Source organism: Microbulbifer mixtoriginis (SeqCode) (assembly GCF_052468275.1).
The window spans coordinates 2,359,830-2,417,500 of record NZ_CP174341.1; the positions used below are offsets into that span (position 1 = coordinate 2,359,830).

At 49.8% G+C, this 57,671-nt stretch carries 50 protein-coding genes and 1 tRNA gene (2 of these 51 cut by a window edge); 37 read left to right on the top strand and 14 right to left on the bottom strand.

What is annotated here, in order from left to right:
- A protein-coding gene (locus ACJJIC_RS10455) for an aminotransferase class V-fold PLP-dependent enzyme (protein ID WP_444910020.1) crosses the window boundary here: on the top strand, positions 1 to 1,619 show its 3' portion. 46 nt of this gene lie to the left of the window's left edge; 1,619 of the gene's 1,665 nt are visible here — the last part of the coding sequence; its start codon lies off the left edge, out of view; it ends in the stop codon at positions 1,617 to 1,619.
- A 5-nt stretch (positions 1,620 to 1,624) separates the two neighbouring features.
- On the opposite strand, the gene ACJJIC_RS10460 is transcribed toward ACJJIC_RS10455, so the two are convergent.
- The gene (locus ACJJIC_RS10460) at positions 1,625 to 2,821 is read right to left on the bottom strand and encodes an acyltransferase family protein (protein ID WP_445356868.1); all 1,197 of its coding nucleotides are present in this window, start codon (positions 2,819 to 2,821) and stop codon (positions 1,625 to 1,627) included.
- A 164-nt stretch (positions 2,822 to 2,985) separates the two neighbouring features.
- Here ACJJIC_RS10460 and ACJJIC_RS10465 point away from each other — a divergent pair, with 164 nt between their 5' ends.
- Positions 2,986 to 3,837 (top strand): LytR/AlgR family response regulator transcription factor, encoded by an 852-nt coding sequence (locus ACJJIC_RS10465; RefSeq protein ID WP_444910018.1) that lies wholly within the window; start codon positions 2,986 to 2,988, stop codon positions 3,835 to 3,837.
- Here the strand turns inward: ACJJIC_RS10465 and tcdA are convergent.
- The 4 genes from tcdA to ACJJIC_RS10485 all read right to left on the bottom strand — a co-directional run bounded on the left by tcdA (position 3,834) and on the right by ACJJIC_RS10485 (position 6,073).
- Positions 3,834 to 4,640, bottom strand: a complete 807-nt coding sequence (tcdA, locus tag ACJJIC_RS10470) for a tRNA cyclic N6-threonylcarbamoyladenosine(37) synthase TcdA (RefSeq protein ID WP_444910017.1) — start codon at positions 4,638 to 4,640, stop codon at positions 3,834 to 3,836. The two genes, ACJJIC_RS10465 and tcdA, sit on opposite strands and share 4 nt — an antisense overlap.
- Positions 4,627 to 5,082: a thiol-disulfide oxidoreductase DCC family protein gene (locus ACJJIC_RS10475; RefSeq protein ID WP_444885431.1), complete on the bottom strand. Its 456-nt coding sequence runs from the start codon at positions 5,080 to 5,082 to the stop codon at positions 4,627 to 4,629. Before ACJJIC_RS10475 ends, tcdA begins: the two co-directional genes overlap by 14 nt.
- 35 nt (positions 5,083 to 5,117) lie before the next feature.
- Positions 5,118 to 5,582, bottom strand: a complete 465-nt coding sequence (locus ACJJIC_RS10480) for an FKBP-type peptidyl-prolyl cis-trans isomerase (RefSeq protein WP_252085360.1) — start codon at positions 5,580 to 5,582, stop codon at positions 5,118 to 5,120.
- A gap of 131 nt (positions 5,583 to 5,713) precedes the next feature.
- Positions 5,714 to 6,073 (bottom strand): globin family protein, encoded by a 360-nt coding sequence (locus ACJJIC_RS10485; protein WP_252085361.1) that lies wholly within the window; start codon positions 6,071 to 6,073, stop codon positions 5,714 to 5,716.
- Positions 6,074 to 6,407: 334 nt separating this feature from the next.
- Between ACJJIC_RS10485 and ACJJIC_RS10490 the strand changes: the two genes are divergently transcribed.
- From ACJJIC_RS10490 to ACJJIC_RS10505, 4 genes are all read left to right on the top strand, one after another.
- Positions 6,408 to 6,836, top strand: a complete 429-nt coding sequence (locus ACJJIC_RS10490) for an HIT family protein (protein WP_252085362.1) — start codon at positions 6,408 to 6,410, stop codon at positions 6,834 to 6,836.
- A gap of 133 nt (positions 6,837 to 6,969) precedes the next feature.
- A complete protein-coding gene (locus tag ACJJIC_RS10495) occupies positions 6,970 to 7,779 on the top strand; it encodes a GIN domain-containing protein (RefSeq protein ID WP_444910015.1) in 810 nt (269 codons plus the stop codon).
- Between the two features lie 104 nt (positions 7,780 to 7,883).
- Positions 7,884 to 9,353 carry a YcjX family protein gene (locus ACJJIC_RS10500; protein ID WP_444910014.1) on the top strand — a complete coding sequence of 490 codons (1,470 nt, stop codon included), beginning with the start codon at positions 7,884 to 7,886 and terminating at the stop codon, positions 9,351 to 9,353.
- The gene (locus ACJJIC_RS10505) at positions 9,353 to 10,489 is read left to right on the top strand and encodes a TIGR01620 family protein (RefSeq protein WP_444910013.1); all 1,137 of its coding nucleotides are present in this window, start codon (positions 9,353 to 9,355) and stop codon (positions 10,487 to 10,489) included. The genes ACJJIC_RS10500 and ACJJIC_RS10505 overlap by 1 nt, the downstream gene beginning before the upstream one ends.
- A 66-nt stretch (positions 10,490 to 10,555) precedes the next feature.
- Here ACJJIC_RS10505 and ACJJIC_RS10510 read toward each other — a convergent pair whose 3' ends face one another.
- Complete coding sequence (locus ACJJIC_RS10510) at positions 10,556 to 11,068, bottom strand: hypothetical protein (RefSeq protein WP_252085366.1); 513 nt, start codon at positions 11,066 to 11,068, stop codon at positions 10,556 to 10,558.
- A gap of 229 nt (positions 11,069 to 11,297) precedes the next feature.
- Here ACJJIC_RS10510 and gorA point away from each other — a divergent pair, with 229 nt between their 5' ends.
- Entirely contained in the window at positions 11,298 to 12,653 is a 1,356-nt protein-coding gene (gene gorA / locus ACJJIC_RS10515; protein ID WP_444910012.1) for a glutathione-disulfide reductase, read from the top strand.
- Between the two features lie 159 nt (positions 12,654 to 12,812).
- Here the strand turns inward: gorA and ACJJIC_RS10520 are convergent, their stop codons facing one another.
- On the bottom strand, positions 12,813 to 13,166 hold the full coding sequence (locus ACJJIC_RS10520; RefSeq protein ID WP_252085368.1) for an HPF/RaiA family ribosome-associated protein: 354 nt from the start codon (positions 13,164 to 13,166) through the stop codon (positions 12,813 to 12,815).
- Positions 13,167 to 13,707: 541 nt separating this feature from the next.
- Between ACJJIC_RS10520 and ACJJIC_RS10525 the strand changes: the two genes are divergently transcribed.
- The gene (locus tag ACJJIC_RS10525) at positions 13,708 to 14,649 is read left to right on the top strand and encodes a hypothetical protein (protein ID WP_445356869.1); all 942 of its coding nucleotides are present in this window, start codon (positions 13,708 to 13,710) and stop codon (positions 14,647 to 14,649) included.
- A gap of 37 nt (positions 14,650 to 14,686) precedes the next feature.
- Here ACJJIC_RS10525 and thpR read toward each other — a convergent pair whose 3' ends face one another.
- On the bottom strand, positions 14,687 to 15,295 hold the full coding sequence (gene thpR / locus ACJJIC_RS10530; RefSeq protein ID WP_445356870.1) for an RNA 2',3'-cyclic phosphodiesterase: 609 nt from the start codon (positions 15,293 to 15,295) through the stop codon (positions 14,687 to 14,689).
- Between the two features lie 147 nt (positions 15,296 to 15,442).
- Between thpR and ACJJIC_RS10535 the strand changes: the two genes are divergently transcribed.
- Positions 15,443 to 15,934 (top strand): Hsp20 family protein, encoded by a 492-nt coding sequence (locus ACJJIC_RS10535; RefSeq protein ID WP_445356871.1) that lies wholly within the window; start codon positions 15,443 to 15,445, stop codon positions 15,932 to 15,934.
- Position 15,935: 1 nt separating this feature from the next.
- Complete coding sequence (locus ACJJIC_RS10540; RefSeq protein WP_445356872.1) at positions 15,936 to 16,589, top strand: class I SAM-dependent methyltransferase; 654 nt, start codon at positions 15,936 to 15,938, stop codon at positions 16,587 to 16,589.
- Here ACJJIC_RS10540 and ACJJIC_RS10545 read toward each other — a convergent pair.
- Complete coding sequence (locus ACJJIC_RS10545) at positions 16,569 to 17,555, bottom strand: GlxA family transcriptional regulator (RefSeq protein ID WP_445356873.1); 987 nt, start codon at positions 17,553 to 17,555, stop codon at positions 16,569 to 16,571. The two genes, ACJJIC_RS10540 and ACJJIC_RS10545, sit on opposite strands and share 21 nt — an antisense overlap.
- 137 nt (positions 17,556 to 17,692) lie before the next feature.
- Between ACJJIC_RS10545 and ACJJIC_RS10550 the strand changes: the two genes are divergently transcribed.
- From ACJJIC_RS10550 to ACJJIC_RS10600, 11 genes are all read left to right on the top strand, one after another.
- Positions 17,693 to 19,549 (top strand): beta-ketoacyl synthase, encoded by a 1,857-nt coding sequence (locus ACJJIC_RS10550; RefSeq protein ID WP_444904395.1) that lies wholly within the window; start codon positions 17,693 to 17,695, stop codon positions 19,547 to 19,549.
- A gap of 93 nt (positions 19,550 to 19,642) precedes the next feature.
- Positions 19,643 to 20,272, top strand: coding sequence for a helix-turn-helix domain-containing protein (locus tag ACJJIC_RS10555; protein WP_445356874.1), 630 nt, complete (start codon positions 19,643 to 19,645; stop codon positions 20,270 to 20,272).
- A 279-nt stretch (positions 20,273 to 20,551) separates the two neighbouring features.
- Positions 20,552 to 22,708 (top strand): fatty acid oxidation complex subunit alpha FadB, encoded by a 2,157-nt coding sequence (gene fadB / locus ACJJIC_RS10560; RefSeq protein WP_444885420.1) that lies wholly within the window; start codon positions 20,552 to 20,554, stop codon positions 22,706 to 22,708.
- Positions 22,709 to 22,719: 11 nt separating this feature from the next.
- Positions 22,720 to 23,895 carry an acetyl-CoA C-acyltransferase FadA gene (gene fadA, locus ACJJIC_RS10565; protein ID WP_444890727.1) on the top strand — a complete coding sequence of 392 codons (1,176 nt, stop codon included), beginning with the start codon at positions 22,720 to 22,722 and terminating at the stop codon, positions 23,893 to 23,895.
- Between the two features lie 169 nt (positions 23,896 to 24,064).
- Positions 24,065 to 24,149: transfer RNA gene (locus ACJJIC_RS10570), tRNA-Leu, on the top strand.
- 183 nt (positions 24,150 to 24,332) lie between these two features.
- Entirely contained in the window at positions 24,333 to 25,646 is a 1,314-nt protein-coding gene (gene tig / locus ACJJIC_RS10575) for a trigger factor (protein ID WP_444885418.1), read from the top strand.
- Positions 25,647 to 25,832: 186 nt separating this feature from the next.
- Positions 25,833 to 26,474, top strand: coding sequence for an ATP-dependent Clp endopeptidase proteolytic subunit ClpP (gene clpP / locus ACJJIC_RS10580; protein ID WP_252085379.1), 642 nt, complete (start codon positions 25,833 to 25,835; stop codon positions 26,472 to 26,474).
- Positions 26,475 to 26,638: 164 nt separating this feature from the next.
- Positions 26,639 to 27,925 (top strand): ATP-dependent Clp protease ATP-binding subunit ClpX, encoded by a 1,287-nt coding sequence (gene clpX / locus ACJJIC_RS10585; protein ID WP_252085380.1) that lies wholly within the window; start codon positions 26,639 to 26,641, stop codon positions 27,923 to 27,925.
- Positions 27,926 to 28,199: 274 nt separating this feature from the next.
- Positions 28,200 to 30,605: an endopeptidase La gene (lon, locus tag ACJJIC_RS10590; protein WP_252085381.1), complete on the top strand. Its 2,406-nt coding sequence runs from the start codon at positions 28,200 to 28,202 to the stop codon at positions 30,603 to 30,605.
- Positions 30,606 to 30,862: 257 nt separating this feature from the next.
- On the top strand, positions 30,863 to 31,135 hold the full coding sequence (gene hbs, locus ACJJIC_RS10595) for a non-specific DNA-binding protein Hbs (RefSeq protein WP_067086576.1): 273 nt from the start codon (positions 30,863 to 30,865) through the stop codon (positions 31,133 to 31,135).
- Positions 31,136 to 31,254: 119 nt separating this feature from the next.
- Entirely contained in the window at positions 31,255 to 33,138 is a 1,884-nt protein-coding gene (locus ACJJIC_RS10600; protein ID WP_444910006.1) for a SurA N-terminal domain-containing protein, read from the top strand.
- A 93-nt stretch (positions 33,139 to 33,231) separates the two neighbouring features.
- On the opposite strand, the gene ACJJIC_RS10605 is transcribed toward ACJJIC_RS10600, so the two are convergent.
- Both ACJJIC_RS10605 and gloB read right to left on the bottom strand, forming a co-directional pair.
- Positions 33,232 to 34,788, bottom strand: a complete 1,557-nt coding sequence (locus ACJJIC_RS10605) for a LysM peptidoglycan-binding domain-containing protein (protein ID WP_444910005.1) — start codon at positions 34,786 to 34,788, stop codon at positions 33,232 to 33,234.
- 203 nt (positions 34,789 to 34,991) lie between these two features.
- Complete coding sequence (gene gloB, locus ACJJIC_RS10610) at positions 34,992 to 35,774, bottom strand: hydroxyacylglutathione hydrolase (RefSeq protein WP_444910004.1); 783 nt, start codon at positions 35,772 to 35,774, stop codon at positions 34,992 to 34,994.
- A gap of 223 nt (positions 35,775 to 35,997) precedes the next feature.
- On the opposite strand from gloB, the gene ACJJIC_RS10615 reads away from it, so the two are divergent.
- The 3 genes from ACJJIC_RS10615 to dnaQ are packed head-to-tail and all read left to right on the top strand — an operon-like array spanning position 35,998 to position 38,016.
- Positions 35,998 to 36,786 carry a class I SAM-dependent methyltransferase gene (locus tag ACJJIC_RS10615; RefSeq protein WP_444910003.1) on the top strand — a complete coding sequence of 263 codons (789 nt, stop codon included), beginning with the start codon at positions 35,998 to 36,000 and terminating at the stop codon, positions 36,784 to 36,786.
- 50 nt (positions 36,787 to 36,836) lie between these two features.
- Positions 36,837 to 37,268: a ribonuclease HI gene (gene rnhA, locus ACJJIC_RS10620; protein WP_252085386.1), complete on the top strand. Its 432-nt coding sequence runs from the start codon at positions 36,837 to 36,839 to the stop codon at positions 37,266 to 37,268.
- A gap of 19 nt (positions 37,269 to 37,287) precedes the next feature.
- Complete coding sequence (gene dnaQ / locus ACJJIC_RS10625) at positions 37,288 to 38,016, top strand: DNA polymerase III subunit epsilon (protein ID WP_252085387.1); 729 nt, start codon at positions 37,288 to 37,290, stop codon at positions 38,014 to 38,016.
- A gap of 113 nt (positions 38,017 to 38,129) precedes the next feature.
- On the opposite strand, the gene nhaB is transcribed toward dnaQ, so the two are convergent.
- Positions 38,130 to 39,665, bottom strand: a complete 1,536-nt coding sequence (nhaB, locus tag ACJJIC_RS10630; protein WP_444888921.1) for a sodium/proton antiporter NhaB — start codon at positions 39,663 to 39,665, stop codon at positions 38,130 to 38,132.
- 372 nt (positions 39,666 to 40,037) lie between these two features.
- Between nhaB and ACJJIC_RS10635 the strand changes: the two genes are divergently transcribed.
- The 6 genes from ACJJIC_RS10635 to ACJJIC_RS10660 all read left to right on the top strand — a co-directional run bounded on the left by ACJJIC_RS10635 (position 40,038) and on the right by ACJJIC_RS10660 (position 46,974).
- Positions 40,038 to 41,747, top strand: coding sequence for a FimL-related protein (locus ACJJIC_RS10635; RefSeq protein WP_444910002.1), 1,710 nt, complete (start codon positions 40,038 to 40,040; stop codon positions 41,745 to 41,747).
- A gap of 20 nt (positions 41,748 to 41,767) precedes the next feature.
- Positions 41,768 to 42,583 carry an NAD(+) diphosphatase gene (gene nudC, locus ACJJIC_RS10640; RefSeq protein ID WP_444885409.1) on the top strand — a complete coding sequence of 272 codons (816 nt, stop codon included), beginning with the start codon at positions 41,768 to 41,770 and terminating at the stop codon, positions 42,581 to 42,583.
- Positions 42,584 to 42,628: 45 nt separating this feature from the next.
- The gene (locus ACJJIC_RS10645; RefSeq protein WP_445356875.1) at positions 42,629 to 43,279 is read left to right on the top strand and encodes a cation/multidrug efflux pump; all 651 of its coding nucleotides are present in this window, start codon (positions 42,629 to 42,631) and stop codon (positions 43,277 to 43,279) included.
- Positions 43,280 to 43,326: 47 nt separating this feature from the next.
- A complete protein-coding gene (gene sohB / locus ACJJIC_RS10650) occupies positions 43,327 to 44,472 on the top strand; it encodes a protease SohB (RefSeq protein WP_444885407.1) in 1,146 nt (381 codons plus the stop codon).
- Positions 44,473 to 44,526: 54 nt separating this feature from the next.
- Complete coding sequence (locus ACJJIC_RS10655; RefSeq protein WP_445356876.1) at positions 44,527 to 45,540, top strand: YhdH/YhfP family quinone oxidoreductase; 1,014 nt, start codon at positions 44,527 to 44,529, stop codon at positions 45,538 to 45,540.
- Positions 45,541 to 45,708: 168 nt separating this feature from the next.
- Positions 45,709 to 46,974: a patatin-like phospholipase family protein gene (locus tag ACJJIC_RS10660; RefSeq protein WP_444888615.1), complete on the top strand. Its 1,266-nt coding sequence runs from the start codon at positions 45,709 to 45,711 to the stop codon at positions 46,972 to 46,974.
- A 101-nt stretch (positions 46,975 to 47,075) separates the two neighbouring features.
- Here ACJJIC_RS10660 and ACJJIC_RS10665 read toward each other — a convergent pair whose 3' ends face one another.
- Complete coding sequence (locus ACJJIC_RS10665) at positions 47,076 to 47,816, bottom strand: pseudouridine synthase (protein ID WP_252085395.1); 741 nt, start codon at positions 47,814 to 47,816, stop codon at positions 47,076 to 47,078.
- Between the two features lie 455 nt (positions 47,817 to 48,271).
- Between ACJJIC_RS10665 and ACJJIC_RS10670 the strand changes: the two genes are divergently transcribed.
- Complete coding sequence (locus ACJJIC_RS10670) at positions 48,272 to 49,480, top strand: RtcB family protein (RefSeq protein ID WP_445356877.1); 1,209 nt, start codon at positions 48,272 to 48,274, stop codon at positions 49,478 to 49,480.
- Positions 49,481 to 49,613: 133 nt separating this feature from the next.
- The gene (locus ACJJIC_RS10675; RefSeq protein ID WP_252085397.1) at positions 49,614 to 49,838 is read left to right on the top strand and encodes a hypothetical protein; all 225 of its coding nucleotides are present in this window, start codon (positions 49,614 to 49,616) and stop codon (positions 49,836 to 49,838) included.
- On the opposite strand, the gene ACJJIC_RS10680 is transcribed toward ACJJIC_RS10675, so the two are convergent.
- Positions 49,835 to 50,230 carry a YchJ family protein gene (locus ACJJIC_RS10680; RefSeq protein WP_445356878.1) on the bottom strand — a complete coding sequence of 132 codons (396 nt, stop codon included), beginning with the start codon at positions 50,228 to 50,230 and terminating at the stop codon, positions 49,835 to 49,837. The two genes, ACJJIC_RS10675 and ACJJIC_RS10680, sit on opposite strands and share 4 nt — an antisense overlap.
- Positions 50,231 to 50,402: 172 nt before the next feature.
- Between ACJJIC_RS10680 and ACJJIC_RS10685 the strand changes: the two genes are divergently transcribed.
- The 5 genes from ACJJIC_RS10685 to ACJJIC_RS10705 all read left to right on the top strand — a co-directional run.
- Positions 50,403 to 50,930: a TetR/AcrR family transcriptional regulator gene (locus ACJJIC_RS10685; RefSeq protein WP_252085399.1), complete on the top strand. Its 528-nt coding sequence runs from the start codon at positions 50,403 to 50,405 to the stop codon at positions 50,928 to 50,930.
- Between the two features lie 34 nt (positions 50,931 to 50,964).
- A complete protein-coding gene (locus ACJJIC_RS10690) occupies positions 50,965 to 52,029 on the top strand; it encodes an efflux RND transporter periplasmic adaptor subunit (protein WP_444909996.1) in 1,065 nt (354 codons plus the stop codon).
- A 45-nt stretch (positions 52,030 to 52,074) separates the two neighbouring features.
- On the top strand, positions 52,075 to 55,182 hold the full coding sequence (locus ACJJIC_RS10695; RefSeq protein WP_444888620.1) for an efflux RND transporter permease subunit: 3,108 nt from the start codon (positions 52,075 to 52,077) through the stop codon (positions 55,180 to 55,182).
- Between the two features lie 257 nt (positions 55,183 to 55,439).
- Positions 55,440 to 55,991 (top strand): HNH endonuclease family protein, encoded by a 552-nt coding sequence (locus tag ACJJIC_RS10700; RefSeq protein WP_444885399.1) that lies wholly within the window; start codon positions 55,440 to 55,442, stop codon positions 55,989 to 55,991.
- 91 nt (positions 55,992 to 56,082) lie between these two features.
- Positions 56,083 to 57,671, top strand: the 5' portion of a protein-coding gene (locus ACJJIC_RS10705) for a DEAD/DEAH box helicase (RefSeq protein ID WP_445356879.1). Its footprint extends 1,111 nt past the window's final position; only the first 1,589 of its 2,700 coding nucleotides appear in the window; its start codon is at positions 56,083 to 56,085; its stop codon lies off the right edge, out of view.

The following is a 57,671-nucleotide window of genomic DNA, read 5'->3' on the forward strand; positions in this document are numbered from 1 at the left end:
CCCAGGAGGAAAATGCAGGATTAGTCTACCTGGATAATGCAGCTACCACGCAAAAACCGCTATCCGTTATTAATGCGATGCGGGATTACTATATTCACAGTAGTGCCAACACTCATAGATCTAGTCATCGATTAGCGCGCAAGTCTACTGAAATAGTCGAGCAGGTGCGCTATGAAACCAAGCAGTTTGTGAATGCCGCTAGTACCAAAGAAATCATTTTTTGTCGCGGTGCAACTGAGGCCCTGAATCTGCTCGCCCATTGTCTTTGTAGTGAATTACAGCCTGGCGATGAGATAGTTATTTCCACCGCTGAACATCACGCGAATATCGTACCCTGGCAGATGATGGCCAAGCGCCATAATCTGATTCTGCGCTATGTGCCCCACTCTGCAGGAATTCCCCAGTTTGATCGACTGGGAGAGGTGTTGAACGATCGTACACGAGTGGTTTCTCTGACCGGTGGTTCCAACTCAATAGGTTTGCGTCCAGATCTCTCATTAATTCGAAAATTGTTAAGACCTTGGCAACTTAAGTGGATCGTGGATGGCGCTCAGTTGGCCGCTCATGAAGAAATTGATGTACAAAAAATTGGTTGTGATTTCTTTGTTTGTTCCGCACATAAGTTTTACGGCCCCAGTGGGATCGGTTTTCTCTACGGGCGCGAAACCCTTTTGGAGTCAATGCCTCCTTGGCACGGTGGGGGTGAGATGATCGCGGAAGTGGAATTCCAGCAGAGCCACTACGCCGAATTACCTCATAAATTTGAGGCGGGCACATCACCACTGGCTGCAATAGCCGGGCTGGGGGCGTCACTGGATTTCCTCTCCCGACAGGATCGTACCGCTATGGCCGAACATGAACAAAGACTGACACACTGGCTGCACCGGGAACTAAATGCATCCCCAAACTTTCGTTTGATCAGTCAAGCTAGTCACAACCTCGGAATAATTTCATTTGTGCCGCTCGAAGGCAGTGCTACGGATTTAATGCACTGGCTGGATGAGCGGGATATTGCCGTGCGGGTGGGGCATCACTGTGCGCAAATACTGGGGCGAACCAGTGGCAATCAGGTTACGGTGCGCGCCTCTGTAGCGGCTTATAACACCGACGATGATATCAGGGCATTTCTGCAGGCGTTAGAGGACTATTGCGAGGTCCAACAGCTGGTCACATCTGGGGTAGAGGTTCACTCCAAAAGCTGGGTAAGAGATGATTTTTCCCTGTTGCAACTTGAGTGTCTGGCCTCTCATCAAAATTGGCAGGGGCGTTATCGTGAGCTATTGCAGTGGAGTAAAGTGGTTACCCGTAAGCCCGAGATCCGCAATCCGGAGAATCTCGTTCGTGGCTGTGAATCTGAGGCCTGGTTAGTACACAGGGAAATAGATGGACGTCACTTCTTTGGACTCGACAGCGATAGCCGGGTTGTGAAGGGGCTCGGGGCACTGTTGCTTTCTCAGATAGATGGTTGCACTGCGGATGAGGTCCAAGCATTGGACCTGCCCCAACTATTTAATGAATTGGGGCTGAGTAAGCACTTGAGTCAGTCTCGCAGTAATGGGTTCTATGCTTTGATGCGCCGCGCATTACATCAGATAGAGAGCGGCGCAGAGCGGTCTTGATAAAGTTATACACCTTGGTTGGCAGGGCTGAGGCTTGGGACTCTACCGGGCGTTTTAGCTTTCAGGCCGAACAGTAATCGCAGCAATGGCACCCGCCGAATGATAAATTCATGAATAGCGAGGCACCCTATCACCGTTATTAAAAAGACCAGTAGGGGCTCGATAACCGGCCCCAAGGAAAACGCTTTCAACTTAAAGAGCGCCGCAACGGTAATTGTCTGGTGCAGGATGTACCAGGGGTAAACTGCCTCTGTGGCATAGGGCAGCCATGTAAACGGGCGGTTGAGGCAGTAGTGTCCCCAAGCTAATACTGTAAGTAGCCAGAACCAACGATTGGCATAAATCACTATCAGTTGAATTAAAGACTGCCCAGGAATTATATCCTCTTCCAATACCCGATCGAACAGCAGGAATAGGCAAAAACAAAGCGGAGCTGCAATCAGCAGGAAGAAGCGCAGGCGCACTAGCAGTTTCCATGGAGCCTCATTGCTGACAAGCAGGTAGCCGAATAGAAAGAAAGTGAAAAATTGTGCATGGGTATACCAATCACCAACAACGGCGTAGTTAATTCCACCAAAAAGCGGGAAGAGATAGAGGCCGTATAAAGTGAGGGGTAGCAGCGGCATGAATAGAAGCTGCCAGGCTCTAAAGCGAGATAGCCAGTTTCCTAGTCCTGGCCCGTAGGTTTGCAGAAAATAAGATACTGGAATAATGGCTAGCGTGTAGCAGAGCAGGTAGGGTAAATACCAGAGGTGATTCCAGGTGAAGCCAACATGGCTACCTGCAAAGCTCTCGGCCGGCCAGGGTTGAAACGTACAGTATTGCCAGAGGAAACTTAGGTAACCTGGCTCTATGACGCCGTTGGAGAGCGCCTCATAGTAAGCTTGTGGTGGCACTATAACCAGTATGCCGAAGAGAAGTGGGATAAGTAGCTGTCGCAATCGCCTCAGCAGAAACCGAGCGCTCCCAAGCTTAGCCAGCAGAAAGTATGTTGCGGCCCCAGAGATCAGGAACAGCAATGGCATTCGCCACTGGTTAACTGCCAGCATCAGGATCTGCAAAGGTTCACTCTGGTAAGTGCTCTTTACATGCCAGCCCCATTCAGCCACATAGGCCATCCCCAGGTGATACAAAATGAGTAGGGCAAAAGCGAGCACGCGCAGGGCATCAATGTCATGGCGGCGATGAATGTTTTTTTGCATGGCGTCCTTCATTTGGATTTGAAACAAGTTTCGCTATGTTCCTTGGGAAAATACCCTGTCTGCTATGCAAAGGACGTGAGATGCATTGCTAAAGGTGTGAATGGTGGTTTTCAGGGATGAGTTGAAGCTATGCTACCGGCAAAAATGCATGGGGATTGGAATAAATGACGGTACAAATGTACCTGGCGCGCAGGCGGCAATTTGAAATAGGGCTCTGCATTCTGTTCTTATTCGTACTATGGCTGGTGCAATTTACAGTAGTGTACCTGGAGCATCTCGGAGCGGATTCCAGATTCAAGCCTTGGGAGTTTTTGGTTTGGGAGGGCACCAGTATTCTGGTTGTGGGGCTGTTGTTCCCATTGATTCTGATCTGGGATCGTCGCTTTCCCCTAAGTAAGGAAACACTTGCTCGACATTTATTTATACATCTACTGCTGACCCTGCCTTGGTCGCTTTTACATGTTGTTGCTATGGTGGCACTGCGTACGGCGATCTACTACCTCGAAGGTGGCTCCTACAATTTTGGACACTGGGGAATTGAATTTTTCTATGAGTACCTGAAAGATTTTCGTACTTATGGCTTTCTACTGGGGGCTGTTTATTTATATCGTTTTCTCCTACGCTGCATACAAGGTGAGTCACTAGAACCCCCGGATGAAGGGCGACCTAAAGACTCTATTGAGCGCCCGGAGCGCCTTTTAATAAAGAAGCTGGGTAAAGAATTTCTGGTGAATGTAAAAGATATCGAGTGGGTGGAAGCCGCTGGGAATTATGTAAATTTGCATTTGGGAGAAAGAATTTATCCCCTTCGCGATACCATGGCAAAGTTACTGGAACGTTTAGACCCAGATGACTTTGTGCGGGTGCACCGCTCTTATATTGTGCGTTTGGATTCCATTGCCGAGATAGTTCCCCTTGAAAGTGGGGATGCGCGTATTTGCTTAAAAGGTGGCCAACAAATCCCTGTAAGTCGTCGCTACAGGGATCTGCTCAGGACTCAGTTGAGGTCGGCTTAGCTTGTGCTTTTTGCCTGAAGAAGCCTTTCTATAGCTCGGGAAGCTGCCACAAAGCCAAAAGTGCCGGTAACCATGGTGGCTGCACCAAAGCCACCACTGCAATCTAATTTAACCCCATTCTGCATGGCGCTTTTCTGCTGGCAAACGTCACCATCGGGTTTCGGGTAAACCATCGACTCGCGGGAGAAAATGGCGTCCACACCGAACTGCCGTTTGCTGCTCTTTTGGAAATTGTGAAAACGATAGAGATGCTGACGCACCTTGGCCAGCATGGGGTCGTTGATGGTGCGACCGAGATCCGCACACTCAATGGCCTGTGGGGAGCGCTTACCACCGGCGGAGCCAACGGTGATCAGACGCAATTTTCGCGCTTTGCAGTAGGCAACCAGCGAAGCTTTAACTCGCGCATTATCGATGGCGTCAATAACAATATCCAGAGAATCTCTATCGGGGTCGATCAGCTCGGCCAGATTGTCTGTGGCGATAAAGTCATCGATAGCGGTGACCTGAATCTCCGGGTTGATCTGCCTGAGTCGGTCGGCCATGACCTCGATCTTCATGTGTCCAACCGTTGAGGAGAGGGCATGGCACTGGCGATTAGTGTTGGTGATACATATATCGTCGAGATCAATTAGTGTCAGGGCGCCTACACCACTTCGGGCAAGTGCCTCAGCGATCCAGGTACCCACACCGCCGATGCCGATAACTAATATATGGGCCCGATTCAATATCTCCAGGGCATGGTTACCATACAGGCGGCCGATACCGCCAAAGCGTTGTAGGTATTGTTCAGACAGACTCATTGGGGCTCTTTTCCGATACTTCTTCCAGAAAGCGGTGCTTGTCTACTGCAGAGGGCAGTAAACAACTACTGCGCCGGCCAAACCAGCGGTAGCGATTGCGCGCTACCAAATCGTAGAGCCAATCCCGCACTGAGCGCGGAATGTAGCGCAAAACCACAAGATAACGCCAGTAGCCATCAAGGTTGGCTGAGATACGAAGGGCCGCCTCACTCTTATGGTATTGCTGGAAGCAATCTCCCTGTCGCTCTAATAGAATCACGCTCTCATAGGTTTTCAGGGGTAGCCCAAGCTTCCTCAAGTAGTGCTGGCCAGCCTGGGACTGTACTCTGCAGAGCGTGAAGCGACAATGAGGGTCGTACTTTATGAGCAGATGGCTCCAGCCGTTACAAAGGTTACACTGGCTGTCGAAGAGGACGATTTTTTCAGGAGGAGAGGGGGGCATGGGGGAAAATAGCGGCCCGGAGGCCGCCAATATCTTTAGTGAACGTGACCGTGATCGATTTCTTCCGCGGTTGCGTCGCGCACTGAGATAACTTCGATCTCAAAGTGCAGCTCCACTCCGGCCAGAGGGTGGTTGCCGTTAATAGTAACTTCATCGCCATCAATATCGATAATTTCGACTTCAATGGGGTGGCCATCGGTGCTCTGGGCGTGGAAAGCCATGCCAACTTCGAGCTCTTCTACACCGGAAAAGGCGCTGCGGGGCATTGTTTGGATCAGCTCTGGGTTTTGCACGCCGTAACCTTCCTCAGGAGAGATCACCGCAGTGAACTTGTCTCCTGGTGCTTTTTCCAGCATTTCCCGCTCAAGGCCAGGAATAATATTGCCCACGCCCTGTAAGTACTTAAGCGGCTCCCCATTTGCGGAGGAGTCGATGACCGTTCCGTCAGCATCTTTCAGGGTGTAGTTGATTTCCACAACTGTGTGGTTGGCAATCTTCATGGATAGTCTCTGATTGAAGAGTGAGTGAATTAGCGCTTACCGCTGCGCTGGAAAACGGGAGGTAAAGGCTGTGAGGATGCAATTGTATTGAGAGGTTACATACGCCGCAACTTGTGCGGCGCAAGTGGGGGTTAACAAGCGATGGAAAGGTCTTGCTCGCAGCCACCGTAAAGGCTACTCGCTGTTTGTATAAGACTTGTACTAAGCTGCCATGGAAACCCCAGCTCTTCCAAGCGCGCTTCCAGATATTCGAGCAGGGCGTCAAACAGAGCTGGATTCAGACCGCGAGCCAGGAAACTGGCGCGACTACTGCGATCAGGCTCGGGCTGTTCAGAAAAGGCGTGGTTTAGGAATTGTGCTTGGCGGCTTTGTTGTTTGCGATGATCACAGGTTTCGTAACTGGAAAGGTGGCGGCCTATGGTTTCGTAAAATTCATTGACTGTATGACAGACAAATTTAGCACCACCGACCTGTTCTAACAGGCTGTTCATATCTCTCCCCCCGGTGAGCAGTTGGTACTGAAATATAAAATTCCGCAGAGCCCAAAATATTGTGATAGAAAAAATGCACAGGATGCACTGGCTCATTAACGGTACAACATTAATTGCTCAGCAGCGTAAGTCATATTCTCTCGGACTGCCAACGTGCTTTAAGAAAATTGTCATTTTGTTCGACAGGTAGTAGTCCAGTTTGCCTTTATCTACGCCAAATAAAAAATTGCTTTTAAGATAGTGTTTTTTATCCCTTTATTCTGAGTTTTTTAGCGTAGATGTTAGACTGCACGCTTGAACTAAATAAAAAATTTGCAACTGATTGGATTAAATTATGGCAAGCATTTTTACTCAAATTTTGAATGGGGACTTACCGGGCCACTTTATCTGGAGGGATGAAAAAGCGATTGCAATCATGACCATTTCCCCCATTAAGCCGGGGCATTGCCTGGTAATCCCGGTTGAAGAAATTAACCACTGGGATGATGTGCCAGCCGAGCTTGCGGCACACTTAATGTTGGTTGCACAAAAAGTCGCCAAGGGACTAAAGGCTGTGTATTCACCCAAGCGTGTAGGTGTGATGATTGCAGGGCTGGAGGTACCGCACACCCATATTCACCTGATTCCTGTCGATGAATTGACAGATTTTGATTTTTCCCTGCAAAAGAGTGCAACATCTGAGCAGTTGGCTATTGAGGCTGAGAAAATTCGTAGCGCACTCGTTCAGCAGGGCTGTTCAGAGGCAGAGTGTGTCAGAGGTTAATTTCTGAACGCAATTTAGAGACTATTTGGTCACCCACTTTGTGCCTTCATAAATTTTCTGGAGGCACTGCATCCAATTCGTATACTCGGGTAGTCAAGTAATACGTAACAGTGATAATTACGAGAATTTTGCAATGGCAACCATGAAAAAAGCTTTTTTAGCCCCGCTGTTTGCTCTGCTGGCCCTTTTTGTCCTCAGCAGCGCCCAGGCTGAGGGAGATAAAAAAGAAACTAAAAGTTTCGATGTCAATGGCTTTACCCGGGTTTCTCTACGAGGCAGTTCTCACGTTGAAGTGATTCAGGGGGATCATTTTGCCGTGAATGCCAGTGGTCCGGCTGAAGTTATGCCCCATGTCAAAGCGGAGGTGAAGGGCAACACTCTGGAGCTGTATGTGGATGACAACACTCAACACTGGTTCGGTGTGATTACCATTACCCGTGATAGGGACCAGAAGGTGCACTTCACGGTCACCATGCCAAAGGTTGAGGCATTGGAGGTAGCTGGTTCCGGGCAGGCCGTGGCAGAAACCTTAGAAAGTGAAACCATTGACCTCGGAGTCACGGGTTCTGGTACTGTGCGTGTTGCCAAAGCTGCGGCAGAAAATCTCAGTGCTTACGTGACAGGCTCTGGGGACCTGATTCTCGATAAGGCACTATCGGTCAACAGCGAGATTGCTATCAGCGGTTCCGGCGATATTTTCCTCGGAGGCATCACTGGAGAGAAGCTCTCAGCGGAAATCAGGGGCTCCGGTGATATGCGAGTCGGTGGCCGTGTAGCAGATGTCAATATTCGTATCATGGGATCTGGTGACTTTGTCGGCCGCAGCCTGCGCGCAGATAATGCCAGTGGCGCGGTCATGGGATCAGGGGATATCGTTCTTAAACGCCCGCAAAGTGATTCTTTTTCCGTTATGGGGTCTGGTGATGTTGCACTGGTAGACTAACTGCTCTATTGATCTGCATAGTAGGCACTGCCACAGCGCAGTGCCCTCCTCATTAGGGCCAAACCTTCTTCGGCCCAGTTTTCTATTTTGGAAGTGAACTCCCCATGGAATCGCAGGCGACAGGGTCCGGGCAAGTGAGCCTGGAGTACCCTTCAGATCAAGTAGACAAACGCAGTAAGCGTCTCAAGGAAAAGTTGCGTCACTGGGGGCGGGGTGCGCAGGAAAAATCTCATTGGTTGGCAGAGCGCCTTATGGACCGCCGTGTCTGTGTTGGAGTGACAGGTTTGAGTGGGGCTGGTAAATCGACTCTGCTGACCAGCCTTATCTACCAGTTGAGTCACCCGCAGAAAGCACAACTACCGGGCTTTGCCCCAGCGTTAAATGGAGACCTTTTGGGGGCAGAGTTAAAGCCTGCTCTCGATTCTGGCCTGCCAGTCTTTGACTATGAAGGCTGCTTGAGTGCTTTGATGTCCCATCCACCGAGATGGCCACAAAGTACCCGAGATGTATCGGCAATGGAATTGCACATTCACTTGCGACGGCATCGTCGTTTAGGGCGGGGCGATCATAAAACCTTGATCCTGGAGCTGCGGGACTACCCAGGTGAGTGGTTGATGGACTTGCCGATGCTGAGAATGGATTTTCGCGACTGGTGTCGCCATCAAGCCCATATTATTGCGAGCGATACGCGCGCTGGGTTGGCCCCGGGGCTGCTAACACGCTTGGCAGCGCTCTCCCCCGAGGCTGAGGCAAAGGAGTCAGAGCTGCAGTCATTGTGGCGGGAATATCGTCAATTTCTATTGGACTGCCGCGAAAAGCGAAAACTCAGCTATCTGCAGCCGGGACGAGCATTGTTGGATGACGAGGATTATCAGCTATTACCTCTGCTGGATCTCAGAGGCTTTAGTGCCGATCAATTGAAACAGTTGCCTGACGGTAGTAATTATCAGGTTCTGCGTCGCCTTTATGAGGCTTATGTGGAGGGGAAGGTGGCCCCTTTTCTCGAGAGCCATTTTAAACACCTCGATCGGCAGCTGGTCCTGGTGGATATGATCGGCACCTTGTTTGCGGGTGAGCAGGCTTTGGAGGATATGCGTCTGGCTTTTACTCATATTGCCGATACTTTCCGCTATGGAGAGTCTGGGGTCCTGAGTAAGTTATGGCGTCCTAAGGTGAATCGCTTGCTCTTTGCCGCGACTAAGGTTGATCAGGTGCTTGCGGCTGATCACGATGCCTTGCGTCAGCTGCTTGGCCAGCAACTGCAGCAAACTTTTACCGGAGCGCGCCACCGTGGCTTGCCGATCTTTAGTGAAGCCATTGCTGCTGTGCGTTGTTCCCGCGAGGATCAGCGTAATGGGCGGCGTATGCTGGTTGGATATGACCTGGATGGTCGCTATCTGGGTTTTGAGAATGCCGAGATATTCTCGCGCCTGCCCAGTGAAGAGAGTGGCTGGGGTCATTATACCGGGGCTGCTCCACCCCAGTTGCGCCCCCCGCAAGGTATGGACTCAGGTTCCATTCCTCATATCCGCGTCGATGCGCTTTTGAATTTGTTGCTTGGAGATAAAGTTTGATGGGTGATGAGAATAAACAGGCTCCTCGCCGGGTAACGCGGATAGAGTCCCTGCAGGAACCAGAAAGTGAAGCCCCTCACCGGGATACTACGCGTGTAGAAACCCTGCAAGAGGAAGGGGAGGACATTCCGAGATCTATTACCACGGGAGAATCACTACCCGATAGGATTGCCTTTTCTGAGTTGCGCCTGCCTGTTTTTCGCCTGAAATGGTTAAAGCCGGCACTGCTTTCAAGCGTAGCACTAATAGTGGCTGTACTCGCTTGGGAATTACGCCAGATGTATACCTGGGCGGCAGATAAGCACTGGAGCCTTGGTATTCTCGCAGGAGTGGTGATAGCGAGCCTTGCAGCGGCAATAGCCAGTTCCCTGTGGGAATTTTTCCGTGCTGGTCGGCCACTGCGCAAGCTGCAAAAAACACAGGCAATGGCGGCCGACATGCGAGAGTGCCGCAGCCATGAAGAAGCGGAATCTCTCCGTAGACAGTTGCAGCTGCATTTTTCAGGAAAACCTCAGGGTATACTGCTCAACCGGGTACTGGATGAGGCGCCGGATTATTATGACAGTAGTGAGTTACTGCAGCACTTGGAAGTGACTTTTCTCGATGCACTCGACCAGGAGGCACAACGCCGCGTAGTTCGTCACGCGACAGCAACTGGGGCATTGGTAGGTCTCAGTCCTTTTGCCAGTATTGACATCCTTGTTGCCCTGCGCCAATCGTTACGAATGATTGATGATGTTGCACAAATTTATGGCATTCAACCTTCGCTTGTAGTGCGTTGGCGCCTTTTCAAGAAAGTACTTGCGCTGGTGGCTTATAGCGGTGCCAGTGAATATGCGATCAGCGAGATATGGCCAGATTTGGTCGGCGACAGTGTTGTTAGTACAGTTTCTACTCGTTTGGGGCAAGGTGTGGGCGCAAGTTTTTTTGTGGCGCGTATTGGACTTTCTGCGATGCAGAGCTGCAGACCCATCCCTTTTACTGAAAAACAGCGCCCGCGCCTGGGCGCATTGGTTAAACGCATTGGAATCGGGTTGAAAGAGCGGATGCCGGATGTTTTTTCTATGGTCGGGCTTGGCAGTCGGGCTGGCAGCTCCCCCGCTAAGCCCGCGACGAAGTTCACCAGAAAAAGCTGATTTCGTCGCTGCGACAAGGCCCGCAAGATACTGCGGGCCGAATGTTTTCAGGATGTAGTGACGGCCCTACTGGAACTGCTTTTTCATCAGCAGGCGTGTGTGGTGGCGATCCACCAATTCTGCCAGGGTGGCAAAGCGTCGTTTGATAAAGGGGGCGGGGTTGTTATTTCCAGCATCGTCCCGATATTCAACGCCTGAGCGGACATGTTGCAGTTCTCGAGTTAACTCGTTTATCGCCGAAAAAATATTTTGAGTATCGTCCTGGCTATGGAAAACGTAAGCGTTATTGGTATCCACCAAGTAGGCGTTACATTCATTTAGCCACTCAAGCCGCTGCTCTAGAAATCGAATTGTATTGCGGATACCGCCTTTATATTCTGGGTTGAAGTGCTCGTTTACATATTTGTCTAGGCTGCGCATGCCTGCCCCGACAAACTGCTCTACCACACTGCTGCAGTATTCTTTTGTGAGATAACTAGGATGGGTATTGGCATTGCTAAGGGAGCTTGAAATCAGCAAAGACAAAAGCCCCAAGGTTCGAAGGATGGCTAAAGAAGGAGAGTTCATTGTCTTGCCCATGGGTTACTCTTTCTAGTGGCTGTTATTCTATCCGCCAAACCTGCTCAGTTGTTCTAACACTTTGTTTAGCGAAGTATTTTTTGTGATAGTTGTCACATGAATATAGAAGCGACAAATAGGTGTCAACGGTTATTAAGTGCGGAGTGACAGCTCTGGCGCGAAAGGTGTGTTGTGGGGAAGTATCCCTTGCGTTGTAAGTTAGGTAATAAATTAAAGACAGAGGTTTGCTTTGGCTGAATATGAATTTGATCTATTTGTGATTGGGGCGGGCTCTGGTGGTGTACGAGCTTCGCGTATGGCTGCCGCCCAGGGAATGAAGGTGGCGGTGGCTGAAGATCGCTACATGGGGGGGACCTGCGTAAACGTCGGGTGCGTTCCCAAAAAATTATTCGTCTATGCCAGTGGATTTAATGAGGACTTCACCGATGCTAGAGCCTATGGTTGGAACAGTTCGCCGGCTGAATTTCACTGGCCAACATTGCGTGAAAATAATGCACGTGAAGTGTCCCGCCTCAACGATATTTATCGAAACCTATTAGCAAACTCAGATGTGACGGTCATTGACGGCCGTGCCAAAATTACTGGCGCCAATAAGGTGATGGTGAATGGTCGCGAATACACGGCACAGAGAATTCTGGTAGCAACAGGAGGTTGGCCCTTTGTCCCAGATATTCCTGGGAAAGAATTCATCCTGACCTCCAATGAGGTGTTTTCCATGGAAGCCTTCCCCAATAGAGTACTGGTTGTTGGTGGGGGGTATATTGCCGTTGAGTTTGCTGGGATATTTGCTGGTTTAGGTGCTGAGACACACCTCTCTTACCGGCGTGATTTATTCCTACGTGGCTTTGATCGCGATATTCGCCATTTTGTCCGTGATGAGATGGTAAAAAAGAATATTGATTTGAAGTTTAACCATCAAGTGAGTGCCATTGAAAAGTTGCAAGATGGTAGTTTTTTAGTACATGTCGAGGACGGCTCCAGTTTAAATGTGGATATGGTCCTCTATGCAACAGGCAGAGTTGCCAATACTGAAGGACTCGGTTTGCAGGAGCAAGGGGTCGTGTTGCATCGTGATGGCACAATCTCAGTGGATGACAATTTCCGCACGAATGTCCATTCTATCTATGCCCTTGGGGATGTTACCGGTGAGCCACAGTTGACGCCTGTGGCCCTTGCGGAGGCGATGGCTCTAGTAAAGCACTGGCGCACAGGAACAACTGCGGAGATTGATTATAACAACATTCCCACCGCAGTATTTTGTCAGCCCAATATTGGAACTGTAGGGTTGTCAGAAGAAGAGGCCAGGGACTCCGGAGTTAGAGTTACCATTTACAAGTCAGAATTCAGACCAATGCGTCATACAGTAAGTGGGAATACCGAGCGCACCCTAATGAAGTTAGTGGTCGATGCCGATACTGATAAGGTGATTGGTGTTCATATGGTTGGTGATGATGCTGGTGAGATTATCCAGGGCTTGGCTGTTGCTTTGAAAGCGGGGGCGACCAAGAAAGTCTTTGATGAAACCATCGGAATTCACCCAACGGCAGCAGAAGAGTTCGTCACTATGCGTACACCAGTACAGTAAGGCTGGTAGTGGATATAATTTGTGGTGACTATCCTCGAGGCGCCTCTTGAGTATTTAGCTCTAAAATTGAGGGCTGCTAAAGAAAAATCTTAAAATCCCCCCGCTTTTAAAGCGGGGTTTAATGCAAAAACGGCGCTGGTGCGCCGTTTTTGCTCTCTTCTAGGATTCTTCTTCGACTTCATAAAGCGCCTGATGACGCTGCGCTTTTTTGCGCTCGCTACGCTCTTTTAGGCAGCGTTCTGCGGAGGCAAATGTGTCATTCACCGCTCGGTGGATAGACTCATTTTCATTACTGATGGTCACGGGATTGCCACTAATGGCAAGTTCAAGGGAGGCTTTGTATTGCTTGCCTTTGCTTTTGTGTTGGTGGGGAGCTTCCAGAACTACACGACTATGTATGATGTCGCCACAATAACGTTCCAGTTTGTGTAACTTTTTAGATACCGTATTTGACAGGGCAGCAGATTTGTCGATATCGCGGAACACAATGTTATCGTTAGGCGCTGATTTCATGGATAAATACCTCCGGTTATAGGAAACCATGCAGGCCGCTTGTGCGGTTTGCTATTCAAAGAAGGTAGGGCGCCCTAATGGGAGGGGTCGAGTCCGCAGTTGAATCGCCGAGTCGCCGGTAGCGCAACGAATAATTGCTGTCTGAGCAGCTCTGGGTGTTTTACGTCCGGGTCGGGTTTCCGCTGTGTTCAGCGATCGTCTCCCTGTTACCCATAATGCTTCCGCTAAAAAAAAAATCAAGCGCTATCGCTTGAAAATGTCACATAAAATTCGGCGAAGCGTCATTAAGACGACTTTAGCACTTAGGTTTAAGGGGATTATTCATCAAATGGGGGCAAGGGGTGGACGAGAGGTCATTGCTCGCGAGCTCAGGCCTGCGTAAAATTGACAGTGCTGCGACAGAGTACATAAAGTTTTGAACAAAATTTAACCTCTGCGCTTTTATCTTACGAGTGTCGAAAAATCGAGAAACAGGTTCTGGACAATGGCGGTAAAGCGGTATTGCTCGCTCTTCTTGGCGGGCTTAGTAGTTTTTAGCGGAATGGCAGCGCAGGCGCAGTCAAACCTCACTGTGGAAAAAAACCGACTGGCGCGCCTGGAGCAGTCCCTGGAAAACAGGCAGGTTGAGCTGGAAGATATTGAGAATGAACTGCTTTCTTATGAGTATAAGCTCGAGCGTGCGCAGGAATCTCTCAACGAGCTTCGCAAAGAGTATGAGGCGAGCCGTGTCGAGCTCGAGGAGGCGCGTAGGCTCCATGAATCCAATGGCACCTCAGATTCTGAGCGTCGCCTGACCAAAGCCAAGCACGGCTTTGCAATGGCCGAGCGAGGGGTGGATAGCCGCAGCCGACGCTTAGAGTTTATCAAGGTGAACCACCAAGAGCTTTTGGCTAGGCTCGACGAAGAGAAAAAAGGCATTGCCGAGACCAAGGCCAAGGTTTCTGCCCAGCAGGATAAGATTAGCCAGGTGGTGGATTCTATGCTGGCCAAGGCAGAGGCTTCTGAGAGGCGCGCCGCTTTGGCAAGAAGTGCTAAAGCTGAAGCAGCAAAGCAAAAGCCTCCTAAGCTGAAGACAGCGGCAATTGAGAAACCCCAGAAACGGCAGGTGCAACCTGAGCCGGTTCCGACTGTTAAGAGAGATATTGATCCCGAGTTGCTTGCCTATGTCGAGCGGGAACAGAAGCGTCTGAGTGAATTACTATCCGACAAAGATGGGGAAAACAAACAGACTTTCCGCAGTTTGCTTCTGAAGCCGTCAAGTGGGGATCGCCAACCTTTTGAGTTCCTGGGGAAAAACCAATATCGTTTGGTGGCAACAGTTGAGGCGGGTAGGCAGACGTACAAAATCAATACTTGGAAGTTCCGTCGCACTATACCCGCAGAAGATGATGGCGAGCGCTATGTTTTTATTTTTGATGCTCGGCGCCTTTCACGTCCCCGTTTGGTGATGTATCCAGAATATGCCTTAGACGCTCTCAAATAGGAAGCTCCAGCCTCTCAGGAGGATACAAAAAGCCCGCTCAGTTCGGGCTTTTTTTATTCTGTTTTAGTAAGGGTACTTTGAGTAAGGAGTGGTAGTGGCTTTTTCCTGCCAGGGGAACACTCTCATAAAGAATGACATTTTCGACTAACACGGATGAGTTTAGGTTGCGCGGTGCAATATGCCGAAACCCCTCTTTATTGCGACTGCGCGCTAAGGTGATATGGGGTCGATATTCCTGACTTTCTGGTTCCATTCCAAGCTCGCCAATAAATTGCCGGCATTCCTCATGGAGTTCAGTTAAATTAGGATTTAGGGCTAATTCTACCGCAAGAATTTTGGAGTGCTGTTTTGGGAAAGGGGTTAAAGAACAAACCCTACTTTGAAAACTTCTTTTGCAGTGGGCAAGCTCAATAAGTCCCTGCTTAAGCAGGGGGATTTTTTCTTTCGGAGTGCTCCCAAGAAAAGCCAAGGTCAGGTGCCAGTTATTGGGGGTTGTCCAGCGTATATGGTTGGTAGTTGTGTCTTTTAGCTGCTTTTGGCACTGAGTGGTTATCTCGTCTAGGAATGCTTGTGATGCCACATCAGGTTTAATACCAATAAATAACCTGCTAGTGGATTGATCTGACAAATTTTCTTCTCTTTGCATTTTTTCCCTTTGGGACCTTGAAATAAAACTTGTGGCCCATACCTATTGAGTACGGCTGGTAGCTTTGAGTGTGAGAGTGCCCCGTTAGCAATGCTCGTGCTTATTGGCGAGCAAAATTGAATATTGCTCTGAATTGAGGATATAACTATGCGTAATTTTGATTTTTCCCCTCTGTATCGATCTGCAATTGGTTTTGATCGTATGGCCAGTCTGCTGGATGCAATGAGCTCCAGTGAGCAAAAACAACCCTCATACCCTCCCTATGATATAGAACTTACTGGTGAAGATAGCTATAGAATTACTATGGCTGTGGCTGGGTTTGAGCAATCTGAACTCGATATTCAGGTTGAGCAAAATCGCTTAAGTGTGAGTGGTAAAAAACCAGAAGATATTGCACAAAGAAACTTTCTCCATCGAGGAATTGCTGCGAGAAATTTTGAGCGACGCTTCCAGCTGGCAGATCACGTCAAAGTGACTGATGCGAAGCTTGCCAACGGCCTGCTTCATATAGAGCTGGTTAGAGAAATACCTGAAGCGATGAAGCCTCGAAAAATCCAGATCAGTGAAGGCGCTTTACTGAATCATGAGCAGGCTGAAAACGTCACGACGAAAAAAAAGCCTGAAACGGTAGCTGCATAAGTTGACACTTTCTTGCCCCCTGTGCCGCCATCGCGCGGCACAACTCTATTATCGAGATAAATTTCGCAGTTATTACCAATGTAATAACTGCGAATTGGTGTTTGTACCCGCAGAATATCATTTGACTCCAGTTGAAGAGCATGCCTATTACAATCTGCATGAAAATTCTATGGAGGATGAAGGGTATCGCCGTTTCCTAAGCCGTTGTGCCAAGCCCTTATTGAAAGAGCTCTCTGTTACTAGTGTGGGGTTGGATTTTGGCTGTGGACCAGCGCCATTATTGGCGCGAATTTTAGAGGAGCAGGGTCATAAAGTTGAGTTGTTCGACCGTTATTACTTCCCTGAGCGTCGGGTGCAGGAAAAAAGCTACGACTTCATAGTGGCGACAGAAGTGGTGGAGCACTTGAGCGCGCCTGGCGATGAGTTGTCGGCTTTGTGGACACGATTACGAGTTGGCGGTGTGCTGGCACTGATGACCAAGCTGGTTATTTCTCGAGAACGCTTTGCCAGCTGGCATTATATTCGCGACCCAACACATATTTCCTTCTTTTGTGTTGAAACCTTTCAATGGCTGTCGCGAAAATTAGGTGCGGAACTACACTTTGCAGATAGTGATGTTATCTTCCTGAAGAAGTCAGGTATTGACCCGGAATAGCTTGGCTCTGACGGTGGTCCGATATTCGCTTGGTGTAGTGGCAAGGAATTTTTTGAACAGTGCAGTGAAGTGCCCCATATCCTGGTAGCCAACTTTTTCGGCAATTTCATTCACGGATAGATTACTGGATTGCAGCAGTTCCCGAGCCATATCTACACGAACATTTTGCAAATATTGCAGCGGTGTCTGTCCTGTAGCTAATTTAAAGCGGCGGTTGAAGGAGCGCACACTCATGTCGAACATTTGTGCTACCTCACTGAGGCGCACCTCGGTATTACAGTGCTCTTTTAGCCATGCCTGGGCCTGTACAATATCCTCGTCTGGATGTAGATGCACCGAACCCTCTGAGTAAGCAATTTCCTCAAACGGTCGGCGAATTTCATGGGAGAAGTTACGCTCCACATGACTGGCTACAGCGGCTCCATAGAGCTGGCGAATCATATGAACCGTGACATCTGCCAGGGCATTTACGCTGGCGGCACAAAAAAGTTTGTCAGCCTGAGTGATAAAATACTGGCGCTTCAATTTAACTTTTGGGTAGTCCGCGCTGAACTGGTCGAAATAGTGCCAGTGTGTAGTGGCGGGTTTGCCATCAAGGAGGCCTGCCTCGGCTAGAAAGCAAACTCCAGTACCCACGGCGTTGATCGCAGCTCCACCTTCGGCCTGGCTCCGTAGCCATCTTAAAAGCTTTCCACTGCGCTTCAGGGCTGGGCGGGGATTGCGCCAAAGCGCAGGAATGTAGATCAAGTCGCTGTCTGGTGCCTCTTCCAAAGACACGTCAGGTTGAAAGGTAAAGCCGCAGCGGGTTTTTACCGCTTGTCCATCTATGCTGGCTGTTACTAGGCGCAAGGGCTCTGCCAGCCTTTCCACTCGGGCGCGGCTTTCGGCACCGCGCAGCATTTCTAAGGGCAGAACTGTGCCGGTGGCCAGCATTTGATCAATCAGAAGAAAGGTAACCGTTCGCATTACATACTCAGGCGGGGTTGCGCCATTGGCCAAAACACTCAATTTTGCTGGCCAGTATGCCCATAACTGGACGGAATCGCCAGCCCCTACACTCCCAAATATCAAATTTGTAGTGTTTAGCTTGGCTGGAGGTCAGGATGCAGCGCCTTCCCGTAATTACCGCGTTCGGTGGTTTTAACCCTGCAGGACGCAGCTCCTTTCACCGGGGCTATGCCCGCATGGTGCTCGACAAACTCGGACAGAGGGAGCGGACTGATACGCTTTCTGATCTCGCCGCATTGATGGGGTTGCGTACAGGCGTCGAGGCCAAAGGCCCCCTCGAGTCAGCGCTGGAGGAAAAGGTTCTCAAGGGCACCTTGGTGCGAGAATTGGAAGCGCGAATCTACGATTATCACAGGTGTCATTTTCACCAGGCGGCGAATCTTTCAAATCCCGCTGGTATTTCTTTTGAGATTTCTACCCGCCAACTGCCCCATCCACTGCCAGAAGGATGGCAAGTGGAGACTATTGGTAGTGGTAGGGTTCGTGTGGCTACATCAAGTTTGTCAGTCATGCTGGATAGCTTTCGCGAGATCCCAGTGGGGGCGGCAGGACAGCTGCCCACAGGCTTTGAGCCTGGTGAGCTTTACAATTCCCGATTCCACCCGAGGGGATTGCAGTTGGCAGTGTTGGGTGCATCTGATGCTGTTCTCTCTATGGGGGTGGATTGGCAGGATGTTGTTGCTGCAGCTGGTCCCGGTAATATTTCTGTTTACGCCTCCTCAGCGATGAGTCAACTCGACCCTTATGGAAACGGAGGCTTGATGCAGTCCCGCTTGCGCGGTTCCAGGGTTAGCTCCAAGCAGTTGGCGCTTGGGCTGAATAGTATGCCGGCAGACTTTGTGAACGCCTATGTGCTGGGTAATGTTGGATCTACTGGGGCGGTTACCGGAGCTTGTGCGAGCTATTTATACAATTTGCGCGCAGGGGTAGAGGATATTCGCAGTGGTCGGGCCAGGGTGGCCGTTGTTGGTGCTACTGAAGCGCCATTGGTTCCCGAGATTGTTGATGGTTACTCAACCATGGGCGCGCTTGCTACCACTGAAAATCTGCGAAAGATTTCTTCGGGCGAAGTGGACTTCCGCCGCACTAGTCGCCCGTTTGGGGAGAATTGCGGTTTTACTTTGGGGGAGGGTACCCAGTGGGCCATCTTAATGGATGACGCTTTGGCCGTTGAACTAGGGGCGAGTGTCCACGGTGCGGTTACAGGGGTGTATATCAACGCTGATGGCTTCAAAAAGTCGATTTCCGCACCGGGGCCAGGTAATTATCTAACGATGGCCAGGGCGATGGCGGAGTCGAAAGCTATTGTCGGGGATGAAAGTCTGAAGAAGCGCAGTTTTGTTCAGGCCCATGGATCTAGCACACCGCAAAATCGCGTAACAGAGTCTGCGATTCTCGATCGCTTGGCTTCCGTTTTTGGTGTGCAGGAATGGCCGGTTTGTGCTGTTAAAGCTTATCTTGGGCACACGATAGCGGTGGCGAGTGGTGACCAGTTAATTTCGACCCTGGGAGTTTTTGATAGGGGAATTTTACCGGGTATCGTCACGATTGACAGAGTGGCAGATGATGTTCACCAGAATAACCTGCAGATCTCTTGTGAGCATGTGGAGAGGGATCCCGCTTCACTGGATCTCGCTTTCCTGAATTCTAAAGGTTTTGGGGGGAATAATGCGACTGCGGCTGTACTCTCTCCTCACTTGACCCGCTCAATGCTGGAAAAACGCTATGGGTCAAAAAAGATGCTTGCTCATCATAGAAAAAATGAGTCTGTCGTGGAGCATGCTGTAGCGTACGATGAAAAAGCAAGCAGAGGAGATTTACAAACTATCTACCGTTTTGGAGAGGGGCTGGTAGATGATGCTCAAATAGGTCTTTCTGTTGATAAGGTCTCATTTCCAGGGTTTCCTCCTGTAGAGCTCGATGTTGATAACCCCTTTACCGATATGGTTTAAAAGGCCCGTGCATCGGTAATGTATGATGCTTAAAATTTTTCCTGCTAATTAAGGGGGAAACCTCCTTTGGCAGTTGGCGGAGTGAGAGATTCAATGTCAGACATGGATGTTTGTAATGAAGTTAGTGATGCCGGGGATCTTGGTGCCCGGCTGAAGCTGGTGCGAAAAATTTATGGGATTTCCCAGCGACAACTTGCGCGGCAAGCGGGCGTTACCAATGCCACTGTGTCTTTTATAGAGCAGGGTCGGGTTAGCCCATCTGTGGGATCGCTTGAGAAGATATTGAATAGTGTGCCCATGTCTCTGGCTGAGTTTTTCTCCCTGGAACTTGCCGAGCCAGAACAAATTTTTTTTCGCGCCAATGAAATGCCCGATATTGGTAATGGTCGGGTTTTCTGTCATTTGCTCGGCGGCTCCCGCCAGGTTCGCGCCATGACAATCCTCCGTAAAGTGTTTCCCGCTGGGCAGGATACCGGTTCAGGCCAATTGCTACTCAATGGGGAGGTGGGGGGGATTGTTATTGCTGGAGAGCTGGAGGTTACAGCAGGATCAGAGTTTGCCCTGCTAGAGGAGGGGGATGGTTATTACTTAAATGCACGGCGCCCACATCGCTTCCGCAACCCCGGAAGTATTGACTGTGTGGTTTTCAGTGCCGTGGCTGCCACTCCCTCATCGAATATTCCCTGCGCTTCCCGTCCAAACGAGTCTTTCTATAAAGGGTGATTTACGCCACCGTGCTGAAAAGGTGGATTGATCCGCGATAGACTGACTCCGCCTGTGTAACCAGCCTGTGAGATATGGCTGGTTGTTTTCTGTACTTTGGCGCTCTTGGTGCCAGTTCTTTTGTAAGAAATAGTATTCAAACAATCGTTTGAATCTGGCTATACTACGGCTGACCATATTGGGCCAAAGTGTCACCGCACCCTGCGGGGCGGCCCTTGGTTGCAAAAAAATTCCGACCCCGGGTCCAGGATTGCGGCCCAGAATAAAAGAGGTCAATCAATGTTATTTAGTGGCAAAGCGCTCACGGTTCAGATGCTGGATAACGGCATCGCCGAGCTTAAATTCGACCTGCAAGGCGAATCCGTCAACAAGTTCAACCGCCAAACGGTTTCCGAATTCTCTCAGGCTCTGGATGCAATTGAAGCAGCAGATGGCATCAAAGGTGTGCTGCTGACCAGTGGCAAGAGCGTCTTTATTGTCGGTGCTGATATCACTGAGTTTGGCGGTGCTTTTTCTGCAGGCGCAGAGGGCGTTGCTGATCTGATGAATCAGAACAACGAAAATATCAACCGTCTGGAAGATCTGCCGGTACCGACTGCGGTGGCAATTAATGGCTACGCGCTCGGTGGTGGTTTTGAAGTGTGTCTTGGCTGTGACTTCCGCCTGATGGGCGAAGAGGCCAAAGTTGGCCTTCCGGAAGTTAAACTGGGCTTGATCCCGGGCTGGGGCGGCACCGTTCGCCTGCCGCGTGTAGTGGGTGTTGATGTCGCTGCTGAGTGGATTGCAGCAGGTAAAGAACAGAAGCCGGCTGCCGCTCTGGAGGCTCACGCTGTTGATGCGGTGATCCCCACTGACAAACTCAAAGATGCAGCGGTCAAGCTGCTTGAGCGCGCTATCAATGGCGAGCTGGACTACAAAGCCATTCGCGAACTCAAGAAATCTCCGATTCCCTTGAATGACACCGAAGCGCTGATGGCCTTCTTTACCACCAAGGCATTTGTGGGTCAGCAGGCGGGCAAAAACTACCCTTCTCCTGTAGCTGCGGTTGAGTCAATCGAGCAGGGCTACAAGCTGACTCGCGATGAAGCGCTGAAAATCGAGCAAGAGAAGTTTATTTTCTGCGCGCAGACTGGTACTGCGAAATCTTTGGTAGGGCTGTTCCTGGCTGACCAGGCAATCAGCAAGGTTGCCAAAGGTTGGGAGAAGAAAGCCGATAAGCCGATTGAGCGTGCGGCAGTATTGGGTGCTGGCATTATGGGTGGCGGTATCGCTTACCAGTCTGCCTACAAGGGCACTCCGATCAAGATGAAGGATATCGACCAGAAGGGTATCGACCTTGGTCTGAATGAGGCGAACAAGCTGCTGTCCAAGCTGGTTGATCGCAAGCGCCTGACCCCCGTTAAAATGGGTGAAGTGCTCAACCGTATCGAGCCTACCTTGAGCTACGACGGCTTCAACGATATCGATGTTGTTGTGGAAGCCGTGGTTGAAAATCCCAAGGTGAAGCACGCAGTATTGAAAGAAGTGGAAACCAAAGTAAGCGAAGACACTGTAATCGCTTCTAACACCTCCACTATTTCTATTAACCAGCTGGCTGAGCCGCTCTCCCGCCCGGAAAACTTCCTCGGCATGCACTTTTTCAACCCAGTGCACAAAATGCCGCTGGTTGAGGTGATTCGCGGAGAGAAAACTTCCGACACAGCTGTAGCTCGCGTTGTTGCCTACGCAAACAAGATGGGCAAGAAAGCTATTGTTGTACGCGACTGTCCGGGATTCCTGGTTAACCGCGTTCTCTTCCCTTACTTTGCCGGTTTCTCCATGCTGGTGCGCGATGGCGCTGACTTCCAGGCCGTTGACAAGGTGATGGAGCGCTGGGGTTGGCCGATGGGGCCCGCTTACCTGATGGATGTTGTCGGAATCGATACCGGTGTTCACGCGGAAAGCGTAATGGCTGAAGGCTTCCCCGATCGCATGGGTAAAACCTTTACCGCTGCTTCCGACGTTATGTATGAAGCGGGTCGTTACGGCCAGAAGAACAACAAAGGCTTCTACAACTACGAGCAGGACAAAAAAGGTCGCCCGAAGAAAGTGGCTACCGAAGAGTCCTACGCGCTGCTTAAGCCGCACGTGGCTGAGCGTCGCGAGTTTGAAAAAGACGAAATTATCGAGCGCATGATGGTGCCTATGGCCACCGAGCTGGCTCGCTGCTTGGAAGAGGGTATCGTTGATTCCCCGGCTGAAGCCGATATGGCGCTGATCTACGGCATTGGCTTCCCTCCATTCCGCGGTGGAATCTTCGCGTGGCTGGACAGTATTGGTCTGGATGAGTTCGTGAAGATTGCCGATAAGTACGCCGATCTGGGTGAGCTGTACAAGCCGACCGATCGCATGCGTGAAATGGCCGCAAGTGGCAAAACCTACTACGGCGACAAGTAAGGAGAATAGCGATGAGTTTAAATCCTAGAGATGCCGTAATCGTCGACTACGCGCGTACGGCCATGGGTCGCTCGAAGAATGGTGTATATCGCCATGTTCGCGCCGATGATATGTCCGCTGAACTGCTGAAAAAGTTCATGCAGCGCAATGACAAGCTCGATCCTGCCGAGATCGATGACCTGATCTGGGGCTGTGTTATGCAGCGCGATGAGCAGGGCTTTAACGTCGCTCGCTTTATCCTGCTGCGCGCAGGTCTGCCACACACTATCCCGGCGCAAACCGTCAACCGCCTGTGCGGCTCCTCTATGTCCTCCCTGCATACTGCAGCTGCCAACATCCAGGCTGGCGTTGGCGATGTGTACGTTGTGGGTGGTGTTGAGCACATGGGTCATCTGAACATGATGGAGCATGTTAGCCCCAACCCAATGCTGGGTCGCTATATGGCTAAAGCTGCCGGCTCCATGGGTATGACGGCTGAATACCTGGCGATGATGCACGGTATCCAGCGTCAGCAGATGGATGAGTTCGGCGCACGCTCTCACCATCGTGCCGCTGAGGCTACCAAGGCTGGCAAATTCAATCGCGAAATTATCGCTATTGAAGGCCATGACGATGACGGCGTACCTTTCCTGGTTGAGACGGACCAAACCATCCGTCCTGACACCACCGTGGAAGGTCTGGCTCAACTGAAGCCGGCATTCGACCCGAAGCACGGCCAGGTAACAGCTGGCACCTCCTCTCAGATCACCGACGGTGCTTCTGTGATGCTGGTAATGTCCGCTGAGCGTGCTCAGGCTTTGGGTATGACCCCTATTGCTCGCGTGAAGGAAATGGCGCTGGCCGGTGTTGATCCGTCCATTATGGGTTATGGCCCGGTGCCTTCCACCAAGAAGGCGCTCAAGAGAGCGGGTCTAACTGTCGGCGATATCGACAAGTTTGAGCTGAATGAGGCATTTGCAGCGCAGGCGCTGCCGGTGCTGAAGGACCTGGATCTGCTCGAGCAGATGGATGAGAAGGTCAACCTGTACGGTGGCGCTATCGCTCTTGGCCACCCCTTCGGTTGCTCAGGCGTTCGCATTACCGGTACCTTGTTGAGTGTTATGCAAAACGAGGGTGGAAACCTTGGTGTATCCACCATGTGTATCGGCTTGGGGCAGGGAATCACCACGATTGTTGAGCGAGTTTAATCTCCCTCACCCCACAAAAGGCGCCTTTCTGGCGCCTTTTTTATTTTTTTTCAGTAAAGTGTTGATGCCTTTAAAATGCTGTGGCACAATCTGCACCCCTTGTCGCGATGAGGTCTTAAAAAAGATCGAAACCCTATATATATCAATGGGTTAGCGGTAAGAGAGTTTCGGGGACGTGGTGAAATTGGTAGACACGCCAGATTTAGGTTCTGGTGCCGAAAGGTGTGGGAGTTCGAGTCTCCCCGTCCCCACCAAATCAAAAACCTTGAAGTCCGTGTGACTTACCCTGGAGGGGTGGGTGCGGGCTTCTTGTGTATTTGGCGGAAGCTCAAAATATTGTTTTGATGTTTCCCCATGAGGTTGCTGACTAAGTCTCGGTGACCCGGTATTCGTTGGCGCTGCGGCGCGATTAAAGAGATAGTCTCACGAGGATAAACATGCAGGTTTCCATCGAAACTACTTCCGGTCTGGAGCGTCGCTTAACGGTCAACTTGCCGGCGGAAGTCGTCGATAAAGAAGTGGACAAGCGCCTTCAGCAGGCGGCTAAGACTGTTCGTATAAACGGTTTCCGCAAAGGCAAGGTGCCGATGAAAGTTGTGCGTCAGCGCTTTGGTGCCGGCGTTCGCCAGGAAGTGCTCGGCGAGGTTATGAGCCGTTCCTTCTACGATGCGGTTCAGCAGGAAGAAGTTAAGCCTGCCGGTCAGCCAAGCATTGAGGCAAAGCAAACTGCAGCTGGCGAGAATCTGGAATACGTCGCCACTTTTGAAGTTTATCCAGAAGTAGAATTGGCCGATTTGGCTGAGGTTAGCGTTGAGCGTCCAGTTGCAGAAGTAACTGATGCGGATGTTAACAATATGGTTGATGTGCTGCGCAAACAGCAGTCTTCCTGGAAGGATACCAAGCGCAAGGCACAAAAAGGTGATCGTGTTGTGATCAACTTCTTGGGCCGTAAAGATGGCGAAGAGTTTGAAGGCGGTAAGGCCGAAGGTCACCAGTTGGTACTGGGCTCCGGCCAGATGATCCCCGGTTTTGAGGAAGGTATCCTCGGCATGAAGCCCGGTGAAGAGAAAGATCTGGACCTGACCTTCCCTGAAGACTACCAAGCTGAAGAGCTACGTGGTGCTGCGGTAACCTTCAATATTAAAGTTACCTCTTCTGAAAAGCCTGAGCTGCCCGAGCTGAATGAAGAATTCTTCGCTGCATATGGTGTTCAGGAGGGTGGAGAAGAGAAGTTCCGCGAAGAAGTTCGCGGTAACATGGAGCGTGAGCTGAAAAACGCAGCGCTGAACAAGGTTAAAACTCAGGTGATGGACCAGTTGTTTGAACAGCACCCGGTCGAATTGCCTTCTGCACTGGTCGCAGGTGAGGTTAGCACTCTGCGTGGACAAATGGTTCAGCAGTTTGGTGGCCAGATCAAAGCTGAAGATGCTGAGCGTATGTTGCCGGACACTATGTTCGAAGAACAGGCCAAGCGTCGTGTAGTTCTAGGTCTTGTTGTTGGTGAGATCGTTAAGAAAAACGAACTGTCTGTAGATGCTGACCTGGTGAAAGCTAAGGTTGAGGAGCTGGCTTCTACCTACCAGCAACCGGAAGAAGTGGTTGAATACTACTACAATAACCGCGAGCTACTCTCTGGAGTTGAATCGGTAGTTCTGGAAGATCAGGTTGTAGATTTTGTACTGAAGTCTGCAAAAGTCGAAGAAGTTAAAAGTACTTATGACGACGTGATCAAGCCGCAGAAGCAGGGTTAATTATCCCTTTATCTCCGAATGCATTGGCGCCCGCTTCAGTCGGGCGTCGTTGCATCTCCTTCCTTTTTACCGGCTGGCTTTATCCTGCCTGACCGGTTAAGCTCTGAAAACCTAATTTTCAGCACGGGCGCCTAGCGCTTGCATGCTGGCCTGCCGAACACGCCACAAAAGGAAGCAATGGTACCTATGGCACGAATCGATTATCCCCAAGCCTCAATTGACCCCTTAGCAACTGGTTTGGTGCCCATGGTGGTAGAACAAACTGCCAGGGGTGAGCGTTCCTTTGATATCTACTCACGTCTATTGAAGGAAAGGGTTATTTTCTTGGTTGGCCCTGTGGAAGACCACATGGCTAATCTGGTAGTTGCCCAGTTACTGTTTCTCGAAGCAGAAAATCCTGATAAAGACATTCATCTGTATATCAACTCCCCCGGTGGATCTGTAACTGCAGGTATGTCCATTTATGACACCATGCAGTTTATCAAGCCGGATGTGAGCACCATGTGTATTGGTCAGGCTTGCAGCATGGGAGCCTTCCTGTTGACGGCGGGAGCGCCAGGTAAGCGGTTTGCCACCCCTAACTCCCGGGTGATGATCCATCAGCCCAGTGGTGGCGCTCAAGGACAGGCTAGCGATATTCATATTCATGCTCAGGAAATCCTCAAAATTCGTCATCGCTTAAATGAGTTGATGGCCCACCATTCTGGCCGTCCGGTCAGTGATATTGAGAGAGATACTGAGCGTGACCACTTCCTGAGTGCCGATGAGGCGAAGGAGTATGGTCTAGTGGATGATGTACTTTCCCGCCGTCAGGCTCTTGAAAAGTAACACTATCAACAAAAATATTTTGCTAAAGGCGTGAAGAGAGAACCTGAGTTCTTTCAAAGTCATTTCTCAGGCAGAGGGGGCTTGAAAAAAACGCCAAGAGACAGCATCTTGCTGTAATAGCTGAATTAAAGGCCCTGGTAGGCCAGTGACCACGGAGTATTTTGATGACCGACAAAAGCAGCGGAGAAGATAGCGGCAAATTGCTGTACTGCTCCTTCTGTGGCAAAAGCCAGCAGGAGGTGCGGAAGCTGATTGCTGGGCCGTCAGTCTTTATCTGCGATGAGTGTGTCGAGCTCTGCACCGATATCATTCGCGAAGAGGTCCAGGAGACTGCGGAGGGCCCGGAGGGGCGCCTACCCACGCCGCGTGAAATCACCGAGATTTTGGATCAGTACGTGATTGGCCAGGAGAGGGCCAAGCGTGTCCTGGCGGTTGCGGTTTACAACCACTATAAGCGCCTGCGTAGTAAAACTGGCGTTAAAGGCAAAGATGATGTTGAGCTGAGCAAGTCCAACATTCTTCTGGTGGGTCCAACTGGTAGCGGTAAAACCCTGTTGGCTGAAACCCTTGCGCGGCTGCTGAACGTGCCGTTTACCATCGCCGATGCCACCACTCTTACTGAGGCTGGCTATGTCGGTGAGGATGTAGAAAATATCATCCAAAAGCTGCTGCAAAAGTGTGATTACGATGTTGAGAAGGCCCAGCAGGGAATTGTCTATATCGATGAAATTGACAAAATTTCACGTAAATCCGATAACCCATCCATCACCCGGGACGTCTCTGGTGAGGGTGTGCAGCAGGCACTGCTAAAACTGATTGAAGGTACTGTGGCTTCCGTTCCCCCTCAGGGCGGTCGTAAGCACCCGCAGCAGGAATTCCTGCAAGTGGATACCTCTAACATCCTGTTCATCTGTGGCGGTGCCTTTGCGGGCCTAGACAAGGTGATTCGCGATCGCTCAGAGAAGGGGGGGATTGGGTTTAGCGCTGAAGTGAAGTCTAAGGATGGAACCAGTAACTTTGGTGAAATTCTGCGTGACCTCGAACCAGAAGACCTGGTTCGCTATGGTCTTATACCAGAGTTTGTTGGGCGCCTGCCGGTTACCGCGACCCTGGAGGAGCTCGATCGCGAGGCTTTGGTGCAAATTCTCACTGAGCCGCGCAATGCTCTGACCAAGCAGTATGCAAAACTCTTCGAAATGGAAGATGTAGAGCTGGACTTCCGTCCAGACGCCTTGGATGCTGTGGCTACTAAGGCTATGGAGCGCAAAACTGGTGCCCGGGGACTTCGCTCTATCATGGAGTCGGTGTTACTGGAAACTATGTATGATATTCCATCTTCTGATGATGTCGCTAAGGTCGTTATCGATGAGGCGGTGATAAAGGGGGAGTCGGCACCGCTGTTGGTTTACGAAAGTGAAAGCCAGCCGCAAAAGGCGGCGCCAGAGGAATAACTCCCCATATTAAAAAGCCCCACTTGTGGGGCTTTTTTTATAGCCAATTGTTATTCAAATCTATCTTTTCTACCTGTTTGACATGCTTAACTACCAGCGGCCAGCCAGTATTCAGTTGAATTCGGCACAAATTGGTCGCGAGATTAGACTTGTATTCCGGGCTCTCCCCCCCCATCTCTAGCAACTGACGGGCGGTGGCCCAAATTAAGCTGTCAATTTCAACAGCAGCATGATGCCGCGCCAAATACCCAGTGATAGGGCCGAGAGGAGTTCTATGGATCAGTCATCCGACACCAAGCTTGAATATCCGTTATTGCCATTGCGCGATGTTGTTGTTTACCCCCACATGGTGATTCCGCTGTTCGTCGGCAGGGAAAAATCCATTGAGGCTCTGGAAGAGGCCATGCGCAGGGATAAGCAAGTGCTACTCGTAGCCCAGAGGAGAGCATCGGAAGATGACCCTGGCGCCGAGGACATCTATCGCGTTGGTACTATTGCCAGTGTTCTGCAGCTTCTCAAGCTTCCAGATGGCACTGTGAAAGTGCTTGTGGAAGGGGGGGAGAGGGTCAATATCCTCGATGTTGCCGAGCACGATAATCACTTTGAGGCTACTGTCGAGCCTATAGAAACTACTGAGCTGTCCGAGGGAGAGGCTGAAGCCTTGGTGCGCTCGGTTATGTCTCAGTTCGAGCAGTATGTCTCCATCAGTAAGAAGGTCCCCAATGAGGTTATTACCTCGCTGTCTGGCATTGATGAGCCGGGGCGCTTGGCGGATACCATCTCCGCGCACATGTCCCTCGAGCTGGCTCAGAAACAAGAGCTGCTGGAAACCTCCAATGTCAAAGAGCGGCTGGAGCATTTGCTCGGTTTGATGGATTCCGAGATCGACCTGATACAGGTGGAGAAGCGTATTCGCGGCCGTGTTAAGAAGCAGATGGAAAAGAGCCAGCGTGAGTACTACCTCAATGAGCAGATGAAGGCGATTCAAAAAGAATTGGGCGAAATTACCGAAGAGCCCAATGAAATTGAGGAGCTGGAAAACAAGATTGCAGATTCAGGAATGTCTGCAGAGGCGGAAAAGAAAACCCGTGCCGAACTGGCCAAGCTGAAAATGATGTCGCCCATGTCGGCAGAAGCATCGGTATTGCGTAGCTACATTGATTGGATGTTGAGCCTTCCTTGGAAAAAAGCTAGCCGCGTACGGCATGACTTGAAGAAAGCCGAAGAGATTCTCGAGAAGGAGCACTATGGCCTAGAAGAGGTGAAAGAGCGTATCCTCGAATATCTTGCTGTGCAAAAACGTGTCAAGAAAGTGAAGGGGCCGATCCTTTGTCTGGTTGGGCCTCCCGGGGTTGGTAAGACCTCACTCGGGCAGTCTATCGCTCGTGCGACTAACCGCCAGTATGTGCGTATGGCCCTTGGTGGCGTTCGTGATGAAGCAGAAATCCGCGGACATAGACGCACTTACATAGGTTCTCTACCAGGTAAGCTGGTACAGAAAATATCCAAAGTCGGCGTTAAGAATCCGCTTTTCCTGCTCGATGAGGTCGACAAAATGGGTATGGATCAGCGTGGTGACCCCGCGTCGGCCCTGCTCGAAGTACTTGATCCAGAGCAAAACAAGACATTTAACGACCATTACCTGGAAGTGGATTACGACCTTTCCGATGTGATGTTTGTGTGCACCTCAAACTCCATGAACATCCCCGGTCCCTTGCTGGATCGCATGGAGGTTATTCGTATCCCCGGTTATACCGAGGATGAGAAGCTCAACATTGCCCAGCGCTACCTGGTACCCAAGCAGCGTAAAGCCAATGGGTTGAAAGAGGATGAGCTGGAGCTTTCTGACCAGTCAATCCGGGATATCGTTCGTTACTACACTCGTGAAGCGGGTGTGCGGGGGCTCGACCGGGAAATTGCCAAAGTTTGCCGCAAGATTGTAACGGAGCATGTCCGTAATCCTTCGGACAAAAAAGCGATAGTGCAGCCTGAGGAACTGGAAGAGTTGTTGGGTGTGCGCAAGTTTGACTTTGGACGCGCCGAGGAAGAGAACAAGATCGGGATTGTTACCGGCCTAGCCTGGACAGAGGTGGGCGGTGAGCTTCTCAATATTGAGGCCTCTGCTGTTCCGGGTAAAGGGCGCATGATCAAGACCGGTTCTCTCGGCGATGTGATGCAGGAGTCTATTCAAGCTGCCTTGACAGTGGTGCGCTCGCGCTCCCAGGCGCTCGGTATTGGCCCTGATTTCCATGAAACAAGGGATATCCATATTCATGTTCCGGAAGGTGCAACGCCAAAAGATGGGCCCTCTGCGGGTATCGCCATGTGCACGGCGCTGGTTTCCGTACTGACCAATATTCCAGTTCGTTCGGATGTGGCAATGACCGGAGAAATCACCCTGAGGGGAGAAGTTTTACGAATTGGAGGTCTGAAGGAAAAGTTATTGGCAGCGCATCGGGGCGGTATAAAAACTGTGCTGATTCCTGCGGATAACGAGCGAGACTTGAAGGATATTCCCGACAATATTCTTCAGGATCTGGTGGTAAAACCGGTTAAATGGATTGATCAGGTTCTTGAGTTGGCGCTTGAGCACAAACCCGAGTCTCTTACTGATGAGGAATATTCTGCTTTGCAAAAGCAGGCTGAAGAGCGCTCACAGAGATCCGTTCAAACCCATTAATCGCATTCGGGGTGACAACTGTCACCCCGTAACAATTTACAAGACCAAAATCTAACCACAAAATTGATTTTTGTTGCCTGAGGTTTGTCTTACCGGCCGGAAACCCGCATGGTTCCTTGACCCGCTACCGGGCAGTTGGTATAAAACGGGCCTTATTTGGCCGGCGCTAAAATTGCCGGTGGTTAGAAAGTTACGAGTAGGGATGCCTTGCCTGAGGGCATGCCCTAAACATATTTAAAAGAACAGAGGGATTAAGCGTGAATAAGTCCGAACTGATTGAAGCTATTGCTGAGTCTGCAGATATTCCTAAAGCTGCAGCTGGCCGTGCTTTGGACGCAATGGTTGACAGCATTACTGATGCGCTTAAAAAAGGCGATCAGGTTGCCTTGGTGGGCTTTGGTACTTTTGCAGTAAAAGAGCGTGCAGCCCGCACTGGCCGCAACCCACGCACTGGCGACCCGATTGAAATTGCAGCGGCAAAAATTCCTAACTTCAAGGCCGGTAAAGCCCTGAAAGACGCCGTAAACTAAGTTTCGGTGAACTTCGAAACCTTGTAAAAGTCGAAGTGCAAAGAGGCGTGTCAATTTCGATACGCCTTTTTTGTATCTGCTAACAGTTGAACAATTAGAGTGAAAATTCGGAGCTGAGCATGCTTCAGTCCATGCGCGATAACCTGAAGGGAACGGCAGCCATTATTGTTGCGGCATTCTTTGGGTTCATTATGGTCATTGGGGGAATCGATTTTTTTACCGGTGCCAGTGGTGGTGCCACCGACGCGGTCGCCGAGGTCAATGGTGAAAAAATCACTAATATGGATTTGCAGCGGGCCATACAAAACCGCCGCAGTATGATCATGAGCCAATACGGAGAGGATGTTCCGGCGGACTTGATCAGTGATGAGCAGCTGCGTGAACCGGTTTTACGCCAATTGATTTCCACTTCAGTCATGCGCCAGGCTGCTCAGGAGAGTGGTATGGTGATGAGTACCGCTGCGGTTAATAAGGCGATTACCGATATTCCGGCCTTCCAGGTCAACGGTACCTTTAACACCCAGCTATATCGTGATGCCTTACGCCGTATGGGGTATAGCACAGCTAGTTTCCCGCAAATTGTTGAGGGCGATCTGTCTTTGCAACAATATGCGGATAGCGTTACTGCCAGTGCCTTTACCACCAAGGAAGACGCTGAGCAGATAGTTGCAGCCTCTATGGAAGAGCGCGACTTTTCCTACGTTGTGTTGCCTGTGCAGGAGTTATTGGCCTCTACAGACGTTAGTGATGCTGAAGTTGAGCAGTATTACCAAGCCAACCAGAGTCAATACCAGCGGCCTGAGCAGGTAGCGGTTGAGTATATTGAGCTGACTCCGGAGGTTTTTGCCTCCAACATTGATATCTCTGAAGAGGATGTTCGCGCTCAATATGACCTGGAGCTTGCTAATTTTGGTTCTGATCTTCGCCGTCGTGCAGCGCATATTCTTTTGGAAGATGCAGATCAGGAAAAATTGAATGAAATTCAGGTGAAACTCGACGCCGGTGAAGATTTTGCTGAACTGGCCAAAAGTTACTCGGAGGATATTGGTTCCCGTGATGAAGGGGGAGACCTCGGCTTCACTACTGGCGATGTATTCCCGCAAGCTTTTGAAGAGGCCCTTGCTTCTCTGGAAGTTGGTCAGGTTTCTGCTCCAGTTACCACTGATAGTGGCACTCATTTTATTAAGCTCTTAGAAGTGGAAGAGAGTGAGCCGCCGGTCTTTGAAGAGCGTAAGAGCGCTATTGAAAATCAGTTGCGTACTGCGGCAGCGGAAAGAGAGTTTCTGGATGCTCTGAGTCGCTTGGCAGATCTGGCCTACAATGCTGAAAGCTTGGCAGGCCCGGCTGAGGAATTAGGGGTATCCTTACAAACTAGCGGTCTTTTCTCTCGCTCAAATGGTAGTGGGGTACTGGCTAATGGCCAGGTAGTAGAGGCTGCTTTTTCTCCAGAGGTGATGGAGGACGGCAATACCTCTGATGTGCTGAATCTCAATAATGAGCATTCTGTCGTTTTGCGAGTGACTGACTCCAAGCCTGCAGGTATTTACCCGCTGGAAGAGGTGCGCCAGCAGATTGTTGACGTTCTGAAGCGTGACAAGGCGAGCGCTCAGCTTGCCCAAAAGGCGGAAAACTTGAAAGAAAGTTTGGCAGCTGGCGGTGATTTTGCTGAGCTGGCCCAGGAGCAGGGCTTGACACTGGAGGCTAGTGATAAGACTCGTCGAGGTGGTTTCGGTGAGCGCGCTGAGATCAATAGCAAAGCTTTCTCTATGCCTGTGCCTACGGCAGGTTCTGATGAGTTGGCTGTTTTTGCAGTGAGCAACGGCAACCAGATTGTTTTGGCATTGCGTGATGTGCGTCCAGGCGACCTCTCCCAGCAGAGTAAGGAGCAGCGCCGAGCCTTGATGCAGCAGTTAGCATCAGTGAATGGTGGTGCAGAATTGGCTGCAATTCGCCGTTACCTGTCTGATCAGGCCAAAGTGGAGCTTAGTTCTACAGGCGAATAGCAGGTAAGCCTGTATAGGCCGGTCAATTTGGCCAATAAAAAACCCGGCTTTTGCCGGGTTTTTTATTGGGGTTAATACCGCTTGGAAAAAAGATTAGCTGTTATGTGCACTATCGACGAAGAGAGTTAAACGCTGGCCGGGTTGTAGATATTTTGACTTGGGAATTTTGTTCCATCGCAAAATATCGTCGATTTTGATACTGAACTTATTGGCAATTCGGTAGAGGGAGTCTCCGCTTCTTACCTTGTATGAGAGTTTGCGAGTGGTACGGTTGCTGCTACCTGAATCCCCATTGTAGGCAACCAGTGTCCGGCCTGGGCGAAGGGTGTCCCCTGGCGCCATGCTATTCCAATGAGCGAGCTTCTTGACGCTCACTTTCAGTTTGCGCGAGATCGCCCAAAGGCTGTCACCGGGTTGTACTGTGTAGCTCGACCTCTGCCCTTGGCCAGTAGCTTGGCGCTGTTTCACTCTCTGGTCTACGGTATACGCATACTGGCCCTCTGGACCAGAGGCGCTAGGGATAAGTAGGGTTTTACCCGCGCGAATATTGTTGTTTCGCAGCTTGTTGGCTTCACGAATGGCTGAGATGGTTGTCTGATAGCGCCGCGCGATGGTAGAAAGTGTATCTCCCCGGGCGATAGTATAGCGTTCCCAGGTCACGCGTTGCTCTACGGGCAGTTCTTCCAAGGCCGACTCAAAGCGCTCTAGGCTTTCTACTGGAATAAGCAGGTGGTGATTGCCATTGGGGTCAGTGGCCCATCGGTTAAACCCGGGGTTGAGTAGATAAAGCTCATCCAGCTCGATTTGAGCAAGCTCTGCGGCTTGGGAAAGATCTATCTGGCTGCCAACGTTGACGCGGGCATAGTAGGGTTCGTTAGCGACTTCGTGTAGAGGTACCTTGTAATGCTCTGGGCGGGATACTACCTCAGCAAGTGCTAGGAGCTGTGGTACATAGCGTTTTGTTTCGCGCGGTAGCTTGATTTCCCAGAAAGAAGTTCCTTGTCCTCTGCGGCGGTTGCGCTCTATTGCGCGACGCACAGTTCCTTCCCCAGCATTGTAAGCTGCTAGAGTAAGCTCCCAGTCGCCATCAAAACGCTCGAATAAGTATTTGAAGTATTTTACGGCTGCGCGAGTCGATTCATGTACATCTCGGCGTCCGTCATACCACCAATTTTGCTGGAGGCCGAAAGAGCGACCGGTTGCGGGGATAAATTGCCACATTCCGGAGGCTTGTGCATGAGAGTAAGCAAAGGGATCGTAGGCGCTCTCCACTATAGGCAATAAGGCGAGCTCAAGAGGCATATTTGCCTGCTCTAACTCCTCTGCAACATGAAAGATATAGCGGCGAGACCTCTCTGTAACCCGCGACATATAGCCTTCATTACGAGAGAAATAAGCAATGTAATCCCGCACCTTCGGATCTTCGGTGCGGTGATTGAGGCGAAATCCCCGGCGCAGGCGCTCCCAGATATCTGTAGGGGGCGGGGTTGCTTCCGTGGAAATAGGGGAAGATATCTCAAGGTTATTTGCAGGGCTGGTTTCTTGCGTCTGCTGACTTTCGCTATCGGGAGATGAGCCAGTCTCAGGTATTTGCGAGCAAGCTCCAACCGTAGCGGCCAGCAATGCTGCGGCAAAATTCTTATGAACCATGTTTGATATCCGCGAGTAATTCTTTTAATTCCCACTCAGCTCGCGCGAAGGCGCTTATTTTTTGCTAACACTGAGCATTGGATCATAGCCTTCTGATTCTAATTAGTGGGAATAGTTTCGGTCAATGTAGATGGATAAAAAACAGACAGTATTTGAGGGCGCTAAGCTGCTGGTCGTGACTTATGGGGTTATGGCCACCTCTATTAGAAATGGTCTTTCCAGTCGCGAAGGCTGGAAAATATTTCAACTTCACTGAGCTCTTCGGAAGTTTCCCGCCCCAGATGATGGGCACCACTTTGAGCAACCTCTGGAAATTGGCAGCGCAAGAAAGGGTTTGTTGCCAGTTCCTCGGAAATGCTGGTAGGCAGGGTCGGCTCGCCGGATTGCCGCAAGGTTTGGGTGTGGGCTAGTCGTTCACTAACCGCAGTATTTCCAGGCTCTACAGTATGGGCAAACCGAAGGTTGCCGAGCGTGTATTCATGGGCACAGTAAACAAGGGTATGTTTTGGTAGTTTGGTTAGCATTTGTAGGGAATTGAGCATCTGCTCTGGGGTTCCCTCAAATATGCGGCCACAGCCGGCGGCAAAAAGTGTATCGCCACAAAATAGATGAGGCTGCTGACTGCCGCTGGCAGATTCCTCTTTCAGAATTATCGCTAAGTGGTCCAGGGTGTGGCCGGGAATACCCCAGACTTCAGCTGGTAGTCCTAGCAGTAAAAATGTATCCCCGTCGGCAATTGGATTGGTTACTCCTTTGATGGATTCGGGGCCGAACACTGGGCATTCATAATGCTTGTGCAGTGTTTTGATGCCGCCTGTATGATCATAATGATGATGAGTAATTAAAATGCCACTTAGGGGGGCTTCCCCTAAGGTCTTGATTACCGGCTCGGCTTCACCGGGATCGACGACCCAGTGCTCACCATCCTTCTCAAGATGCCAGATATAGTTGTCATTCAATGCGGGAATGGGGGTTACGGAGAGCATATTTGTTCTGCCTGCCAACTCAATGCCGGAACGATATCATGGATATTAACCGAAAGGTGTAGAGGAGGGTGCTTACCTAGCAGCAAGCTTTCTATAGTGTCTCGTAAATGAATGATCGACATGATGTTAAACTGCATAGCATTTAGAGCTAACCACCATAAAGGATGGCTACGGGAGTGCAGGATAATCAATTTGATTTCTGCCTGGTTCTTAAGGAGAGTGAATGACTGATAAGTCCAGTTCTCGTGAGTCGATAGAGTCATCGCTATTGCGCAAAGCCAGTCCGGCCCTTTCTCACTGGTTTTCAAGCAGTCTAGGGCAGGAGATTCTTTCTCAGCAATTGGCGCTGACCCAGCCTTTGGTTGAAGGATTCTTTGGTTATCATCTATTGCAGGCGGGGGTTACTGATGCCGTAGATTTTGCCGCTTCTAGCCGTATTAATCATTGCTTTCGCTTGGCGGTTTGCCCGGAGCAGCAAGGGGCGGCTATTGTAGAGATGGAACACCTGCCACTCCCCTCTGAGTCAATTGATGTGGTCCTTTTACATCATTTGCTGGACTTTTCCACTCATCCCCATCAAATTTTGCGTGAAGCGGCGCGAGTACTGATACCTGGCGGTCACATGCTGCTAATGGGATTCAATCCCTTTTCTTTGTTGGGTCTATCACGCCTGTTATTTTCACGTGGAGCCTATCAAAAAGGCAATCAATTGAGGGCAGCCAGGATTGCTGACTGGATGAACCTACTGGATCTCCAGGCTGAACAGATGCATCGAGGCTTCTTCCGCCTGCCTTTACAGCAACGTGAGCTACTCGCTAAGTCGGCCTGGATGGAGAGGCTCGCTAACCGCCTGCGCTTGCCTTGGGGTGGCTTTTACATCATAGTCGCGCGCAAAGAAGTGGCGCGGGTGCGGACAATCAAGATAGATTGGCGCACTGAGCGGAAGCCTGCCCTGGTAGCAACACCTACAAGTCCCCGTGTCGCTGCACGGGGAAAACATCAGAAGCGATAGCTCTGGGGTAGTCTCCAGAAGCTGATTTACTCCTATTTCTGGCACTGATTTTGAAACAAATTACTATCTACACAGATGGCGCCTGTCGTGGCAACCCGGGTCCAGGTGGCTGGGGAGCTCTACTGGTTTATGGCGAGCATGAAAAAGAGTTATGTGGAGGGGAGTCCCATACCACCAATAACCGTATGGAGCTGATGGCTGCGATCAAGGCATTGGAAGCCCTGAAGCAACCCTGTGAAGTTGAATTACATACCGATTCCCAATATCTAAGGCAGGGGATCACTGGTTGGATCAATAACTGGAAAAAGAATGGTTGGAAGACGGCGAGTAAAAAGCCAGTAAAAAATGCCGATCTCTGGCGTCAGTTGGATGAGGGTGTTGCCAGGCACCAGGTCGAGTGGCACTGGGTGAAGGGCCATGCTGGCCACCCTGGAAATGAGCGGGCTGACCAGTTAGCCAATCGTGGTATAGATGAGCTGTAATTCTGACGGGGAGTGAGTTATGCGCCAGGTTGTACTGGACACCGAAACTACCGGCCTAGACCCCAAGAATGGCCACCGAATTATTGAAATAGGCTGTGTGGAGCTTGAAAACCGTAAGCTTACAGGGCGTCATTATCATCAATATATAAACCCTCAGCGGCAGGTTGATGATGGGGCGATTGAAGTTCACGGTATCACCAACGAGTTCCTTGCGGATAAGCCCGTTTTTGCGCAGATCGCCGACGAATTTATGGCTTTCTGCGAGGGCGCTGAGCTCGTTATTCACAACGCCCCGTTTGATGTTGGCTTTATTAATGCCGAGCTAAAGTTGTTGGGCAGTCCACGCTGGCAGCATGTGAATGCTCATTGCAGTGTGTTGGATACTCTGGCCCTTGCGCGAGAAAAGCACCCTGGTCAAAAGAACAACCTGGATGCGTTGTGTAAACGTTATTTCGTCGATAATTCACAGCGAGATCTGCATGGCGCTCTGCTAGATGCGGAGATACTTGCTGACGTCTACCTGATGATGACTGGAGGCCAAACCGATTTGGGGTTGGCTCAGGGGGGCGATGGGCAAAGCTCTGAGGAGAGTGAGCAGGCAAAGGGGGAGAGTGTATCATCGGTAATTCGCAGGCTTCCGCAGAATCGGCCCTCTCTCAGGGTAATCCAGGCTTCGGGACATGAGCAGGAAGCGCACCTGTCTATGCTTGAACTGTTGCAGAAATCTGCTGGGAAGCACTTCTGGTAAACAATAAAAAAGCCCGCTAAGCGGGCTTTTTTATTGTTGGTTACTCTTCTTATCATTGGGCCATAGCTTTGGGGCTTCCGGCTAATACTGGGTATTTGCCGGCGAATTATTCTCTAGAGAGTGTAAACCACACAAAACAGGGCCACAGCACTGAGTACTAATGTATAGGGTAGGGCCATAATCACCATGCGGCCGTAGGATAGGCGGATGAGGGGCGCAAGGGCCGACGTCAGAAGAAATAGGAATGCCGCCTGGCCATTAGGTGTGGCAACACTCGGTAAGTTGGTGCCGGTATTGATGGCAATTGCTAGTTTGTCGAAGTGCTCCCGAGTTATATCGCCAGCAACGAGAGCCGATTTAACTTCATTGATATATACGGTGGCGACAAACACGTTATCACTGATCATGGATAGAATACCGTTGGCAACAAACAGTAAAGCCGGTTGTTGTTCAGGCTTTTGCGATAGTACGAAGTGAGTCACGGGTTCAAATAGATGTTGTTGATGAATGACTGCAACAATCGCGAAGAACACAACTAAAAGTGCAGTAAAAGGCAGCGCTTCTTCAAAGGCATGGCCGATACGAGCTTCTTGAACCACCCCATTAAAGGCCGTTAGCAATACAATAATCATCAGGCCAATCATGCCAACTTCTGCAACGTGGAAGGCCAGGGCGAATACTAGAACTAGTGCAACAATACCCTGTATCCAGAGCTCAGCAACCTGGGCGCTGGTACGTTTGCTTTCTTCTTCCTTGGAGAAGTTTACTAAAACTTCCCTAACCGCTAGGGGAAGCTGTACACCGTAACCGAATACCTTGGTTTTTTCCAAGACTACGCAAGTTATTAGTCCGGCAAACAGGGTGGGGATGGTCACTGGAGCCATTTGTAGGAAAAACTGCACAAATTCCCATCCGGCTTTCTCGGCAATGAGGAGATTTTGCGGCTCGCCCACTAAGGTACACACTCCGCCGAGTGCGGTACCGACAGCGCCGTGCATGATCAGGCTGCGCAAGTAGGCCCGGAACTGATCTAAATCCTCACGGTGATACTCGACCACATGCTCATCGTTGGAGTGATCGTGACTGTGGTGGTGATGGGGTTGTTGTGATGCAACCCGGTGGTATACCGAATAAAAGCCAACAGCAACGGCAATCAAAACAGCTGTTACGGTAAGTGCATCCAAAAAGGCGGAAAGCACAGCTGCCACTGCACAGAATAATAGTGACAATAGGCTTTTAGAATTTACATGAATAAGGATCTTGGTAAAGACAAATAGTAACAGGCTCTTCATAAAGTAGATGCCTGCCACCATAAACATTAGCAACAAGATAACTTCTATATTCTCTACTACCTCGTGGTAAACCGCATCAGTACTGGTCATGCCCATCAACACGGCTTCGATTGCAAGCAGTCCGCCTGGTTGCAATGGGTAGCATTTTAAAGCCATGGCCAGGGTAAAAATAAATTCCCCGATTAGCACCCAGCCGGTGATGAAGGGGCCGCTGACATAGAGTAGGAGAGGGTTTAAAAGTAGGAAGGCGGCGATGGTTAATTTGTACCAGTCCGGAGCCTCACCGAGAAAATTATCTGCAAAAGCCCGGCCAAAACCGCTTCCAGACGCGGTAATTGCATTGTTGTAGGTGTTCATCATTTACTTCCATGGTTTACCCAGTTAAGGGCCAAATTGGAGTGTTGGAATTGATTGGCGAATAGCAGTGATGTGCCTACTCCCCTGTCTCTTCCCCTTGCGGCAAAGCTGTTAATTTTTGTACTGGTTGTTTTTTGTGCGCAAGAACAAAATGCGTACAGACGCAAATATCAAAATAGCAAACGCTACTGGGTTTTCCGGAAAATTCAAGTAATTTAGGGCTGTCTGCCTTATTGCCGGGGGTTTTGTCGAATATTCGGTGGAATTTGTCTGCGGAAAGGTGGACTCTTTTCGCTATTGGTATAAATTGCCGTTTATTAGGCCTACTCCACAGGAGTTGGTTGTTTTTTGTTCGGTTACAGGAAGAATGTAGTGGTGCAGGCAAAAAGTGAATTGCGCAAGATCAACATCACTTCTGTCAATGTAGTCAAGGACGAGCTGGTTGTTGCAATAGACAATGCCGCCGCTCACCTGGATAAATTTGCAGCAGATACCACCCAGAAACAGTCTTTGGAGCAGTGTGTCGCTGTTCTTAGGCAAGTGAGTGGAGTGCTGCAAATGGTGCAACTCCATGCGGGTGAATTGCTAGCGCAGGAAAAGATCGCCGCTTTGACCGAGGTGCTGGAGGGGCGCCAACAGCCCACAGAAGAGCTGATGGAAGCCTTGGGTACGGGTTTTTATGTGCTGGGTCGTTATCTTGACTTCGTGCAAAACCGAGCGATTGCGCGCCCAGAGCTGTTAATACCTTTTATTAACAATTTACGTGCGGCGCGTTCCGAGCCTCCTGTGCCAGAGAGTCACTTTTTTAGCTGTAATCTAAGTGCTTCGATACCTGGCCTGGGGGCTTCGGCGGTAATGTCCGAAGACCTTCGCAGTTTTGTGCGCAGATTTCGTCATATGTACCAAGTTGGTTTATTGGCGCTGTTGCGTGGAAAGCCTAGGGGGCCCGCTTTCACGATGATGGCGCGAGCGCTAGAGCGTATTGCCAGTATTACCACAGGCCGCCCCAATGGGCGCCTGTGGCTGGTGGCTGGAGCGGCACTTGGCGGCATGGCTGCGGCTGAAATGCGGATCAGCCGTTCGCGGGTGATGGTTTTCAGTATGTTTGACCGCTGGCTGCGTGCATTACAGAAAGAGTGTGATACGGCCCTGGATCAACCGGCTCCGCCAATTCTTTTAAAAGAATGTATCTATTGGCTGGCTCTTTCACGCCCTGATAAAAGCGGAGAGAAACTGCTTGAAGCTTTTTCTGCGGAGGAACTCGAATACACTGAGGATGAACTGGAAAGAGAGCGCGCAAGCCTCGGCGGCCCTGGTGCAACGGCTATTGCTGCAGTTGCGGGTGCCCTTGATGAAGAATTGTCTAGTGTGCGGAGAATGCTCGATGATATCGAGATGATCGGTGGATCGGGTATTGATGAAGATGATGGCCTGACTACTACTCTGCAAAAGGTTGCCGGCACCTTACAAATGCTTAATTTCAGGCGGATTGGGGAGAGCCTGCGTAATGCCATAGCTGAATACCAGAGCGCAGCAGGTGCTGGTGGCTCCGTTGCGGATGCAGCGTTGCAAAAGCTCACAGGCCAAGTGCTAATGGTAGATAGTACTGTGCGGGCGCTCAAGCAAAGCACCAGTATTGATCTTGATGAGTACGGTCATGCGGATATTGCATTTGAGTGCAGCCAGTTGGCCGAGGCCGAGGTGGCAGTACTTAAAGAGGCGGAAGCGGGCCTTGCCCTCATCAAGCGAGCGCTGGCGGCCTATGCAGACTCTGGTTTTGATCACGGGCATATCCGCAATGTCTCCACCACTTTAAATTCCGTTCGAGGGGGGCTGATTGTGCTCAACCTCCGCCGTGCCGCAGCTGTGGTTGAAGGTTTGCTGAACTTTGTTGAAAGCTCGGTGGATAGGCATGATGCGGCTCCTGAGGTGGAGCAGCTGCTGGATATTTTTGCCGATGCGATTATTAGCCTGGAATACTACCTAGGCGAAGTAAAGCTACATCGACAGGCAGATGTTCAATCTCTGAATCTCGCAGTGGAGAGCTTGGCAGCGCTAGGTTGTCCTGTTGAAACGGCCTAACTTGAGAAAGGAGTCACTTTTTGGTTGATCGCTTTGAGCCTGCCGCAAATGTTTGGGAGGCTCCTGAGTTCTCCCAGCAAATTATTGTAGCGGAGGGCCTGGTTCTCTGTAGTGGAGACCGGTTCATTCACGAGGTGGATCAATTGCCACCTACTACTGCTATCTCAAGCCACTATCTCGGTGAGCTGGGAGGTCGCAGTTGCGGTGTTAGAGTACTTTCAGCTCAGTTTGAGATTCATGGGCATGACTGGCGTAACCTGCGTAGTCTGCTTACTTCGACAGAGGAGTATCTATTTGCTTTAGCTGGCCGAGCTCTGCAGGTGGCTTATTGGGATCGAGATCACCGCTTTTGCGGCCGCTGCGGCACAGAAACCCATTACCATTCTCTAGACCGGGCCAGGACCTGCCCAAATTGTCAGTTGACGGTTTACCCAAGAATTTCTCCTTGCGTAATCATGTTGGTTACCCGTGGGGAGGAGTGCCTACTCGCTCGCCATGCCAATCGAAGAAATATCACCTATACCGCGCTGGCTGGATTTATTGAACCAGGTGAAAGTGCAGAGCAAGCTTTAAGGCGAGAAGTCCGAGAGGAAGTTGGACTTGAGGTGGGAAAACTCAGGTACGTCGGTAGCCAACCCTGGCCTTTTCCGGGGCAGTTGATGTTGGGATATCTGGCAGAGTGGCAGGGGGGGGAGCTATGCCCCGATCCAAATGAGATTGAGGAGGCTCAGTGGTTCCACTATCGTTCGCTGCCAGCTATTCCGCCAGTGCAAACTTTATCTGGACAGTTGATTCATACGTTTTCCAATTTATTGGCAGGCGGATTGAAGCTGTAGACCTTCCGTTTTTAAGGAATTGGCAGAGAGGAGTTAAGTATCATCATGTATATCGTGATCACCTTCCTAATAGCGGTAGTGGCTCTGTTCCTCGTCTTTTGGGGAGCGAGGGTACTATTGAGTGGCTCTTGGGTGATGGGTTTTTTACGCGGCTCTTTAGGGCTGGTTTTCTTTGGTTTGGCCCTTTGGATCGTTTTGGTTGCTGCGGATGTATACAGTTATCGAAATCTAGGTAATGAGCATAGCGTTGGCGTTGTGTCATTTAAAAAGATCGCGGAGCAGCAGTTTGAAGTGAAGTTTTCTGATGCCGATGGTATTTCACAAAAATTTGAGCTGTATGGAGATCAGTGGCAATTGGATGCCCGTATGCTGAAGTGGCAAGGCCCATTGATACGTTGGGGTATCGAGCCAGCTTATCGCCTGGATCGCCTGAGCGGTCGTTATCTTACCTTGCAAGATGAAAGAGTACGCGAACGCTCTGTGCATCAAATTGATGGCACAAATTATGGGGTTGATATTTGGCAGTTTGTACGAGGGTTTGATAAAAATCTTCCTTTCGTTGATGCCGTCTACGGGAGCGCAACCTTTTTGCCCATGGAGGATGGTGCAGTTTATGAGGTGCGTATCAGTCACAGCGGCTTGTTGGCGCGACCATTAAATCAGCAGGCGACCACTGCCTTGGATGGTTGGCAGTAGGGCGGCTAAATAATTTTTAATTTGCATGGCAGCAATCTGGAGTATAAGTGGAATTTTTAATTGAATACGGCCTGTTCTTGGCAAAAATAGTAACTGTTATCGTTGCTCTGATGGTGTTGATAGGTTTTATTTTTGCTAATCGAGAGCAGCTTAAAGAGAGGGTGCAGGGACACATCAGTGTTACTCGATTGAATGACCGCTACGAGCAGTTTAAAGAAACTCTGCTCGAAGCCGTTATGGAAAAACATGAGTTTAATCAACGTAAAAAGCAGCTAGCAAAGGATAAGAAAGCTGAGGAAAAAGCCCTGGCTAAAAAGCATAAAGCGGCGGCCAAAGAGAAAACCTCCAAAGAAGGCAATCTAGGGGGTGAGACGAAAGAGCCACAAGCTGATGCCCGTGAGGCAGAGAAAATCTCGGATTCGACAGATGAGCGCAAGCGTATTTTTGTCACCCACTTTAATGGCGACATCAAAGCCAGTGAGCTTTCGCGTTTGCGGGAGGAAATTACTGCAATTCTTCAAGTTGCAGAGGCTGGTGATGAGGTACTGCTCTGCTTGGAAAGCCCCGGGGGAATGGTGGCCAACTATGGCCTGGCCGCAAGCCAGTTGGCACGTGTACGTAGTGCGGGCATTCAGCTCACTATTGCAGTGGATAAAGTGGCGGCAAGTGGCGGTTATATGATGGCCTGCGTGGCAGACAGAATTCTTGCTGCACCTTTCGCAATGTTGGGCTCTATCGGTGTTTTGGCGCAGCTACCTAACTTTAATCGCTTGCTAAAGCGTCACGATGTGGATTATGAGCTTTTCACTGCGGGTGAGTTCAAGCGCACAGTAACCATGTTCGGAGAAAATACTGAAGAAGGGCGTGAGAAGTTCCAGAGTGATCTGGAGGAAATACATGTCCTTTTCCAGCACTTTATCAGTGAGTACCGCCCCAACTTGGATGTTGCCAAGGTTGCGACAGGAGAAGTTTGGTTTGGGCAAAAGGCTCTGACAATGGGCCTTGTGGATGAGCTGAAAACATCTGATGAGTACCTGACAGATTGTGCTAAACATGCTGACCTGTTTCAGGTGGAATACAAAGAGAAGAAAAATATCGCCAAGAAAATGGGGTTGGCTGCTGAGGCCGGGGTAGAGTCGGCCCTGACACGTCTATTCTCAAGATTGAGCGCATGGCGTCATCACGCCCAGTAAGAGATGTCGACTAGGGCAATTTATTGGGAAGTTTGTCATTAGGATAAAGCAGGCATGAATAGTTCTCAGGAAAGGGAGTTTCGGGCCATTAGGGTGGAAGAGGTGGCCGCTGGAAAATTTGATCAACTACTGGTGAAGCGACATCTCCGAGATTTGCCCAATAACCCCTTGTTGCTTAGAGTTTCCTATTCCTCTCTGAACTACAAGGATGCTATGTCTGCATTTGGAAACCGCAGTATTACCAGAGAGTACCCGCACACTCCAGGGATTGATGCCGTAGGCTCAGTGCTCGAAGACCAAAGTGGTAAATTCAGGCCAGGAACTGAACTCTTAGTCACAGGTTATGATTTAGGCATGAATACCCCAGGCGGCTTGGCGGAGGTTACTGCTGTTCCCTCTGAGTGGGCTCTACCGCTTCCAGAGGGGCTCAGCGCCAGGGAATCTATGGCGCTTGGTACTGCTGGGTTAACCGCTGCCCTCTGTGTGGACCGGCTACTGGAGGCTGGAGCCATGCCAGAAGATGGTGAAGTATTGGTCAGCGGTGCTACTGGCGGAGTCGGGTCAATTGCGGTGGCGCTGCTGGCAAAGTTGGGCTTTCGAGTAGCTGCGGTGACCGGGAAACTTGAAGCGGCAGACTTTCTCGCTGAATTGGGTGCTTGGAAGGTACTTGACCGAGATACTTTAGCGCCATTTGCCAACAAGGCCATGGCTAAGCCCTTATGGGCTTGGGCTGTAGATACAGTAGGCGGGGAAACCCTTTTTAATGTGGTTAAATCCCTAGCATACGGTGGTGGTGTAGCGGCATGTGGTATGGCTTCGGGCGCACAGTTTCATGCAAATGTATTCCCTTTTATTTTGCGAGGTATCAGTCTGCTGGGCGTTGATAGTGTAGAGCTGCCAGTAGAAAAGAAAGCCGCGGTTTGGCAAAAGCTAGCTGGCCCATGGTATATCGGCGATAAGCTAAAACTTATTGCGGAAGATATATCACTTGAACAGGCACCGGAATTTCTGGCACGGTTACACCGAGGCCATGGAATCGGCCGCTATGTCGTTAATATGGCACTTTAGATTTCTTGAGTATTTCAGAGTTTATTTGGAGAAAAAATTACAGCTGAACAGGCGAATGACAGTCATCTGCCTCTTTATATAAGTAATGGTGTTTGTCTGTGTCTGTGCTTTTCAATAGCCTTATAGCCAGTAGCGTGATTTATAGCCTGTTTCTGTTGGAAGATGACAGTGTCTCAAGGTAACGAAAAGTCCCTGATTCCGGTGCAGAACAGCGCGTTAGTGCTCTCGGGTGGTGGCGCCCGTGCTGCTTATCAGGCCGGGGTTCTCAAAGCCCTAGCAGAAGTTGTGCCTGAAGATAACCCGCGCCCTTTTAAAATTATTTGCGGCACATCTGCTGGCGCTATGAATGCCATGATGCTGGCCGCTCACCCAGGTACATTTAAAGAAGCGATCGAGAGTATGTGCTCGGTGTGGATGAACCTGAGTGTGGAGCGGGTGTACCGCACTAGCTGGTTTAGCTTAATTAGTAATTTATTGTCTATTAGCCGTTCGCTGTTTAATCAGGGTGTTGGGCGAGAAAAACCTCTTGCTCTTCTCGATAATTCCCCCTTGCGTCAGCTTTTACTGGATGTAATTAATTTCGATAATATCCAAAAAAATATCGACGCAGGCCATCTACACGCAACTTGCATTAATGCGCTTTCATATAGTGAGGGCGAGTCGGTGAGCTTTTATCAAGCTGCGGATGGTGTGAGAGGTTGGCAGCGCTTTCGCCGGTTTGGAGTTTCCACCCGCTTGACGGTGGATCACCTGCTCGCCTCATCTGCAATCCCCGCAATTTTTCCTGCAGTAAAAATCGACGATATTTACTACTGCGATGGTGCAATTCGTCAAATGGCTCCCATCAGCCCGGCCTTACACCTTGGAGCTAAGCGTGTCTTTATCGTAGGTGTTTCCGATAACCGCTCTCCAGTTCACTGGGGTAGTCGGCGTAGCAATAATCAGGTCCATTCTCCTTCAATGGCCCAGATTACTGCTCAGTGGTTCAATGCTGCTTTTATTGATAGCTTGGAAGGGGATTTGGAACATTTGGATAGGGTTAATACCTTACTGGATTCTGTGGAAGAAGATAAATTTGCCGATCTCTCTCCTCTTCGGCCAGTAGAATCCGTGGTTATTGAACCATCGCAGAGTCTCGCCAGATTGGGAGGGAGAAAATTAAAGTATCTACCGCCGGCGTTGCGTTGGTTATTTCGCTCCACAGGTGCGACGCGGTCTGGAGGCGGAGTCTCCGCGGCAAGTTACTTGCTTTTTGAACGGCCTTATATTGAGGAGTTGATTGAGCTTGGCTACCAGGATGCAATGTGGGAGAAAGATAAATTGCGCTATTTCTTGAGGCCTCAGCCCAAACTTGAGGTGGAGCGAAGAGGCCTCTTTGGTTCACGTAAAAAGAGTATCGAGGATCAGCTTGGGCAGGGAGATGTTTCGTCGTAATTTGGACTGCCTGCTAACGATTTGAATTAAGTGTGATTTCTATTTAGGAGATCTCGCTCGAACACAGTGTTTCTTGGTTTTCTAATTTTATTCCCTTTGCTTCAGTGGTTGAGTGCATCAGACCAGCCAAATGTCTGCAGAAGCTTCATGAACTTTCCTCGTGGTTCGGCCTGTAATACTAATAATTTTTGACTAGCTGGGTGCTGTAATTCTAATTTTACGGCATGTAGTAGCAGTCTCCCACAATTAAACTGCTGAGAAAAAAAATGGTTGTGGGAAGATTTTCCATATTTGGGGCAACCAATTAAGGGGTGGTGAATATGCTTGAAGTGTCTGCGGATTTGATGTCGGCGACCAGTTTTCAGCTGAATTTCTACCAGTGAATATCGGCTGGTGGGATAGCGATCCACCTCATAAGGTAGTTCTATGGTGGCGAGCCGCTGAAAGAGGGTGATGGCCTCCTGGCGGGGAAGCTCTGACTTGGGGCGCTTCCTCTGGTGTTTAAAGTCTGCTACCGGTGGGAGTGGGTAATCAATGGTCTCCTGTTCGGGGCAGTATCCGCGGCAAACAGCAAGATATTTCTTTAGGGAGCCCTTACCTTCCAGTTGATGTTGGAGCTGAGCGGCGACCGCACTGCTTTTGCCAAAAATAATAACTCCAGATGTAGGCTTATCTAGTCTGTGAACTGGGTATAAATGATAACCACTTAGATTGCGGAGGTGCTGCAGGAGGATACGTGTCTCGTGACGGTCTATCTCGGAGCGGTGAACGAGCCAGCCTTCAGGCTTATAAGCGGCAAGCAGGTGTTCGTCCTCATAGATAATCTCTGGTTCACAACTCATGGTTTGATCTGATACAGGCTCATATGTCGGCTGCTTAGTGTATTGCCGAAACGTAGTGATTGCATATAAAAAATGCCTCAGTTAATTGGTTATTAATACCTGATAGTAACTTGTTGAGAAAAAATACTAAAAAGTAGTTTAAATTTAGGTTGACTTATTACGGCTAGGCAATAAAATTTGTCACATAGTTTGTTGTCGGCATGAGTTGCTTAAAGCTGGCATTTTTTATTAGTTATTTCTTGATTGACGTGGAACGCAGCCACGAAGGAGCCATGAAATGCGAAATGTAGATATTAACAACCTGTTTTTTTGATCGCTTTTCATGTGTATCTGCTTGAAAAGTGATTGAGCTTTTCAAGCCAGAATTCTCTAGAGCCCTGGCATTTGCCGGGGCTTTTTTGTTTGGGGCTTTGGAGAGCTTTTAATGATTTATTGGATCAATCCAAGGACTCTATATGCCTGTAAAAATTGTGCTAAATAAAAATGCACAGCAAGGTAGTGTGCCGGTAAAAATATATACCGATGAAATCGAGCCGCAGGCCTTGCAGCAGCTAAAAAATATTGCTCAGTTACCAATCGTACACTCCCATGTTGCGGCAATGCCGGATGTACATTTAGGAAAAGGGGCAACCGTTGGTTCTGTGATCCCAACAGTAGATGCGGTAATCCCATCAGCGGTAGGGGTGGATATTGGCTGCGGAATGAATGCAGTGCGAACTTCGTTACATGCCCATCAGTTGCCTGACAACCTGAAAGCATTGCGGGAGGCCATTGAGGTGAAAGTACCCATTGGACAGGGTCGTCACAAGATGATCAGTGCCAGGGAATCTGCCTGCAAACTTTTAGCTCCCGGTGTGGATAGGTTGTTTGAAAAACATCCTGGGCTACTAAAAAGGCTGCATCAGCCACAGAAAACTTGGGTTACCCAGATGGGGACCCTGGGTGGCGGCAATCATTTTATTGAAATTTGTCTGGATGAAAATAATGCGGTTTGGGTGATGCTGCACTCAGGCAGTCGAGGTGTTGGCAATGCTATTGGACAGCACTTTATCCAGTTGGCTCGAAAGGATATGGCAGGACATATACGTAATCTGCCAGATAAAGATTTGGCTTACTTTTCCGAAGGTAACCACCATCTTGATGATTACATCGAGGCGGTAAGCTGGGCCCAGGAGTACGCTAGAGTTAATCGGGAAGAAATGATGAGGTTGGTTTTGAATTGTCTCAAAAATCATCTGCCAAAATTTACGCTCACCAGTGAGGCAATCAATTGTCATCACAATTATGTAGTGCGCGAACGCCATTTTGAGCAGGATGTTTTTATTACCCGTAAAGGGGCGATCAGTGCGAAAAAAGATCAGCTGGGAATTATTCCAGGCTCAATGGGAGCCAAGTCCTATATTGTGCGTGGACGTGGTATTGCCGAATCATTCCACTCATGCGCTCATGGAGCTGGCCGCAAAATGAGTCGTAGCGCAGCGCGCCAGAGGTTTACCAGGCAGGATCTTGAAGAGCAGACTAGGGGTGTTCAATGCCGTAAAGATAAGGGAGTGATTGATGAAATTCCGGCGGCCTATAAAGATATAGATCAAGTTATGGATAATCAGTCAGACCTTGTCGAAGTGGAGCATACCCTGCGTCAGGTAATATGTATTAAGGGGTAGACTTCTAGTTTGTAGCAGTTTTGAAAAGGAGTTATTTGATGTGGCATAAGCCGGTTACTTGGCTGAGACTAGCAGGAAAATACCTTAGCTGTTGGCACTTAGCTGCCAAAATTTTCGACAAAGGAGAATGTATATGAAAAAAAATCCACCTAAGGGGAGTGGGAAATTTCGCAATTATATCGCGCGTAATCCACTTATGGGGAAGGGTGGTGCGCACGTTAAAGCAAAGTCAGGAAAACGTTTTTTAAATAAACAAAAAATGAGGAAGGAGGTGCGGGAGTGGAGGGGCTCCCGCGATACTTACTCTCTTGTAGTTGCAGTTCGTTTTATTTTGCCACTGACTCTTGCCGGTTTTTAGGTTCTGCCTTCTTCAGGCCATCCGGGGAGCGCTTCCAGATACACCCACTTTTTTTTGTAGAGTTTGAACAGGGATACTTCATGAATTACATGTTCCTGCTCATTTTCTGAATACCACGCCTTAAACTCTACCACCGATCTCTTCAGGCCAGCTTTGCTTTTAATAACCTCCAGTCTCGTCCACTGGGTCTCCAGGTCCTCCTGGCGAAGATCTGGATAGGTGTCTGGATGCCAAGTTTTGCGCAGATAGGCCAGGTTTCCCATCGCATAAGCGCAATAACGGCTGCGCATCAGGTTCTCTGCAGTATTGGGATAGGCTTGCCCAGAGAGGAAGAGGTTGCAACAGCTCTGAAATTTCTTACCTGAGCCGCAGGGGCAGGCGTGATCCGTCATAAGTAACTCCGTAATCGGGGGCGCTGACTTTCACTGGTTAGGTCAGCGCGTTTCGTAAACACTTTTTAACCTTGCTTGACGGTGACAGAGGGTAGCATAGCTTGATCTTTTGCTGAGGAGCGTTAAGATACCGACCAGCCGGTTGGTTTGTTGGGTAATCCCGGGAGGTCATGTGTCCAGAGTCGATAAATCTGCCATTGTCCGTGCTGCCGAAGAGGTGGTGCGAGAGAAGGGGGCACGCAAGCTCACTCTCGATGCAGTGGCTACCCAGTGCGGGTTAAGTAAGGGTGGTTTAATTCATCACTTCAGAACCAAACAGTCTCTTCTCAAAGCGATGTTGGAGGCAGCGATTGCCAGGGAAGATGCCAGTGCTGAAGCTTGCACCAAAGCTGGCGGTGACTTGTTGACCTCTCGGCTGAGTTCCATTTTTGAACTAATGGAAGATGATGAAGGCTTGCCCCGTTCATTGATTGCAGCAGTAGCCGAAGATCCGGCGCTCCTGGAACCAGTTAAGGTTAAGGAGGCTGAATTGCGCAGTGAAATCTCCCAAACCTACAAAGACCCCGAGTTTGCACAGCTGTTGATTCTCGCAGCCCAAGGTATGTTCTTTGGGCGTGTGTTGGGTGTGGTGGAGCCAGAAGATCCGATGCTCACCCGTTTACGCGAACGTTTGTTGATGCTTTCTGCAGATCTCACCTGATTTTTTTCTTAAACACGCTTTTTGGATGACGAATATGAAATTGTCGGTAAGTTCTCGTGCCCCACTAGCCCTGCTTATGGCAGCGGTGGTCATTCTTGCGGGTTGCTCCGGCTCGGAGAAAGAAGAGCAACGTGCTGAGCGGTTGTGGCCGGTGAAAGTGGCCACCGTTCAGAGCACCAATAAAGTGGCAGATCGCCAATTTGCAGGCAGGGTAAAAGCTGTGCAGAGCGTGGACCTTTCTTTTCAGGTTGGCGGTAAGCTCGATAAGCTAAATCTTCGAGAGGGCGAAATCATTCCTAAAGGCACTTTGATTGCCGAGCTTGACGATCGCGATTACCGGCGCCGGGTAAAGGAAGCCCGGGTAAATGTAGAGCTTCTGGAGAAAACATTGAATCGACAGCGCTCACTGGCAAGTTCGAAAGTGATTTCCCAGCAGCAGCTCGATGAAACCGAGAGTAACTTTGACCTTGCCAAAGTAACCCTGGAAAGAGCGGAACAGGATTTAGCTTATACCAAGCTGACGGTTCCCTTTGATGCGTTGGCAACACGGCAGCTTGTCGAGAATTACACTAACGTTCAGCCAGGCCAGCCCATTGTGCGCTTACAGAATATTTCTGAGGTGCGTATACAAATTTCTGTGCCGGAAAAAATGTTGGCTACTGTCAACGAAGAGCAAATAAGCTCAGTGTTAGCGGAGTTTGAGTTTCTTCCGGGTGAGCAGTTTGCTTTGCAATACCGTGAACACCAAGCGGAAGCCGACAGTGTAACCCAGACCTACGCGGTGGAACTGGGGATGCCGCGACCGCAGAATGTTCAGATCCTTCCTGGTATGACTGCCCGAGTGACGGTCAAAATGAAAGAGAGCAGCGGAGATTTTTGGATTCCTCTGGCGGCGGTGCAGAGTAATAGTGAGGGGAAACCCTATGTCTGGCAAATTAATGAAGATCAATCGGTTTCCAGGGTTCAGGTGGCACTTGGCCGTACCAATGGTGAAGCCGTACAGATCACTAAGGGCTTGTCAGCAGCGATGAAGTTGGTAGCCGCGGGCGGTCAGCATCTCTATGACGGTGCAAAAGTTCGCAATTATGTACAGCACTAATTTTTTGCTTGAGATCTCTGGCCCTGTAAACAGGGGGGAAATGTTGTGAAGATTTCTGACACATTTATCGAAAAGCCGGTTTATAGCTGGCTACTAATGTTGATTTGCCTGATCGGCGGACTCTGGGGGCTTTCGGATATTGGCCGCCTTGAAGACCCTGCCTTTACCATTAAAGAAGCGCGAGTGTATACCTTCTATCCCGGTGCCAGTGCACAAAGGGTGGAAGAAGAGGTTACGGAAAAGCTTGAGGTCGCTATCCAGCAAATGGGACAGTTGGATAAGGTTTCCTCTACCTCTAGTCCGGGAATGTCAGAAATCCGTGTAGAGATTAAGGATCAATACGCCTCCGCAGAACTGGCTCAGGTATGGGATGAGCTGCGTCGCAAAGTTAATGATGCCCAAAGTGACCTTCCTAGTGGGGCATATCCCTCGGTGGTCAATGATGACTTCGGTGAAGTCTACGGTATTTATTATGCGATTACCGGCGAGGGTTTCTCCCTGACCGAAATGCGTGAAATCACCAAAGCGATTCGTCGTGAACTGCTCGGTGTTGAGGGGGTGGCGAAAGTTTCCCGTTCTGGAATCATTGATGAAGTCGCCTATTTGGATATTGATGAGTCCCGACTCGCTCAGTTTGGTTTCTCTCTCGATGATCTAGCCCAGGTTCTGCAATCGGAGAGCTCCACACAGAAAGTTGGAGAAATCGGTGGTCAGGATTTGCGCACCCGTATCGTAGTGGATAATCCTGCAAGTGACTTGGAAGCAATCCGTAATATTCTTGTGGGTGTACCTGGTTCAACGGCAATGTTGGCCATCAGAGATATCGCAGATATCTCCCTAGGTTACGATGAAAGCCCTAGCTTTATCGCCCGTTATGATGGAAATCAGGCGGTATTACTTGGTATAGCGGGAGCTGAAAATACCAATATTGTTAATGTTGGTAAGGCTGTAGAGGCCAAGCTTGAGGAGATAAAACAGGCACTGCCGCTGGGGGTGGAAATTCACCCGGTTTATGCCCAGCACCAAGTGGTAGAAGAGAGTGTCGATGGCTTTCTGTTTAATCTAGTCTCTTCAGTTGTGATCGTTACCCTCGTACTCTGTGTATTTATGGGCTGGCGTTCTGGCGTGGTGGTGGGTACCGTGCTTGGTCTTACGGTTCTGGGTACCGTATTAATCATGAATTTGTTTGGTTTGAACCTGCAGAGGATTTCTCTTGGTGCCCTCATTATTGCCATGGGTATGTTGGTTGATAATGCTATCGTAGTTGCAGAAGGCATGTTGATGGGGGTTCAACGAAATGAGGAGCCCAAGAGTGCTGCCAGCCGGGTAGTGCGCCAAACATTCTGGCCGCTTTTGGGGGCCACTGTAATTGGTATTATGGCTTTCTCTGGTATTGGACTGTCTGATGATGCCACCGGTGAATTCCTTTTCTCTCTGTTTGCTGTGATTGGGATTTCATTGCTGCTCAGCTGGATTCTCGCTGTAACTGTAACGCCCTATTTGGGGTATCACCTGTTCAAACCCGGTAAGAATTCAGATTCTGAAGACCCCTATAATGGTCGTTTTTACAACATGTATTCCGGAGCCTTAGCAGGAGCATTAAGGCATCGTGGCCTCACCATCGGCTTACTCGTTGCCGTTACATTAGTAAGCTATTTTGCTTTTGGGTTTGTAAAGCAGGGATTCTTCCCCAACTCCAATGCACCGCTGTTTTATGTGAATTACTTCTTGCCACAGGGCAGTGACATTAACCGTACTGATAAGGCTCTTCAACAGGCAACAAAGTATTTTAAAGAGCAGGATGAGGTGGTTTCGGTAACGGCTGTAGCTGGTCGGGGAGCCGATCGCTTTATGCTCACTTATGCTCCTGAACCGCCCAATGCTTCCTATGGTCAGCTAATTGTTCGCACTGAGAATCGCGAGCAGATCGCTCAACTGATAGAGAGGGCAAAGGCGCAGTTACGTGAAGAGCAGCCTGAAGCATTGATTACCTTTAAGCGCCTGGTGTTTGGCCCTGGTGGTGGTGCCGATGTGGAAGTGCGAATTTCTGGTCAGGATTTTCAGACCTTGCGTGCGCTTGCCGTAGATGTTGAGCAACAGTTTCGTGAGAAGGGCCTGGAAGATATTCGCCATGATTGGCGCAGTAGAGAGCCGACTATCCATGCCCACCTTGATGATGAGCGTGCTCGCGTAGCTGGTGTCACGAATACCGATATTAGCCGGATGATTCAATTTGCCTCTGCCGGTTATACCGTGGGTGATTTTGAGAGCGGCGATCGTATTATCCCTATTATTGCGCGAATGCCGGAAGGGGATAGGAATCAAGTGGGTTCCCTTGAGGATCGTTTGGTCTGGAGCCCTAACGAGCAAGGGTATATTCCGGCGGGACAGTTGATCACGGATTTTGAGGTTACTGCAGACGAGGGCCTGATCCAAAGGCGCGATAGGGTTCCGACCATCACTATCAGTGCCGATGCTCCGGAAGGCGTTACTGCTATGGCCGCGTTTGGGAGAATTCGCCCCTGGGTAGAAAGTATGCAGTTACCACCAGGCTTTAAAGTGGAATTTGGTGGTGAGTATGAAAGCTCTACCGATGCACAGAAGTCTCTGGGTAAAGGCTTGCCACTTGGCTTCCTAATCATGATCCTGGTATCGATCTTGTTGTTCGGTACTGTACGTGAGCCCGTAATTATCTGGCTGGTAGTTCCCATGTGTTTGGTGGGCGTAGTTGTAGGCTTGTTGGCGACGGGGCTGCCTTTCGGATTTATGTCACTTCTTGGTGTATTGAGTTTATCCGGAATGCTGATTAAAAACGCTGTGGTTTTGGTCGATGAGATCGAAGTGCAAACACATGCGGGCCTGCCCAGACTCACTGCTATTCAGCGTGCTAGCGTAAGTCGCTTGCGTCCGGTCTTCCTTGCAGCTGTGACCACTATTTTAGGAATGTCGCCACTGCTATTTGATGCTTTCTTTGCGGATATGGCCGTAACCATTATGGGGGGGCTAGGTTTTGCCACTGTGCTTACGCTGATTGCTATCCCTGTTTTCTACGCGGTCTTCCACAAGGTTAAGCCTAATGAGGTGGAAGGTAATCTAGATGAGGTGAATTTAAAGTCGCAGCCAGCCCCTGCTAAAGAGATTGTCTCTGTATAGTGCGATGAGCCTGCGTTGATCGTGGGTAATTCGAGATCCTGCGCAATGCCTTTTTGAGTATTGCGTGGGATCATCCTTCCTTTCCCTGGTACTCGTGGTTTCTAACTGCCTCCGTAGCGCCGGTTCATACACTTATCTTTTCCTTTCGCTGTTTGTAGGTAATTAATGGTTTCGTTTTACCTCAGCTTGAACCGGTACATACAATCCCGATCAGTTTTCTAGTAATCTAAAGATCTGATTTGATTGGTAGTTGATGTATGAGTGTTCGGTCAATTTCAAGATTTTGTGTGTGCTTCTTTTTATTTTCTTTCAGCTTTTCTGCTCTGGCGATTAGTTATGAGAGATCAGAGTGGTTACCCAAGTGGTCTGACACAGATAGGGATTGCCAAGATACCCGACATGAGTTGTTGATACGGTACTCCCTTTCGCCAGTTACTTATACTCGCGCCAACGGCTGTAAGGTGGATACTGGGTTGTGGCTAGATCCTTATACCGGCAATTTTTACAGCAAAGCTTCTGATCTGGATGTGGAGCATATTGTGCCCCTTAAGTGGGCCCATGATCACGGAGGAGCTGGGTGGAGCCGTGCAAAGAAAAGGCGCTTTGCTGAGGATATCGATAATCTCTGGTTGGTGGATGATGGCCGCAATCAAAGTAAAGGGCACAAAGGGCCTGATGAGTGGATGCCACCCTATGCGCCCGTCGGTAAAATATATGTTCAGCGATTTATTTCTATCGTAGAGAAATATGGACTGAGCTTGAGTCGAGATGAATCTCGCAAACTACGCACAATAGCGAGTGAGGGCTAGCCAGTCTAAATGCCAACTGGCACATTGAGTGGGGAGTGTCGTCCCGGTGGTACAATTTCGGGCAGGACTTTGCCTCTAATTGGAAGCATGGATGGTTATGCGGGACTCCTCCAAGTTGTTGGTCGAATATTTCAGACGCTGCTATCAGGCGGATAGTCATGATTTATCACTGAGTAATATTGCCCGGCTTTCGGGTAATCGCCGGGTATTTTTCAGAGAGCGGGACTTTTTAGCCAGTGGAGAGTTGCCCAGAGTGCCATTGGTGGGGACCTCGGCTACTAAGCTCGTAGAGCTAACGGATGCTTACCGAAAAGAGCGCAGTTTAATCTATTCGGTGTTCTTTATCTCTGGTGAACTCCCGAGCCAGCTGGGGCTTAGTTCCAAGCGTCAATTGTGTGCCCCGCTACTGTATTTTCCTGCCCGTCTTTGTTCTGACGAAGAGTATTTTGTAGAGGTCAACTCGGCTGATCTCCATATCAACCTTCCACTGCTGCGCTTGATCCTTAAGCCGGATATAGACTCAAGGGTAACAGATAGCTTCCCTATACCGAGCTTTCCGCTGAATAGTCCCCAGGTGGCAGCCATGGGGCGCTGGCTGGAACAAAACAGTCGGTTAACCGGTATTGAAGAGATTAGCCGCTGGCCGAATCTACAGGCGGTTGATTGTGATGAGTTGGGCAGGGCTCCAGCTCTGGCAATAAGTAGTGCTTGCGCCCTCATTCTGGCTGATAGGTCGCGGGGATCGCGAGGTGTCCTTCATGAGCTGAAACTTCTAGGCCGAGAACGAAACTTTTCTGCTCCATTAAATTTGGCCCTCGGGGAGGAGGTTGTTGATTTCCTGCAAAGTGGCAGTGAGCCGGAGATGCTGCCGGGACTTTTGAGTGAGGCTCAGGAAAGGACATTGCAAAATGCTGCGAAGATGCCCTTGAGTCTGGTTTCCGGCCCGCCAGGCACTGGTAAGAGTTTTACCATTGCCGCAATGGCGATTGACCAAATGCTGCATGGCAATACTGTTTTGGTAGTTTCTAAAACCCCCCAGGCCATAGATGTTGTACGGCAGAAGTTGCGTGAGGCCTATGACTTACAGGAAGGGTATGTACATGCGGGTGAAAAGGGGTTTATACCCAGCCTGAAATTTCATTTGGATTCTTTGCTCAAAGAAGGGGTTGAAGCTCCCGAGGTGAGCGCTGCCAACCTAAAGCGTGGTCTTAAAGTAACACTCAAATCAATGCGTAAAGCTGAGCGCCGCTTTAATGGGGCGTTAAGAGCTGCTCAGAAACTCGGTTCCGATGGTTTTGGTGCTTGGTTGGTGGCATTGAGATTGCGTATTTTAGGTCGGCAACTGGATACGGAATCACTGTGGGAATTCCAGGAGGTAATCGGGACCTTGCGTAAAAATTTTGAGCGGCATGCGTCTCGATTTATTAATGCTTATCGAAAAGAGGCCCTTCTAAATCTTTTAAAGCATGAGAGAAGGCATTTATCGGCTTTCAATCAGGCTCTCAGGGCAAGAACCTCCAAAACGCAAGCAGAGCGTTTTGCTCAAACGAATATGCAGGTTGTTTTACAGGCGTACCCAATTTGGCTTGTGAGCCTGGATGAGCTAAATGAAGTATTGCCTCTCTCCCGCGAGCTCTTTGATCTCGTTATCTTCGATGAGTCCACCCAGTGTGATATCGC

Excerpts from the sequence above, each read along its gene's own strand:
- tcdA (WP_444910017.1), bottom strand. The coding sequence starts at position 4,640 with ATGAGTCTGTCTGAACAATACCTACAACGCTTTGGCGGTATCGGCCGC.
- ACJJIC_RS10485 (WP_252085361.1), bottom strand. The coding sequence starts at position 6,073 with ATGAACAGCCTGTTAGAACAGGTCGGTGGTGCTAAATTTGTCTGTCAT.
- ACJJIC_RS10510 (WP_252085366.1), bottom strand. The coding sequence starts at position 11,068 with ATGGGCAAGACAATGAACTCTCCTTCTTTAGCCATCCTTCGAACCTTG.
- ACJJIC_RS10460 (WP_445356868.1), bottom strand. The coding sequence starts at position 2,821 with ATGCAAAAAAACATTCATCGCCGCCATGACATTGATGCCCTGCGCGTG.
- ACJJIC_RS10600 (WP_444910006.1), top strand. The coding sequence starts at position 31,255 with ATGCTTCAGTCCATGCGCGATAACCTGAAGGGAACGGCAGCCATTATT.
- ACJJIC_RS10550 (WP_444904395.1), top strand. The coding sequence starts at position 17,693 with ATGCAGCGCCTTCCCGTAATTACCGCGTTCGGTGGTTTTAACCCTGCA.
- ACJJIC_RS10655 (WP_445356876.1), top strand. The coding sequence starts at position 44,527 with ATGAATAGTTCTCAGGAAAGGGAGTTTCGGGCCATTAGGGTGGAAGAG.
- ACJJIC_RS10505 (WP_444910013.1), top strand. The coding sequence starts at position 9,353 with ATGGGTGATGAGAATAAACAGGCTCCTCGCCGGGTAACGCGGATAGAG.
- ACJJIC_RS10690 (WP_444909996.1), top strand. The coding sequence starts at position 50,965 with ATGAAATTGTCGGTAAGTTCTCGTGCCCCACTAGCCCTGCTTATGGCA.
- ACJJIC_RS10525 (WP_445356869.1), top strand. The coding sequence starts at position 13,708 with ATGGCAGCGCAGGCGCAGTCAAACCTCACTGTGGAAAAAAACCGACTG.
- dnaQ (WP_252085387.1), top strand. The coding sequence starts at position 37,288 with ATGCGCCAGGTTGTACTGGACACCGAAACTACCGGCCTAGACCCCAAG.
- clpX (WP_252085380.1), top strand. The coding sequence starts at position 26,639 with ATGACCGACAAAAGCAGCGGAGAAGATAGCGGCAAATTGCTGTACTGC.
- ACJJIC_RS10475 (WP_444885431.1), bottom strand. The coding sequence starts at position 5,082 with ATGCCCCCCTCTCCTCCTGAAAAAATCGTCCTCTTCGACAGCCAGTGT.
- ACJJIC_RS10605 (WP_444910005.1), bottom strand. The coding sequence starts at position 34,788 with ATGGTTCATAAGAATTTTGCCGCAGCATTGCTGGCCGCTACGGTTGGA.
- ACJJIC_RS10675 (WP_252085397.1), top strand. The coding sequence starts at position 49,614 with ATGAAAAAAAATCCACCTAAGGGGAGTGGGAAATTTCGCAATTATATC.
- ACJJIC_RS10700 (WP_444885399.1), top strand. The coding sequence starts at position 55,440 with ATGAGTGTTCGGTCAATTTCAAGATTTTGTGTGTGCTTCTTTTTATTT.
- ACJJIC_RS10490 (WP_252085362.1), top strand. The coding sequence starts at position 6,408 with ATGGCAAGCATTTTTACTCAAATTTTGAATGGGGACTTACCGGGCCAC.
- fadB (WP_444885420.1), top strand. The coding sequence starts at position 20,552 with ATGTTATTTAGTGGCAAAGCGCTCACGGTTCAGATGCTGGATAACGGC.
- ACJJIC_RS10615 (WP_444910003.1), top strand. The coding sequence starts at position 35,998 with ATGACTGATAAGTCCAGTTCTCGTGAGTCGATAGAGTCATCGCTATTG.
- clpP (WP_252085379.1), top strand. The coding sequence starts at position 25,833 with ATGGCACGAATCGATTATCCCCAAGCCTCAATTGACCCCTTAGCAACT.
- tig (WP_444885418.1), top strand. The coding sequence starts at position 24,333 with ATGCAGGTTTCCATCGAAACTACTTCCGGTCTGGAGCGTCGCTTAACG.
- ACJJIC_RS10645 (WP_445356875.1), top strand. The coding sequence starts at position 42,629 with ATGTATATCGTGATCACCTTCCTAATAGCGGTAGTGGCTCTGTTCCTC.
- ACJJIC_RS10665 (WP_252085395.1), bottom strand. The coding sequence starts at position 47,816 with ATGAGTTGTGAACCAGAGATTATCTATGAGGACGAACACCTGCTTGCC.
- ACJJIC_RS10500 (WP_444910014.1), top strand. The coding sequence starts at position 7,884 with ATGGAATCGCAGGCGACAGGGTCCGGGCAAGTGAGCCTGGAGTACCCT.
- ACJJIC_RS10555 (WP_445356874.1), top strand. The coding sequence starts at position 19,643 with ATGTCAGACATGGATGTTTGTAATGAAGTTAGTGATGCCGGGGATCTT.
- ACJJIC_RS10495 (WP_444910015.1), top strand. The coding sequence starts at position 6,970 with ATGGCAACCATGAAAAAAGCTTTTTTAGCCCCGCTGTTTGCTCTGCTG.
- ACJJIC_RS10520 (WP_252085368.1), bottom strand. The coding sequence starts at position 13,166 with ATGAAATCAGCGCCTAACGATAACATTGTGTTCCGCGATATCGACAAA.
- ACJJIC_RS10545 (WP_445356873.1), bottom strand. The coding sequence starts at position 17,555 with ATGCGAACGGTTACCTTTCTTCTGATTGATCAAATGCTGGCCACCGGC.
- ACJJIC_RS10670 (WP_445356877.1), top strand. The coding sequence starts at position 48,272 with ATGCCTGTAAAAATTGTGCTAAATAAAAATGCACAGCAAGGTAGTGTG.
- ACJJIC_RS10480 (WP_252085360.1), bottom strand. The coding sequence starts at position 5,582 with ATGAAGATTGCCAACCACACAGTTGTGGAAATCAACTACACCCTGAAA.
- ACJJIC_RS10465 (WP_444910018.1), top strand. The coding sequence starts at position 2,986 with ATGACGGTACAAATGTACCTGGCGCGCAGGCGGCAATTTGAAATAGGG.
- thpR (WP_445356870.1), bottom strand. The coding sequence starts at position 15,295 with ATGCAAAGAGAAGAAAATTTGTCAGATCAATCCACTAGCAGGTTATTT.
- ACJJIC_RS10680 (WP_445356878.1), bottom strand. The coding sequence starts at position 50,230 with ATGACGGATCACGCCTGCCCCTGCGGCTCAGGTAAGAAATTTCAGAGC.
- nhaB (WP_444888921.1), bottom strand. The coding sequence starts at position 39,665 with ATGAACACCTACAACAATGCAATTACCGCGTCTGGAAGCGGTTTTGGC.
- lon (WP_252085381.1), top strand. The coding sequence starts at position 28,200 with ATGGATCAGTCATCCGACACCAAGCTTGAATATCCGTTATTGCCATTG.
- ACJJIC_RS10535 (WP_445356871.1), top strand. The coding sequence starts at position 15,443 with ATGCGTAATTTTGATTTTTCCCCTCTGTATCGATCTGCAATTGGTTTT.
- fadA (WP_444890727.1), top strand. The coding sequence starts at position 22,720 with ATGAGTTTAAATCCTAGAGATGCCGTAATCGTCGACTACGCGCGTACG.
- gloB (WP_444910004.1), bottom strand. The coding sequence starts at position 35,774 with ATGCTCTCCGTAACCCCCATTCCCGCATTGAATGACAACTATATCTGG.